This window comes from Shewanella sp. SM101 (genome assembly GCF_025654465.1).
GTDB classification, from domain to species: Bacteria; Pseudomonadota; Gammaproteobacteria; order Enterobacterales; family Shewanellaceae; genus Shewanella; species Shewanella oncorhynchi.
Window position 1 is genome coordinate 1 of record NZ_JAKKRH010000014.1, and the last position, 57,671, is coordinate 57,671.

Genomic DNA, 57,671 nt, shown 5'->3' on the forward strand with positions numbered 1-57,671 from the left:
TCTTTAGGTAAATCTCGCCAAGGGATACCTGTTCTAAGGCGGTAAAGAATACCTTCGAATGTTTGTCTATGTTCAGGTTTGTCATAAACACGGCCTGTGCTTTTCATTAAATGAAATAGCTTTTCCCAGCGTGCATCGGTTAGCATAAGTCTTGGCATGGCTTGAGGTTATGGTTACTTTTGGCGAAGCAAATTATAACGTCTTGCCATGCTGTCTAAAAATTACTCTCGAAAGATCAACAGACCCTAGCTACAGATAAAAATAAATTTATTAGCTCCATGTTATACACCTCTATGAATCACTGTGATGCTATACAAGTGTTAGTTCAGCAGCAAAATCTAGCGTCTTCTTCAGCCTTGCTAAGACCACTCTTTGAAAATACTTTTCGTGCGGTTTGGTTGCGTAACTGTGCTTCAGAAGAGCAAAGCCTAAAAGTAATGAATTCAAAAGATGGGTGGCCATCGCCTTGGAATGATATTCAGTTAATTGAGGCTCAATCTGATAACCCCAAATTACTATCTAAGCTTTGGGAAATTATGAGAGAAAATATGCATGATTTTACTCATGGAGGTCGTGAGCTAGCTCATCGGCAAATAGGTGGAAATATTATTACATCCAATATTAGCTATTCAGAAGTTTTTGAATTGATGAAAATAGTCGTCTTATTCTCCTCTTATGTACTTTCTCAGTTGATTGAGTTATCCGAAGATAAAGATGCAATTTTACTTTTAGAAGATCTACTTGATAACCAACCATTTTGAGATCGTTAGGCTGTAAATATTTCATCGCACCATAATGAAACTTAATTTTTAAAGTTAAAAAAGATGGGACTGGCAGATCTCTTTTGGGATTAATGGTTAACACTACAACTACAGGAGTTCACCTTCCCCTGCGAAGTTGCCGCGGGGCGTTATGGAGCATCCAAGGAGGATAGGGCGAGCAGTCTTCCTTGGTCGGGTGTGGGGTGAAGCCCCACGACGTTGATTTTGATTTAAAAATTCAAACGAAGTTTGGAAATGGGGTATGCGTGAGCCATCAATTATGATCAATGGCTCTTTTGAGAGGTTACTCTTCAGTATCAGTAAATGCGGCTTCGGCTTTCTCTAACTCTTGCTCGGTTTTAAGCTGAAACGCTTGTTGCTTTTTAAGCTTGGCTTCTTCTTCAAGTGCGGCTTCTCTTTGTTTAAATTCGTGTCTCTCTGGTTTAGTCAGAAACTTAAACGCGAGCTTGTTGCCCAGCACGTAGGCGACGACGTCTTCACCTTTTGTGCGGCGTTCATCGACGCGTTGTGAAAAACGGGCGTTATCGCGGGCTTTACGTTCTGCGGCATTTAACTTACTCATAATCTTTTCTCCTCATTTAGTTAATCACGGTAGTGTTCCACTACGTTCAGTTAAACAAATGAGTTGTGTTGCACATTCATAAAGCTGATTGGGCGTGATTCTACCATAAGCGCTCACGAAAGCTGTGGGATTAAAATCTACCATCCCATCACCTGCGTTAACTTTGCGCACATAAGAAAGATGCGGCTAGAGTCTCTTTTAAGATAAACCATGAACACCGAAGTGACAGGCATTCACCTATTCCTGCGAACTGGCCGTTAGACATGAACCTTGTCGGCAGGGTAGATCCAAGAGGAGATTGCAGTTGATTCTCTTTAGGTCGGCTATTGATTTGACCTTTGGTTTAGAAATTCAAACGAAGTTTAAAATTTAGACTTTCTTAGCAGCGTAACGCAAATGCCGTAACTGTATCGTTGCAAACCGTACCGTTGTAATGAGTAGCGTTGCAAACTGTGCCAAGGCTTGCGTAAAAGCCGAAACAACATTGGTATTCAAAGGCAACTCTCAGTAAACTTTCGCTCCCATGTTTTGATCCGGTGCTGTGATGTCCTTTTCTGAGCTTTCTTCTTCCCCTGAGTTGTTAACTTTTGCTGAGCTTGGCTTAAATTCGGCATTACTTAAGGCTTTACCTGCAACGTTGGCGCATCCGACTCGGGTGCAGCAATTGGCGATTCCGGCCATTCTTGCGGGACGGGATTTGTTAGCCTTAGCACAAACCGGTAGCGGGAAAACCTTAGCCTTTGGTTTGCCACTCTTACAACAAATTTTGTTGCAACAGCAAACACAGTTGCAGGGCACTAAGTCTGTACAGCCTCCAAATGCACTGGCGTTAGTGCTGGTGCCTACACGGGAATTAGCGCTGCAAGTGACTGAGGCGCTGCAAACAGTGGCGAGTCAGTTATCGGCTTCGTTGAACATTCAGCTTCTGTGTGGTGGGGTCGCGCTGGAAGACCAATTAGTCGAACTTGCAGCCAAGCCGCAGGTGTTAGTGGCAACCCCAGGACGTTTACTGGATTTATGCAAACAGGCCCACATCAGCCTCGATTCGACAAAGCATCTCGTGTTGGACGAAGCTGACCGCCTGCTGGAAATGGGGTTTTGGCCTGATGTGCAAAAGCTGATGGCGTTTATGCCTAAGCTTAAGCAAACCTCGTTGTTTTCTGCCACCTTGCCCGAGGCTTTGGATACATTGGCGGGCAAGCTGCTGGTGAATCAGCCGCTACGGGTTGAAGCCCACAAGGTGAATTCAGTGGCTGGTGAAATCGAAGAACAGCTCTATTTAGTCAACAAGGGCAGCAAAGCACAGGCATTGATTGCGCTGTTAAAACAGTATCAATGGCCGCAGGTGTTGGTGTTTATCAGCGCCCGTGATGATGCCGATGCCGTCGCTAAACGGCTCGCCAAAGCGGGGATGAAAGTCGCTGCGCTGCACGGTGAAAAAGAGCAAACCGTTCGCAGCCAAACCTTGGCCGACTTTAAAGCCAATCGGATCCAAGTATTAGTGGCGACAGATTTGATGGCGCGCGGCATTCATGTTGATACCTTGCCTGTTGTTATCAATCTCGATTTGCCCATGAGTGCGCCTGTGTACGTGCACCGCATTGGCCGTACCGCGCGCGCTGGCGAAAAAGGGCTGGCGATTTCCCTCGTGTGCCACGGTGAAATGGCAACTTTAACGGCGATCCGCAGTTTAACCGCGCGGGAGTTACCTCTGGCATTATTGGCTGACTTCCCGGTAACGGATAAGCCGAGTGAAAAAATCACTGATGGCGCCACTGAGATCAAAGTTGAGCGTAAGCGACCACCACGGGATAAACAGGCGAATCGCCGTAGCATCAATAAGCACAGCGCCAAAGAGTTTAAAGGTAAGCGCTGAGTTTGAAGCTATTCATAGCGTTCAAGCTTGGCGTGCCTCAATCACTAAACTGATAACAGAATAAAGCGCATTGGCCGCTGTTATCACTTTCGCTCTGGGTGTAACTTATTGACTTATTTACATTAAGGAGCTAAGTCATGGGATCGACATTGGCGTTAAGCAAAGCACTTCATAAAGTGGTGAATAACGGTTTAACGACCAAGCACTTTGTACTTAGGCCATTCCAGCGAGCGGATCTTGAGGCTTTTACCGCCTATCGAGCCGACCCTAAGGTCGCTAAATATCAAAGCTGGACGGATTACCGCTATAGCGATGCACTCGCGTTGTTCGAGAAGATGGATTATGCACAATTTGGTGCGGTTGATACTTGGTTTCAGCTTGCAATTGTCACTGTCGCATCGGGAGCAACACCGACCCAATTAGTTGGCGATCTGGCGCTGCACTTTATTGATGAGCTGCAGGTGGAAATTGGCTTTACGATTGCGCCTGAGCATCAAGGTAAACATGTTGCTTTTGAGGCCGTCAGCGCATTGCTGGATTACCTCTTTATTGAATTGCATAAGCATAGAGTTATTGCTATCACCGATGCACAAAATCTTGCCTGCTGTCGCTTACTCGAAAAACTCCGCTTTAGGCGCGAGGCCCATTATGTGAAAAACATCTTCTTTAAAGGCGCGTGGGGCGATGAGTTCGTCTATGCCTTGTTAAAGGAGGAGTATTAATTCACTTTAGGTGCAAAGTATCGCTAACGCGCGCCGCCAGTGTTTCTCTATTTGGCTTATCTTGTCTATCTCAGTAAAATCTGTCCATTAGTTGAGCCCGTGTTGGCTCAAAGATCTTCACGCCCGTCATGGGATTTAAGGAGTGCCACATGAAATCAATGCGTTTAGGCTTAGTGGGGATGGCGGTCGCGCTCGGATTATCGGCCTGTGCGACCACGCAATCGCCAACAGGGCGAGGGCAGACCTTGTTGTATTCAGCGGCGCAAATGCAGCAGATGGGCGATTCCTCCTTCGAGGAAATGAAAAAACAGCAAAAAGTGAGTAGTGATAAAAAGCTGACACAATACGTCAATTGTGTCGCTAATCGTATTACCGCAGTGCTGCCGGACCAAACCCAGCGCTGGGATGTGGTTTTGTTTGACTCTGAACAAGTTAACGCTTTTGCTCTGCCGGGTGGGCATATTGGGGTTTATACCGGATTGCTTAAGGTCGCTAAGGGGCCAGATCAGCTTGCTACTGTGCTCGGTCACGAAGTCGCGCATGTGTTGGCGCAGCACGGTAATGAGCAGGTTTCCCGTGGCCAGTTAACGGGCGTTGGAATGCAGATTGCCGATGCGGCGCTAGGGGCGAGTGGTGTGTCGAATCGCGACTTATATATGTCGGCGTTAGGACTCGGTGCTCAGGTGGGGGTTATTCTGCCTTTTGGTCGCGCCCAAGAGAGCGAAGCCGATATTATGGGCGTAGAGCTAATGGCTCGAGCGGGTTTCAATCCGGCTCAGAGTGTTGAGTTATGGCAGAATATGTCGAAGGTGGGCGGTAGCCAAGGGCCGGAGTTATTATCGACCCATCCATCGAACAGTAATCGCATTGCTCAGCTACAACAATTGCAAGCACAGATGCAGCCACTTTATGCCAGTGCTAAAGCGCAGGTGAAGAATCAATGTGTGGCGCCGAAATAAGCTGAAGTCTATTTAAGATCTAAGTGCCCGTTTGGTGAGTGTTCGCTGTCGTTTGCGCAGAGATATGTGTCCTTAACCTATTTATGCTTTTGGATAAATACGCAATAAGTGTGTAAAAAAGCCTCCTTAGTTAAATAAGCAGTCAGTTTATCAGCATAGCTCGCTGAACTATGGTAAACTGGCGCGCAAAATTCCACTGATAATTGAGAGTCGTTAATTATGTCTGATAAATTCAGTACTGTTGAACAGCAAGCAAGCTACGGTGTAGGCCGTCAAATGGGTGAGCAACTGGCCGCCAATTCTTTTGATGGTGTGGATATTCCAGCCGTTCAAGCGGGTTTAGCCGATGCGTTTGCCGGTTTAGAAAGTGCTGTGTCTATGCAAGATCTGCAAGTTGCTTTCACTGAAATTAGCGGTCGTATTCAAGCTGCTCAAGAGCAAGCTGCTGCTGCTGCGTCTGCTGAAGGCGATGCCTTCTTAGCTGAAAATGCTAAGCGTGATGGCGTGACTGTGACTGACTCTGGTCTGCAGTTCGAAGTATTAGTCCAAGGTGACGGTGCTACTCCAACTTACGAAGATACTGTTCGTACTCACTACCATGGTTCTTTCATCAATGGTGATGTGTTTGACAGCTCTGTAGTTCGTGGCCAACCTGCTGAGTTCCCAGTTTCTGGCGTTATCGCTGGCTGGACTGAAGCACTGCAACTGATGCCAGTAGGCACTAAGTTGAAATTATTTGTGCCACATCACTTAGCTTACGGTGAGCGCGGCGCGGGGGCATCGATTCCTCCTTATTCAACTTTGGTATTCGAAGTTGAATTATTAGATATCATCTAATATTGAAAAAACGCCTAAGCCTGTCTTAGGCGTTTTCTTATGGAATACAAAGAAAGGTTGAGGAGATTGAAATGAGTGGACAAGTGAGAGTGGCAATCGTCGGTGCCGGTGGTCGTATGGGACGCACTCTTATTGAAGCGGCCTACAATCACGACCATATTTTACTGGGTGCCGCCATTGAGCGTGCAGGCTCAAGTTTAGTGGGTGTGGATGCGGGGGAGTTAGCTGGTGTGGGTAAATTAAACGTCATGATCATGGATTCGCTCGATTATGCGACCGATGATTTTGATGTATTGATCGATTTCACCGCGCCAGACGCCAGTATTGTCCATTTAGATTGGTGTGTTCGCCATAAGAAAGCCATGGTGATTGGCACAACGGGTTTCAATCATGCTCAAAAAGAACAGATCAATGCCTTTGCCGAGCAAACGCCGGTCGTGATGGCGCCGAATATGTCTGTGGGTGTCAATTTGATGTGGAAATTACTCGAACTGGCTGCCGAAGTCATGGGTGATTACACGGATATCGAAATTATCGAAGGCCACCACAGACACAAAAAAGATGCGCCGTCGGGTACAGCCCTGAAAATGGGTGAAGTGATTGCTAAGACCTTAGGTCGCGATCTTGAGAAATGTGCCGTATATGGCCGCGAAGGGATCACGGGTGAACGTGACCGTGAAACTATCGGTTTTGCGACCATTCGTGCCGGTGATTTAGTTGGTGAACATACGGCCATGTTTGCCGATATCGGTGAGCGTTTAGAGATCACCCATAAAGCTTCGAGTCGTATGACCTTTGCTAATGGTGCTATGCGTGCCGCTCACTGGCTCGTGGAGCAAAAGCCGGGCTTGTATGATATGCAGCAGGTTTTAGGTTTGCATTAATATTAAAAACGCCGATATGGCGTTTTTTTTTGCACCCAGTTATCAGTGGGTGGACGGTTTCGCGTTTTTACTGTAAACTCGCTGGAATTTGTCAAAATTTCGTAAATTAGCGGAAATTGGTATCTTAACATAACATATAAACATTATATTTCAGTGGCTTGGCTCTTTATGGAGGTCGCGTTGACAAAGTCTGCCTTACTCGTACTCGAAGATGGAACTGTATTCTCTGGCACAGCAATTGGTGCCGATGGTCTCTCTGTTGGTGAAGTTGTTTTTAACACTTCCATGACAGGATACCAAGAAATTTTAACTGATCCATCCTACTCACGCCAGATTGTAACATTAACCTACCCACACATAGGCAACACTGGTACCAATGATGAAGATATTGAATCCGATGGGGTTCACGCTTGTGGTCTTATCATTCGTGATCTTCCGCTCATCGCAAGTAGTTTCCGTAATCAACAAAGCTTAAGTGATTATCTCAAAGCGAACAATGTCGTTGGCATAGCAGATATCGATACCCGCAAGTTAACTCGTATTCTCCGTGAAAAAGGTGCTCAAGCCGGTTGTATTATGGCAGGTGCAGACTTAGACGAAGCAAAAGCGCTCGCCGCTGCCAAAGCTTTCCCCGGTTTAAAAGGCATGGATCTCGCTAAAGAAGTCACGACCAAAACTGCCTATCCATGGCGTAAAGGTAGCTGGCGTTTAGTGGGCGGCTTACCAGAAGATACGCCAGCAAATGAGCTTAAATACAAAGTAGTAGCCTACGACTACGGTGTTAAGCAAAATATTCTGCGTATGTTAGTGGACCGCGGTTGTGACGTTACCGTAGTGCCAGCTAAAACTTCAGCTGCCGAAGTGTTAGCGATGAATCCCGATGGTGTATTCCTTTCGAACGGCCCTGGCGATCCAGAGCCATGCGATTACGCGATTGAAGCGATTCAACAAATTCTGAAAACCGACACGCCGATTTTCGGTATCTGTTTAGGTCATCAGCTACTCGCGCTGGCCTCAGGTGCAAAAACCTTGAAGATGAAGTTTGGTCACCACGGTGCAAACCACCCAGTGAGCAATATCGAGAAAGGTAACGTGATGATCACCAGCCAAAACCACGGTTTTGCTGCCGATGAAACGACCTTACCCGCCAACATTAAGGTGACGCATAAGTCGCTGTTTGATGGTTCACTCCAAGGTATCCATCTCACGGACAAGCCCGCATTCAGCTTCCAAGGTCACCCTGAAGCGAGCCCAGGCCCGAACGATGCCGCCCCGCTGTTCGATCACTTTATCGAGCTAATCGACATATACCGTCAGAACGCCAAGTAGTACGCTAGCTAGGAGAAGAGAGAAGCAATGCCAAAACGTACAGATATAAAGAGTATTCTTATCCTAGGCGCCGGCCCAATCGTGATTGGTCAGGCATGTGAATTTGACTATTCTGGCGCACAAGCGTGTAAAGCGCTGCGTGAAGAAGGCTACCGTGTCATTCTGGTGAACTCTAACCCTGCCACCATTATGACTGATCCAGAAATGGCCGATGCCACTTATATCGAGCCGATTCACTGGGAAGTGGTCCGTAACATTATTGCTAAAGAACGCCCAGATGCGATTCTGCCAACCATGGGCGGCCAAACCGCACTGAACTGCGCATTAGAACTTGAAGCCAAAGGCGTACTGAAAGAATTTAACGTCGAGATGATTGGCGCGACTGCCGATGCTATCGATAAAGCTGAAGACCGTAGCCGCTTTGATAAAGCGATGAAAAGTATTGGTCTTGATTGTCCACGCGCGGGCATTGCCCACAATATGGACGAAGCTTATGGCGTACTTGATCAAGTGGGTTTCCCTTGTATTATCCGCCCATCCTTTACTATGGGTGGCTCGGGTGGCGGTATCGCTTACAACAGGGAAGAGTTCGAAGAGATCTGTTCACAGGGCTTAGAGTTATCGCCAACGAGTGAACTGCTGATCGACGAATCACTGATCGGTTGGAAAGAATACGAGATGGAAGTGGTCCGCGATCGCAACGATAACTGCATTATCGTCTGCGCCATCGAAAACTTCGATCCTATGGGCGTGCACACGGGCGACTCTATTACAGTTGCACCCGCGCAAACCCTGACTGATAAAGAATACCAAATCATGCGTAACGCCTCTATGGCCGTACTGCGTGAGATTGGTGTTGAGACCGGCGGTTCGAACGTACAGTTTGGTATCAACCCGAAAGATGGCCGTATGGTTATCATCGAGATGAACCCACGGGTATCGCGCTCTTCAGCATTAGCATCAAAAGCAACGGGTTTTCCGATTGCGAAAATCGCCGCTAAGTTAGCAGTTGGTTTCACCCTTGATGAGCTGATGAACGACATCACTGGCGGTCGTACGCCAGCATCATTCGAGCCTGCTATCGATTACGTTGTGACTAAAGTGCCACGCTTTAACTTTGAAAAGTTTGCCGGCGCCAATGACCGCTTAACCACACAGATGAAGTCTGTGGGTGAAGTGATGGCGATTGGCCGTACTTTCCAAGAGTCACTGCAAAAAGCATTACGTGGTTTAGAGGTTAGTCGTAACGGTCTAGATCCTGTCACAGATATGTCTAAACCTGAGGCGATGTCACGTATTCGCCACGAGCTGAAAGAGCCTGGTTGCGACCGTATTTGGTACATAGCCGATGCGATGCGTGCGGGGCTGAGCTTAGATGAAATCTTTAAACTGACCAATATCGACCCTTGGTTCCTCGTGCAAATCGAAGAGCTGGTTCAGCTCGAAGGTGTTGTTGCTGAAGCGGGTCTGGCGGGTCTGGATATCGACTTACTGCGTAAGCTGAAACGTAAAGGTTTTGCCGATGCGCGTCTGGCCGATGTATTAGGCGTGAACGAAGCCGAAGTGCGTAAGCTGCGTGATAAGTTCGACCTGCACCCAGTCTATAAGCGTGTAGATACCTGTGCGGCTGAGTTTGCAACAGACACGGCTTACATGTACTCAACGTATGAAGAAGAATGTGAAGCTAACCCATCGACCCGTGACAAAATCATGGTGTTAGGTGGCGGGCCAAACCGTATCGGTCAAGGTATTGAGTTCGATTATTGCTGTGTGCACGCGGCGTTAGCGCTACGTGAAGACGGCTATGAAACCATCATGGTGAACTGTAACCCTGAAACCGTTTCAACCGACTACGACACTTCAGACCGTCTGTACTTCGAACCCGTCACATTGGAAGACGTATTAGAAATCGTCCGTATCGAGAAGCCAAAGGGCGTTATCGTGCAGTACGGTGGTCAAACGCCATTGAAATTGGCCCGTGCCTTAGAAGCTGCTGGCGTACCTGTAATTGGTACTAGCCCAGATGCCATCGACCGCGCCGAAGACCGTGAGCGTTTCCAGCAAGCTATTCAACGCTTAGAGATGAAGCAGCCTGAAAATGATACCGTGACTACGGTTGAAGGTGCTGTTATTGCCGCTGAGCGTATCGGTTATCCGCTAGTTGTGCGTCCATCCTATGTACTGGGCGGCCGCGCGATGGAAATCGTTTACGACAAGCAAGATTTGCTGCGTTACTTCAACGAAGCCGTGAGCGTATCTAACGCGTCGCCAGTACTGCTCGATCGCTTCTTAGATGATGCGATTGAAGTGGATATCGACGCAGTATGTGACGGTGAAATCGTGGTGATTGGCGCGATTATGGAGCATATCGAACAAGCGGGGGTTCACTCAGGTGACTCAGGTTGCTCTTTACCTCCCTACACGCTAAGCCAAGAAATCCAAGATCGCATGCGCGTTCAAGTCGGCAAGTTGGCGATGGAACTCGGCGTTGTTGGCCTGATGAACGTACAGTTCGCCGTGAAAGATAACGAAATCTACATGATTGAAGTTAACCCACGTGCTGCCCGTACAGTGCCATTCGTGTCCAAAGCAACGGGTGTGCCTTTAGCTAAGATCGCCGCGCGTGTGATGGCGGGTCAAAGCTTAACATCGCAAAACTTCACTAAAGAAGTGATCCCACCTTTCTACTCAGTGAAAGAAGTGGTGTTGCCATTTAATAAGTTCCCAGGTGTTGACCCACTGTTAGGCCCTGAAATGCGCTCTACCGGTGAAGTCATGGGCGTGGGCGATACGTTCGCCGAAGCCTATGCTAAGGCGCAGTTAGGTGCGACTTCTGAGGTGCCTAAGTCGGGTCGTGCATTATTGTCTGTGCGTAACAGCGATAAGAAACGCGTTGCCGATTTAGCGGCTAAGTTAATTGAGCTCGGTTATCAAATCGATGCGACTCATGGTACTGCGGTTATCCTAGGCGAAGCGGGTATCAACCCACGTTTAGTGAACAAGGTACACGAAGGGCGTCCACACATTCTCGATCGCATCAAGAATGGTGAATACACTTATATCGTGAACACTACCGAAGGTCGCCAAGCGATTGAAGATTCTCGTCAATTGCGCCGCGGTGCACTGCGTTACAAAGTTAACTACACGACGACCATGAATGCTGCATTCGCCACTTGTATGGCCCATGCCGCCGATGACCGTACTAACGTGACGTCAGTGCAAGAACTGCATCTGCGCGTATTGGCTAAATAAGCCACAGCGTTAATGCCGTTAATTAGAGGGCCGCATAACTTAGGTTATGCGGCCTTATTATTTAGGCCTGTGTCTATTCTATTGAATTATTGGGTCTATTTTATTTAGCCTGTTTTATTGAGTTGTGCCGTTTGATTTGAGTATGACTTAACTCATTTTATTGCCCATTTAGGTAGCCTGAAAACTATGTCTGCACCTGCCGATAGCCTTGCTAAAGCTGATACTTTTATTGCGCCGCCTTGCCTCGGGCAAATACGCGTACTCTATCAAGATAGCGACATTTTACTGATTGATAAGCCGAGCGGATTATTGAGTCTGTCGGGGAAGAATCCGCTGAATCTCGACTCAGTGCATTATCGTTTAGTGCAGGATTTTCCGACGGCCACTTTGCTGCACAGGCTCGATTTTGGCACTTCGGGCATCATGCTGGTGGCGCTGAATAAAAGCGTGAATGGCTTGCTGACAAAACAGTTTCAGGCGCGCACGGTTGAAAAGCGTTATACCGCCTTTCTGCACGGGCATTTAGCCGCTGACAGCGGGGTGATTAATCTGCCTATCGCTAAAGATAGTGACCATTTCCCACTGCAGAAGATTTGCCATAGCACAGGCAAAGTTGCGATCAGTGAATATCAGGTGCTGGAACGATTAACCGAACCTTTCGCCACGCGGGTCGAATTTATCCCTGTTTCTGGCCGAACCCATCAACTGCGGATCCACAGTCAGCAATTGGGTCACTCAATACTGGGGTGCGATCTCTACGGTGGCGTGGGTGAGTGCGTGACTGATAAGGCTGATGCAGATGAAGCTGATATCACTAATACGACGAGCAGCAGATTAATGCTGCATGCGACCCGCTTAGCGTTTAATCATCCTATCACGGGTGAGCGTATCGACTGGGTTTGTGAGTGTCCTTTTTAAGCGCTTTTAAAAGAGCAATAGAGTTTAGCTCTCAGCATTCAGCACTTAGAATTTAGATCAATGGGTTTAGTTGCTAAACCCGATACGTTCGGTTTGCATGGGCGGCGCATCGTTGGGGAGCCAAGTATGGTAAATCGTTGCGAAGGTGCCATCTGCTTTTATCGCTTCTAGGCTGTTTTTCCACTGTTCGATCACATCATTGGGTGTGCCTTGTGAGAAGGCAATGTAAAGATGATTAGCACTAATCGTGAAGAGCGACTCTACATCATCAATGCTCGCGCCCGCATCCGACAGAATACTCGGCGCGGTGAGATTGGCATTACACCAAAGATCGACACGTTGCTTCATCAATTGTTTTGCACTCAATAAGGGCTCGGATGAGGCGGCAATATTCGTAAATCCCAGTTCGAGCAATAGGCGTTCTTCCACCGAGGCACGATAGACACCAATTGCCTTAGCTGTCTTTGCATCCTCTATAGTGGTTATTTTTATACCGCTATTTTTTAAGGCATAAAAATTAGTCGTGCCGACAGCAACAGGCCCAATCATAGTAAACATTTGCTCCCTTTCTGCTGTGCGCGTCATAGTAAACAACACAGTATTAGGTTGCTCGGTCAGCATTTTCCAGCCGCGAGCCCAAGGTACGACCTTGATTGGATCTGGGTTCTTTATGCGCTTTTGAATTTCTTGTACTACCTGTACAGCTAAACCATCGGGTTTGCCATCGACAGAAAAGCTGATTGGTGACCATTCTTCGGTATAGATGTTGAGCGGCTGCGCGCGAAGAGAAACTGCACTGCTAAGGGTAAGTGATAGCAATAAACTTGTGACTAATTTCATTAATAACCCTAAAAATTAGAATGTTATAATTGAGTTTCACTGCTTGCTCTTGAAACGATTAAAGATGAAGGCTGTGCTCAAATCAAGTATAGCTAGGGGTTCATTTTCTAAGATTAAATTTACTATACCGTTTTGAACGATAAAAAAAGAGCGCGAGTATGGCGCTCTTAGGTAGGCTTATTTATGGGTGATAGCTTATCTTTCTGTGCCTATATATCACGCTCGATATACATCTCGCATAAGGTTATCAATGCAATGCACAACACGCATACTGGCGTCTTCCATTGAGTGCAGTTGTTTGACCATCTCAGGCAAATTACCTTTTTGTCTCGCATTGAGCGCTGCCTTTCCTGCCTCGTGTACCGCTTTATGTGGTGCATCTAATGCTTTGAAGTTACTTAAATGCTGATAATTCTCGGCACCAAACCCTTTGAAATACCATTGCCCTAGGCGGCACTCAGTGTGTGAGTTCACATTGTGGTTATGCTGTGGTTTTTCAATTAATTGATAAACGCTACTTTTCCAGACTGCGTGGTCGAGCTTAGTGGTATTCAAGAATGACGCTGTGGCTGCGTTATGGATAACGTGCTGCATTTGTTTTGAGCGTTGCAGGACATCTTCAACGACTTGGCCAATTTGGGTTGATGAGGTGGCTACATCAACGGCACTGCTTTGATTATTATGAACAATTTCTTTAATCTCAGCCGCTTGCGCGACGATTTGTTTCACGAGCTTTTCAATATGGCTACTGGCTTCATGGGCTTTGCTTGCAAGCTGGCGCACTTCATCGGCCACCACGGCAAACCCCCGTCCCGCTTCGCCTGCACGGGCGGCTTCAATGGCGGCGTTCAATGCCAGCAAGTTTGTTTGTTCTGAAATTCCTTGAATTGCCGCGACAAATTGATTGATTGAAGAGGTCGTAGCATCGAGTTCTGTGACAGCTTTCATGCTGTTCGATGCTTGATCATTAATATAAGTCGCTCTAGTGCCTAAATTGGCAATGGCCACACGAGTTTGGTCAAAAACGTGATTGAGTTCAGACAGTGATTCTTGTTCTGCTGAGAGCAATTCGGCACTGTTGGCTAAGCCTTCGCGCACGGCATTAAGCATATCTCCGCCTAGGTTTTGGCAGGCGATCACTTCAGTGTAGTGGTCTGCATTTTGGCGTGACTGTTGCTGCATAGTCTCATTTTCACGGATCATGCCACGCAGTTCATCGATTTCATTTTGGTGTTGGCGTTCTAGTTGGATGAGTCGCTCTTTAAGCGCCTGATTTTCAGCTTTGAGCTGGGAATTAAACCACATATAAAACCTCTCAAGTCGCTAGGACTATCACTATTGCTTATCGACTTACTGTGACTGGGCTCAGCGGTAAATACTGCAATGTTAATAAAAAGTAAAACGATTCAGGTATGGAAATATTAACTGATCTTTAAGCTTTATTCTTAATTTTTTTAAGGTTATTGAAGCTTTTATGCTTTGTCATAAATGGGTTAGTACTATCGAATGATAAGTGAACCACGCTAAGGTTAACTTAGCTTGGTTCACTTTGAGGTCTTAGGTTTATGGCATAGGTAAGTCGAGCACCACAGTGGCTATGCTGAAATACACGAGTACACCTATGATATCGGCGATGGAGGTGATGAGTGGCGCACTAGCAGCTGCAGGGTCCATCTTTAACTTGCTCAGTAAGAAAGGCAGAGACATACCAATCAAGCTGCCAATAATCACCACAATTTGCATTGTGAGTGCCACAACCAGCGCGATTTCAGGTCCGCCGCGCCAAAATCCTAGCAAGGACACTGCAGCTGCCATGCTGGCTCCTAATAATCCGGCGACAAATAACTCGCGCCCTAGCATAGATAACCAATCTTTGAGAACCACTTCCCCTGTAGCTAAGCCGCGTACCATTAAGGTCGACGATTGTGAGCCCGCATTGCCGCCGCTATCGATCAGTAGCGGCAGGAAGAAGACTAAAGAGACATAACTGGCAATGGTGTCTTCGAAGAAGGCGATCCCCGCTCCCGAGAAAATATTACCAAAAACCAAGATTACCAGCCAAACCACGCGCTTGCGGTAAAGTAAGCCTATGCTGGCTGTCTTGAGGTTATGGTCAATATTGCCGATGGCCGCGGTTTTCGTGAACTCAAGATCCGCCTGTGAGCTGGCGATATCCATAGCATCATCATAGGTGACAATACCGACAAGCTGGCCTTTGCCATTGACTACAGGCAGCGCCATCAAGTCGTAATGGGCGATCATCTGCACCGCTTCTTCGCGAAAGGCATTGGCATCGAGCGCGACGGGATCGGGCTTCATAAAATCGACCACTCGCTCGTGCGGTTGCGCCAGCAATAGCTGTCTTAAAGACACAGTACCAATCAAGCGACCTAACATGTCCACCACATAGGTTTGATAAATGGTTTCCTTATCAGCGGCCTCAGTGCGTAGGGTATCAATGGCTTCTGCCGCAGTATGGCGGCTATTGAGCAAGGTGTAATCCGAAGTCATGACCGCGCCGACTTTAGCTTTATCATAGGCGGCGAGGGTGCGCATATCTTCCCGTTTGGCCAATGCTAGCGCAGGTAAAATCGCCGCTTGCTGGGTTTCATCGAGCAGATTATAGAGATCGGCACGTTCATCTGCTGCCATGTGAACCAGCAGCGCAGATAGCGTAGTTTTATCTAATTGCTGTACTAAGCTGGCTTGCAATTCATCGGTCAGATAGCGAAACAAATTGGCGCAAACCTTAGGTGAGGCCAGTTGCAATAATAGGACTTGTTGAGCTTGATTAAAGACGTTAAATACGGCTGCAATATCGGCAGGGTGGCGTTTTTCGGCTAATTCAGCCATGGCGCTGGCACTGCGTTGCTCGATAATCATTTGCAGGTTATGGATGATTTTTTTAGTGTTGTTTGTGCTGTTATTCATGTTCATAGTTCATTCTCTCAACGATCTAGTGACCAAAGTAAAAGGTGATGTCTGCGCCAAGTTGCAGCGCGTTGCCACGAAGGGCATTGCCTAAGCTCAATTCCAGCTGTAGCTGTTGTTGCGGCGAGTGTTGATAAGCGAACTGATAGGTAGTCTCGCTCAATTCTTTTTGATAAATCTCGGCTATCACGCGATGGTGACTACTGAGTTCATACGCTGCCGCGATACCCACAAGTAATTGGGTTGATTGATTAAACTCATGGGTAAAACCTAAATTGGCATAGAGACTGACATCGGAATCGCCTAAGGTTTTGCCAACAATGCCGAAGACTTCGGTGGCTAATTCGTTACTGGCATCGAGGTTTTTCTGCAAGTTGATTACCAGTGCGCTGTGCCAATCATCCTGTTGCTGCTCTGGATCTGAGTGGGAGTTTACGTTGAGCGGTAGCTTAATGCCGACTTCTGCTTGCTCCTCACGAATATCGTCATTGGCATTGGACGCTAATCCTAAATGCCATTCCCATTGATTGCGGCTGCAAGTCGTGGCCGCGTTAAATTGTGGGCGCGCATGATCCGACCTAGGTTGTTGCCAGCCCATTTCTAATTCACAGCGCTCCGCGAGGGCGGGATCATCTACTTCGAGATGGGATGCCGCCGCACTCATGCTGTAGTACAAGCTGATACTTGCACAGGATAAAGATCGCAAAATTGATGTGTTGTTTATGTAAGCCATATTTAGGCTCCTCAGATGTAAACCCATAGGTGTAAATCCATAGGTGTAAATCCATAGGGAAAACGAAGTCCACTGAGGCAAAAAACTTGCTTTGAGATGCAATAAATACACATAACTGAATCCCAGCAAAATGCTGGAATTGCTAAAGCGCAGCCATAGGCTCAGGCTTATTGTCTGTGATTGATATTTTGGGGGGAGGCTGAGTGAAGAATGTTTCACACTACTACCCTGCTTAGCAGGTAGCAGCAAATATTGCGGGCTAGTGCTAGGCGTTAAATCCTGTCTTTTGGACAGGGCATCTACTGTCGCTTATGTGTGTGCCCACAGTGGGTCTCCGCAATGATTAAAGTCGCCACATTCTAAGGGACTGAAATGTAAAGTCAACCGCACATGTTATTACATATGTTTTTGTTTGAATTTACACTTTAAGTAAAAGTTAATTTTATGATCATTCTTGGGCGTGCGTGATTTTGTTGGGAGTGCTGATGGTTTTGTGTACTAATTATTGTTGTGTGATTGTTTGTTTTTTGCGGGTAGGGGTTGATTTTTGTTGTCGGATTTAACTGTGATATTGAATTGTGGTTTTTAACGGTATGACTTATCTCAGTAAGCTGTATTTGAGTCGCCAGAGATGAGTTAACACTTTATCCATAATGGGGAATTTGGCATTAGCGCACTTCGGGTATACCCTTGTCGTGCCTGCGGTGAGTCATTGTGCTCACTCAGATTAAGTCAGATTAAGTCAGATTAAGTCAGATTAAGAGAGTTTGCTGTATTCAGATTTTGGGGGATTAAGCTGTGGCACACAATATTGATGAGTTGGAATCAATGGCTGCACTTATCGATCATAAGTGCACCGCGAATATCAAGATCGCCAGTATCAATCTGTTTAACTTTATTGAGCCGCCTTTGGCTTACTATGATTTTGAAAATATCTATAGCCATGGGCAATGGCAGAAAAAGTGTCAGTGGTTGAGTAAGTTTCTCGCACATCGCCAGCTCGATATTGTGGGATTTCAAGAAGTGTTTAGCACTGAACCGCTTAAGCGAATCGCTCGCGAGCAAGGTCTAGGGTATTTTGCGGTCGTTGATGAGCCAACTCTTATCAGTGATTACATTTATCGCAGCCCTGTGGTCGCGCTTGCCTCCCGGTATCCCATAGTGGAAATCAGCAGTGTCGAACCTGATGCGCGTTTAGTGGCAGCCATGGGATTATCGAGTGAATTTGCCTTTAGCCGTAAGGTGCTGCACGCAACCGTTGAAGTGCCACACATCGGCAAGTGTGACTATTATGTGGTGCACTTTAAGTCAAAACGCGCCGGATTAGCGCTCGAGCCTAAGCTATTTGAACATCAGCCTCTTGAACATCAACCTCTTGAACATCAACCTCTCGGACATCAGCCACTTGGTTTAGATAATTTAGCGCCCGCAGCGAGCATGAAACTGCATTCAGAAACCCAATTACTCACAGAGCAAGCCTTAGGTCGCTGGGCATCCACCATGCAGCGCGGGGCAGAAGCAGCATTATTATTCAATGGCATATTGGTACGTAGGCAAGAATCTAAACATCCCGTTATCGTGATGGGGGACTTTAATGACAGTCTGTCGATGGGGGCCTTAGATGCGTTAACGATACAGGGCGAGAGTATCCACAGTAATGACATTAAAGCCGCTGGCCTTGGGCATTTATCGGATGCGGCGTTAGCGGCGGTGTTTGCTCAGTATCAACTTAAAGATGCCTATGAGTTATTTATTGAAGCGAACTTGAGGGACAGTTTGACTGGCAATACCGCTTACCATAGGGAACACAGAGCGGCGACCCATTACTATGGTCCTAAAGGTTCAGTGCTGGATTATATTTTGCTTTCGAGTGAGTTTGATGCGAGCCATGGCCGCAGTTTAGCGCAAGTCGTAGATTATCAGACTTGCGATAGACACTTAGTCAGACCTGAATATGAACGCGACGCCTACAGTACTGACCATGCACCCGTCATTGTTGAGTTAGCGCTACGTAGCTAAGCTCTCGTGTTTACTGATTAATTCGTCTTATTTCAAATCATGTCTGTTGTCTTTACGGTTTTGTTAGCGTTGTGTCATTAACCATTCCAACATCATTTCGCATGAATATCATTCAGAATTAACTGTTAAAATAAGGTATGATCGGCCACCCGTGGATGATGGTAAATAAGCGCTTCGGCGTGTTCGGTACTCGCACTTAGGTGGCATTGGGTATATCATCCGTTTCCCATTTTTAGACAGCAGCCCTTTTTTAGTGGCGGCCCTATTTTTAAAGGCAACTATGGCTATCAGAATCAAACTTAAACCCGGCCGCGAGAAGTCACTCGAGCGTCGCCATCCTTGGGTATTTTCCAATGCTATTCATAACATTAAGGGAAAACCTGAAGCGGGTGAGACAGTCGATGTGGTCGCGCATGATGGTCATTGGTTAGGTCGTGGTGCTTGGTCGCCTGAGTCGCAAATTCAAGTGCGGATTTGGACTTTCGATCGCGAAGAAGAAATTGATCGCGCGTTTTTTGCCAGACGTTTACAGCGGGCGCAAATCGGCCGTAACGATTTAATCCGCGAGCAAGGCTTAACAGGTTACCGTTTAGTGGCTGCTGAGTCCGATGGTTTACCTGGGATTACCATCGACAGATATGCCAATGTGCTGGTGTGCCAGTTACTGAGCACAGGTGCTGATTTATGGCGCGATACCTTAGTCGAGCTATTGGCTGAGCAATATCCTGATTGCGCTATTTATGAGCGTTCCGATGTGGATTCCCGTAAGAAAGAAGGCCTGCTGCCTGTTACCGGTTTACTGCACGGCACTCTGCCTGAAATGCCGGTGATTATCGAAGAAAACGGCATCAAGATCGCCGTCGATGTGATTAAAGGCCATAAGACAGGTTTCTATCTCGATCAGCGTGATAACCGCGCCATTGCCGCCCGTTTTGTCAAAGATAAATCGGTATTGAACTGTTTTTGCTACACGGGGACTTTTGGTCTGTACGCTGCGAAAGCAGGCGCTGCCAGTATTGAAAACGTCGATGTGTCTTCTCTCGCCTTGGCGACAGCGCGTCTCAATATGCAAGTGAACGGTTTGAGTGATGACAATGTGCATTACAATGAAGCCGATGTGTTCAAGTTGCTGCGCCAGTACCGTGATGAAGGCAAAACCTTTGATGTGATTGTGCTCGACCCGCCTAAGTTTGCGGATAATAAGGCACAGTTAAACGGGGCTTGCCGTGGTTATAAAGACATCAACATGATTGCATTGCAGTTATTGAATCCGGGCGGCGTGTTATTGACCTTCTCTTGCTCAGGATTAATGCCTGCGGATCTGTTCCAAAAAATCGTGGCCGATGCTGCGCTCGATGCGAAACGTGAAATCCAGTTTATTGAACGCTTAAGCCAAGCGAGCGATCACCCTATCGGTAGCGCCTTCCCAGAAGGATTCTACTTAAAAGGTCTAGTTGCCAGAGCTTGGTAAGCAAAGCGTTTGATATAAGCTGTCTGCGATGGGCAGCTGAGTCAGATAACATTGAACCCTAAAAAGAACCATAAAAAATGCCAGCCCTTTGAATAAAGTGGCTGGCATTTTTACAGCGTATTTTTTACTGTGCATTTTTACAATCAGCAGCCTTGTGACTGCGATGGATTCTTTAAACGCAGAACTTATTTGGCGGTAAAGGTTTTTACGCCATCAGGGGTGCCGACTAACAACACATCTGCGCCGCGTTTAGCGAACAGACCGTTAGTGACAACACCGACGATCTCATTGATCTGACTTTCCAATTCTTTTGGATTAAGGATCTTAAGATTGTACACATCGAGGATCACGTTGCCGTTATCGGTAACAACGCCTTCACGGTACACAGGATCGCCGCCAAGTTTAACGAGTTGACGCGCCACATAAGAGCGTGCCATCGGAATGACTTCTACGGGTAGTGGAAATTCGCCTAGTATGTCGACTTGCTTAGTGTTATCCACGATACAGATAAACTTCTCAGCCACAGCCGCGACAATTTTCTCGCGAGTTAATGCCGCGCCGCCACCTTTAATCATATCCATGCGGTCGTTGATTTCATCGGCACCGTCCACATAGACAGATAAACGATCGACGCTGTTTAAGTCATAAACGGGAATACCCAGCGCTTTCATTTTCTGAGTTGATGCCTCAGAGCTAGAGACTGCGCCTTCGATATCGGCTTTCATGGTCGCCAGTGCATCGATAAAGTGATTCACAGTCGAACCCGTACCAACACCAACAATGCTGTCTTTTTCAACGTACTTAAGTGCGGCCCAACCGGCAGCTTTTTTCATTTCATCTTGAGTCATGTTGACATCCTGTAACGGCAAATGAGTAAAAAATTCTGTGCTTAGTATACTCTTTTCCGATAAATAATGTGGCGCAATTCCACCGCGGGTGTGATCTAGATTGCTGGCATTTTCACATTAGCAAGCAGTCCCAATAACGTAAGTAACTTAAGCAGTTAAGTTGGAAAGCATTTCGCTATACGCAACTAATCTAACTAAGCTACTATGGCAAAAGCAGAATGGTTTATAGATGATTTGTAGAGGGATTTAGCATGGCAGGCGCGAGTTTATTAACCTTACTTGACGATATCGCATCGATTTTGGATGACGTAGCGGTAATGAGTAAAGTGGCGGCAAAGAAAACCGCGGGTGTACTGGGGGATGATTTAGCCCTCAATGCCCAGCAAGTGACGGGCGTAAGCGCCGATCGTGAATTACCCGTAGTGTGGGCGGTGGCTAAGGGATCATTTCGTAATAAGTTGATTTTAGTGCCAGCAGCAATGCTTATCAGCGCTTTTATTCCCTGGGCTGTCACCCCTTTATTAATGTTTGGTGGACTGTTTTTATGCTACGAAGGGTTTGAAAAACTGCATCACAGCTATAGCCATAGAAAAGGCCTGCAACAACACGAAACCCAAGTAGAGAATGAGTTACCTGAGATTAAAGATTTCGCCGCCTACGAGGCCGAAAAAGTCAAAGGGGCGATTCGTACCGACTTTGTGTTATCAGCGGAAATTATTGCAATAACCCTTGGTATCGTGGCGGACAAATCTCTATCGACACAGTTTTTTACGTTAGCTGTCATTGGGATAGTCATGACAATAGGCGTGTATGGCTTAGTGGCGGCAATTGTGAAAATGGATGATGCGGGTTTGTACTTGAGTCAACGTGAAGGTGCCTCTGTATTAACTCAAATGAACCGTAAATTAGGTTTTGGTTTATTGAGTGCAGCTCCCGTATTAATGAAAAGTTTAACGATTATTGGCACGGCAGCCATGTTTATGGTGGGCGGTGGGATTTTAACTCATGGCCTACACCTAGTCGGCGAGCAAATCCACCATGCTGAACAAGCGGTTGCTGCCATTGGTGTTGTTGGACCTGTGTTTGCTGTGCTGACGCCAAGTATTCTTAATGGCTTATTTGGTGTCGTTGCTGGCGCTGTTGCACTTATTGCGATGACAGGAATACAGAAATTGCGTAGTTAACTAGCTGCGCGCATCAACCATCAAGGATGAGCACAATGAAGTTAATGAAGTACTGTGTCTCCCCGAGTAAGCTGGCTTGGTTACGTAAAGAGTTTGGCAAAGATGCCGATGGATTAATAGCGGCAATGGATGCTGCTGGCACGGCTTATCTTGATAACCTCAATGCCTTGACCGAGCTGCAGAAAAGTGAGCAGGTATCGGCCAAGGCTGAATATGCGATTAAAGCTAAAACTCAACTTCAAGCGCAGCGTCAGTGGGCATATTTGTGGCTGCAGCAACGTATCGCTTTGACTACACGTATTGATGATATTGAACTTGCAGCATTAGCAGCTTTTGAATTTCAACATGTCCGCATCGAGGTGGTTGAGCCGTCGGAGTTCGATGCGGTTGTCGCGCGATTACAGGTTGAGCAAGTCTTAGGTTTTGATACTGAAACCCGTGCAAGCTTTGAGCGCGGCGTGCAACATCCCTTGAGTCTTATTCAAATCGCGACAGTGGATACCTGTTATTTATTTCAGCATGCCATTTTGGGTGAGCAATTCACCCAGTTAAAAGCCTTATTAGAAGATGAAACCATACTCAAAGTCGGGGTTGGTTTACGCAGTGATGCACACGCTCTCAGGCGACAATGGGGCATTAATGTCGCATCAACATTAGATTTAAATTGGGCACTGGCTCAACTTGGAGCGGAGAAGGAAATGGGGACGCGCCAGTTAGTTGCGGCGCTTTTGGGTGTTCGTATCGACAAACCTAAAAAAGTCACCTTATCGAATTGGCAGCTCGTGCCTTTATCCAGTGCGCAAATTCATTATGCCGCCGCCGATGCCTTGGCCGCACTCAAATGCTTCAACGCGTTAATCACTCAACTGACACCCTTTTATCATGCATCGAGTGCCGCAAAAGCCGCATTATTAATTCCTTCAAGTTTGATAATGCCATTGGCGAAATATTTTAAGGATGCAGAATGAAACACAAAACCCAAGATGCCGCAAAAGTTAAAATCATGTCATTACATTCGGATGCGAGCTCACAAGGCACCAGTACTTTAGGTTTGATTTACCGCGTACTTGGCATCTTACTTCTGTTAAGTGTTATCACTTTTGGGATTAATGCTTGGGCATAGATAGCGGTATTGCCAGCAGTCGAAAATAAAGGAGAACACTATGTTAGATGCTATTTGTGAACTCGAAACAGAGGATCATTTAATTGCGAGAACGACTTATAGTGTTTTTAAGTTTCAACAATTACCCGATGAGGATATCGAGCGTTTGCGGCAATGGTTAATTTGCCCCGCCTGCGGTGGTAAAGCATATTTCCGTAAAGCCTCAAAAGACGGTAAAGCCGCTTGTTTTGGCTCGCGATATCACCAAGCTGATTGCATTGAATTTAAACCTTCAGCACAAAAGTCCCGTGAGGAGCAAGATGCCATTGAAGTGCAGCAACAGCTGGTGGACGCCGATGCCTTAATGATCGACTTTAGCCGTAAACCTCGTCGCCATTCACCTGCAAACAAAGTTTCGACTGCACAGGTATTAACCAGCAAGACTGAGCCAACGCCTAAATTGTCCTCTATGCCTGAGCCATCGAAAGTGTCTATTGCATCGTCAGTGGATGATCGAATACAAGAGTCGAAAACAGGCTACCAAGTTAACACCGCTGAACATACCACTGAAAAACGAGTGCCCAGCCAAGGGCTCGAAAAGTTACTCCACAGTTTATTGCGCGGCACAGATTTGGCGAAATCGGATCTCTGGGTATACACAGACGCTGAGCGAAAATACCGTTGGCGGGCGAAGAACCTGTTTGTCAATTTTGCCGATGCGGACCCAAGCGACAATAAACCCCACATGTATTGGGGCACGATATCCCACACTGACCCGACGATGAGCTGGCTTAACCCCGCCGACAGTAAAGATATCGGCATTCCTATCGATGGGATAAAGCAACCATTATTAGCGCAATTTGAAATAGAAGATAAACGCTGCTTTGAAGGCGCTGGTTTAATTTTATTTGGTAAATGTTTTTGGAATAAAGAAAAGACCCGCAAAATTATTCAGCTATGGAATAACGATTTGCAGCGGATTTTTATCTCAAAGTTGGAAGATTAATTGGCTTTGGGGAGAGAAACTAAAAAGAGGGGGGAGAAAAGGGGCGATTCCCGACGCACAAAAGCGTTACAGCAAAAGTCCCTATCTATATCACGCTGATGAAAGCGCTTACTTGCCGCAGCACTTCTTGAATTTTTGACCGCTACCACAAGCGCAAGGCTCGTTACGATTCGGTTTTTTCTCGAAAGTCGTGGTCTTAGGCTTATTTAATAAACCGTCTAATTCAACAATATCTTCAGCGACGTCGGCATTGACTTCGATATTGGCGAACAGCTGGTGTTCGGCAACAATCGCGGCAACTTCGAGTTTACGCGCTTCGTCGGCAACAATTAATTGTAATGGTAATGCTTCTGTACCCGGTTTAGCGGCACGCTTAGTGTTGTAGCCATAGCTTTCGTGCTTCGGCTTGGGGGTTTTACGACCCTTGAAGAAAAATTTGTCAGACATGAGTGGTTCCGTCGAGCTGTGTATGAAATTGACGATGCTTATACTATAAAACGCCGATTTTATAAATCGAACTCAGATCTTTTTTCGATAAATGCGCGTCTTTAACCCTTAAGCACCTCAAAATGGCCGAAACGGCACACTTATTCGACGTCATCAAACTGATTTGTTGTGGGATCATTTAGTCTAGTTACCTTTAATCTATGGGCTTTAAACTAAGTATCTACTACGCCATTAAGCTAATATGCGATGGCTTTTTAATCTCAGTGGCAGTTAAATCAACAGCAATAGCCTAACTTGTTTGAAAAACCTTCAGTTAATGAGTTTTGCCATAAAAAGTACTTTACCTTTGGAAGTGCTTTTAGCATAATGCCCCACGTCAACAGGGGTGTAGTTCCAATTGGTAGAACAGCGGTCTCCAAAACCGATGGTTGCGGGTTCGAGTCCTGCCACCCCTGCCAAATAAAACAACGGCTTGCATAGAAATATGCGAGCCGTTTTATTTTGTGTCGAATAAAACGGAAAAAATGATTTTGCTTGGATTGAATAACTCGCCATTTTTTAACGCTACCCATTGCCGGTACTATTTCCATTTTTCTGTCGTAACTCTCCACATAACTGCGGCTTGTAGGCTCATTTACTGTCAATGCTTGTTCATCAAATAGGTTGTTGTCGAAGCCACTAATCCGCCAGTTTCTAGCCTGATAATCGATGCTAAAGCGAGTTACCATATAATCATCTGAACTGTTATCGCCGTTATAAATCGAGCTGCCTGCGCTATCAAAGTCTTGGCTGTGTTCGAAATAAGATAGGCCGATAAAACCACGGTTATTTAAATCAAAACGGTATTTATCCCATCTAAAATTTACCAATGTGTGACTGTTTGTGCCGTTACCTGTGTAAAAGTTTGCATCGAACCTTTGTCCGTCATGAACCCGCAGTACATTGATCAAGCCTATTAGCTGTCAGAAATGAGTATTCCACGACACTTTATTTTTTGTTCATCTTTGGGATCTTAGTTCCAAAATCTAAGATTTAGTTTGAATTGAAGGTCATAACAGTACAATATAAGGGCTATATTGAATGCATCTTAAGTGTGTTCATCATCGTTCTGCTACTCGGCTAACAACTATGCTAAATATTGATGATCCTACACAAACCGAACGTACTCACGCGTTATGGCGCTTAGGCTTTAGACCTTTTTTCCTTGGGGGAGCAATATTAGCTGCGCTATATATCCCTTTATGGCTATTAACTTGGTTTACTCCCCAATATAGTTTTTTCCCTTCATCCTTTTGGAGCAAGATATTGCCGCTATGGTGGCATCCACATGAAATGCTGTTCGGTTTCGCTATGGCAATTGTGTGTGGATTTTTGCTGACTGCCGTTCAAAATTGGACCAACCAACCCACATTAAAGGGATGGCCACTCGCATTGACCTTTAGCTGCTGGTTACTGGCACGATTATTACTCTTACTCCCAATGCAAGTTCCGCTCATTTTGCCCGCCTTGTTTGATTCCTTGTTCCTTGGTATGGCAAGCCTTACTCTATGGCGCTGTATTTATAAGGTGAAGCAATGGCGCAATATTGGTTTTCCGATCATGTTGTTTGCTGCACTCGTGATTAACAATGTCAGCTATTACGCCCTTTTTGAGCGCGACTTTATTCTTGCCAACCAGATCTGGCAGGCGATGTTATGGTGGTTAGCCTTACTTATCACCATAGTCGGTGGGCGTGTCATTCCATTCTTTACCGCGATGCGCATTAAGGCCACCAAAGCAGAACCCTTAACTTGGATTGAATACCCGCTGATCCTGACAATGATCTTGCTCGTCATTCAATCACTCATCCACCTTATACCTCTGGAAGTCGAGCGAGGCTTACTGCTCATTGCAGGGCTCTTGCAGCTGGTCCGATTTGCACGCTGGTTACCCCATAAAACACTGAAAGAACCTATGCTGTGGTCCTTGCATCTTGCCTATTTAATGTTGCCACTCAGCCTGTTAGCCATGAGTTGGTATCTCGATAATGAATATGCCTATCGCAGTCTGCTTCACCTATTTGCTATTGGTTGTATGGCTACCCTGTGTCTTTCGATGATTTCCAGAGTGTCACTCGGGCACACAAGTCGAAATATTTATGAGGGCCCGAAAATGATCTTGGCATTTATCTGCCTACCATTAGCGGCACTGCTCAGGGCATTAATGCCCATCTGGTTTCCGGCCCACACCCAAGTCTGGTTATGGTTGGCTGGCAGTTGCTGGTTTATCGCATTTGCACTGTTTGTATGGCATTACTTGCCGATACTTTCTCGCCCCCGTATCGATGGGCGCCCAGGTTAATATTGATGTTAGGACAAAAGGATACAAAGTGAAAATTTATTTAAAAACAGTTATATTGCTAAAAATGATTTGCTTGCTCGTCATAACTACATGTGCATCTGTAGCGGCTTCCGATACTAGCAATCAACAAAAATATCCTAACCAATATCAATCTTGGCAAGCCACCTCTGAACAAGTTGAACGCGAGGATATGCTCGCCAATTATCCCGCCAGCATCATACTCTGGGCAGGATCTTCCTATGCCAAAGAGTACCATAGCCCACGTGGGCACCATTTTGCCGTTGCTGATGTGACGCATACTTTACGTACAGGTGTCCCCCCTAAAGCAGGAGAGAAAGGATTATCCGCCAGTTGTTGGACCTGCAAGACACCGGATGCCCCTAGATTGATTGAACAACTGGGATTTGAAGGATACTCCGCTAAAAACTTTACCGATCTGGGCAAAGAGATCCAAAGCGTAGTGTATTGCAGTGATTGCCATGAATCTGGCACTAATAAGTTAACTTTACCTCGTCCCCATGCCCAAGAGGCTATGGCTAAAATTCACCTGCCATTCGATAAACAAGATACCGATATGCAAGGTGCGCAGGTATGTGGTCAATGTCATGTCACTTACTATTTTCGTCCGGAAAAAAGTAATGTTGTTAATATTCCCTGGATTTTTGGCAGCACCGCAGATGATATTGAAAAATATTATGACACTCGCCGCTTCTTCGAATGGATCCATCCTCTTTCGAAAACGCCCATACTCAAAGCACGTCATCCTGAGTTTGAACACTGGAGTCGCAGTAAACATGCCGAAGTCGGTGTCACTTGCATTACCTGCCATATGCCTACCCAGCAGGATGCAAAAGGTGTTGAATTTACTAGCCATAAAGTTGATAAAGCCTTACCGCATTTTGATAACAGTTGCAGTGGCTGCCATAGCAGTAAAACCAAAATTGAAACCAAGCTCGCGACTAATAAATTAACGATTGAGACCAAAGCCCGCGAAGTTGAAGCTCTGCTCGTCAAAGCCCACTATGAAGCTAAAGCTGCATGGGATGCTGGTGCTAAATGGGAGAATATGAATGAGCCCATTATGGCGATACGACACAGTCAGTGGCGCTGGGACTTTGCCATGTCTTCACATGGTTTGTATGCACATAATCCACAAGAAGGTAAGCAGCTTTTAGATAAAGCCATCGAACAAGCGAACGAAGCACGTCATCTGCTCGCTGGAATATTGAAGCAACTTAACGTGACTCAAGTTACTTATCCAGATAGCAGTACTAAGGAAAAGGCCCATCAAGCGATAGGGTTAGTTGAATCGGATTTAATCAAAGAAAAACAAAAGTTTATTGAAGAGGATGTTAATAAAAACTGGCACCCTGTCGCAAAATATGGTTACTAGTTTATTAACGGGTGGCAGATAGTTTGAGGGATTTTAAAGCTCAAAAGCGAGAGGAAGTTCGAGTATTTATGCTTTGATTCAGTGAGCGTTATGCCAACAAGGCTTGGTCGGTTCTACAGCGATGCTCATCTTCCTTTGCACGAGCAATAACTGCAGTCGAAATGATTCATGTCATTTCGGCTGCAGTACATAACTCATTGATATGTTGGTCAGTAACGACAAATTAATCACTATAATCTGTGTAAGACATCTGTAATTCAGTTTTTTAATGCGTAGAAAGCCGATCCTACTTTGAGGCAACTGATTGATGAAATTCTATTATCTTGGTTGGCTGCCAAAGTGATTGGTTTCGGTGCGAAACTAAAACCAGTGTACAACTCTGTTCACAAATAGCCTTGGCTACGCGCTTTTCTGTCTCCTCATCCAATGCCGAGGTGGCCTCATCCATTATCAGAATCGGCGCATTTTTGATAAGCGCACGTGCTAAGGCAAGCCTTTGGCGTTCTCCTCCCGATAACCCTGCGCCTTGCAAGCCGACTTCTTGGTAAATGCCCAGTTCTGATCTGTCTAATACTTCATCCAGTGCCATTTGACGTGCCGCTTTATCTACGGCTTGATCGTCGGCATCAGGGTTACCAATACGAATGTTACTGGCAATGGTGCCGGTAAAGATGAGTGGATCCTGCGGCACATAGGCGAAAAAGCGGGCAAGTTCAGCAGCGGGGACTGACGTGAGTGGCACCTTGCCCAAAGTGATCAAGCCTAGGGTGGGATCATCAAAGCGCATCAATAACTTAAGTAAGCTGGTTTTACCTGAACCGCTCGGGCCACAAATCAGCACGCGTTCACCTGGCTCGATAGTGGCATTGATATTTTGCACCGCAGGGGGAAATGTTACGTTATTCAGTTCGATTGTATGATTGTGCGGTGTCTTTTGTTGCGCTTGGCTTGGCTCTTTGAGCGTTGGCGCATTAGTCGCTTGTCGATAGTGTTTAATAGCCGCTAACTGATCATTAATGCTTATTGCCGCCACGGCGAGAGTCTCAAGTGGCGCTGATGCGCGCATGGTCAACATCAAGACTGCGAGCAGCATTGTCGTATTGTTTACGCCTGATAACACGAGATAGACAGCCATGCCGGCAATAGGTAAAAAGCTGGCGATAGCTGACAGTAATGTCGCTATAGCGGCGGCGCGATTAGTTCGACCCAGTGCGATTTCTTGCGCCTGCCAGTTTTGCTCTAAACGCTCGGTCGCACGATTGTATCCCGCTGCTGTACGGAGTAATTCTACGTGATCTATAAGTTCAAGAGTGGATTGATTCGTTGCCAGTTCAGCGTTGTTTCGGTCCATATCTGCGCGGGCAAGGGCCCGTTGCGCCATACTCTGAATCACAAATGATATGAGCAACAAGCTAGCCAACATCATTACCAGTGGTATGCCACCGATCAATCCGATGCCAAAAGTAATACAGAGCGGAATAAGCGGTGCATGAATAAAGACCTGAAATTGATGTGCCGGAATACTCATAAAGCCAGGAATACTCCGAGAGACAGTTTCTATGAGTAGTGTCCTGATACTGGGTGTAAACCAAGAGAGCTTAGCTTGTTGCATGGTCGCGCCTAGGGCACTGTAGAGCGCATTAGCTAGCCTTGCGCCAGCCCAAAAACCAGAACGCGAAGCCTGTATTGTGGTGAGTATGGTTATCGCGGCAATGAATAGCACTATTTGTGGTGATTGCTGCTCAATAATGGCTAAAGCCAGTTGAATGTAGCATGCCGCTTCCAATATGGCCGCCACAGCCCAACCGCAGGCAACAGGTATTAAGTGTTTTATGGCGGCGTAATCTTGGGGACGATTTATCATTGGCCTTCTCCTTCCATGTGATAATGCTTGAGTGTGAGCTTGTCATCCGCCAGCTCAGAAAGCGTTAAGTCATGGGTGATCATCACAATCGTTTTGTGGTTTGTTTTTGCGTGATGGCTTAGTGCTGTGAACACGTTAAATGCCGTTTCGCTGTCTAGGGCCGATGTAGGTTCATCAAGCAATATCACGCGAGCGGGTGAAAGAAACACACGGGCAAGATTAACCCGTTGTATTTCACCACCAGACAAGGTGCTTGCATGAGTATTTAAGGGTTTATCCAATTGTGCACAGTGTAATGCCACTAAGTAATCCTCATCCGTGGCATCAGGTGCGGTGAGTGCGAGATTGTCGGCGATGGAGGTTGCCAGTAGTCCCGCACCTTGCGGCAATAGCATGATCGCGCGATTAATCGAGGTTTCATCCATCTCTTTGAGTACCATACCAGCGAGTCGAATATCTCCGGCATGTAGCGGCTCCATGCCAGCTAATAAGCGCAGTAATGTGGATTTACCAACACCACTGATCCCTGTAACTGCTGTCACTCTGCCAGACCTAAATTGATAGTTAATGGGCACAGATTGATTGCTTGTAGACAGTGAAGGCACAACATTCGTGAGGGTGAGCGGCATATTTGCATTAAGCTCAATATTGCCGTTACCAACAGGGACTATCGACTGCTCAAGAAAATCCGTTAGCCGCTGAGCGGCAGCGCGGCCCGTGGCAAGATAATCAAGCCCATGCCCGAGCTTTAGGGCTGGCGTGACTATGGCCAGACTGAAGAATAAGGCCGCAGCAAGGTTTTCTGGCGGCCATTCATATCCGATGGCATAGACAATGGCAAAAGTACAGACAGCCTGCAGTAGTGATGTGGCCACGGCGACTGAAGTGGATACCTTGCTTACCCGCTCAAGAATATCCCCAATAAAATGTGTCGTTGCCTTTTGGTAATCGGCCATAGCACCCGTTTGTGCGCCATAAATGCGAAATACAGGCGCACCACGGGCGTAGTCATCTACTGCTGCAGTGATATTTCCCATCACATTAACTCGTGCTTCACCCTGTTTTGCAGCAAGCCTTGGGATCACCACCAAATAGAAAAGCGCTGCGACTAGGCCTGGGATAAGGGCAAGTAATGCCACTAAGCCCGCACTTAAGATCAGCAAACCAATAGTGATGGCAGGGACAATGATAAAGGTCGCTAACTCTGAGGGTAAATGCGCGATCATATGATGCAATGACGCTATGTCATCGACCATTAATCGCTTTAACTTTTCGCCCTTATATTTTGCCAAAGTACTTGGTGGCAGCCTGACAAGATGCGCTGCAACATGACGTCTTAATCTTCCAGAAAATTGCGCCTCAGCATTGTGGTTAACCCAAGATGCGCCAGCTGATAGCAACGCTGATGCGACCCCAAATATGAGCGCCCCCGCTAACCATAGCGAGTGATGGCCAGCAATAAGCTGTATTACGCACCAGAGTGCACTTAGTGCCATCACGCCAGCACCTGCCGCTAGCAGCATTCCGAAAGTGAGTGCGGGAATCGCCGGACGTAGGGCGAAGGCTAATGTTGAAGTGGGACTGAAAAGTCGCTGCATTTTAATGTTCACCTAAAAAATCGAAGTGGAACAGGCTGGGCTTCGGTCTGGAAAGTGTGATTAACACAAGGCCAATGAAGCGATGAAGTCTTGATATTGCAGAGTAAAAAATAGTCTGAGTGCCAGAGTTTATGGGCAAATGAACATCCACGAGCCAAATTCCTTGTTTCATAAAAATTGAACCACCATGAGATGGCGACCATATTAAGCGGTCATTTTTATTTATCAACACAGTGTTGATAAATGTTTTGAACGGCGATAATATAATTGATAACTATTCTCATTGGCAACAAATCTTTCGTATAAGGAGTTATTACACATGCCCCGATTTGGTAAGTTTTACCCACAATCAAAGTGGGTTATCGGTTCTCTTGCGCTGGGGCTTAGCGCTATTTCAGGCTCAACTATTGCTGACAGTGGAACTGCTCCGGATAAGCAATCCAAGCAAAAAGATGCAGCGGGAAATATTGAAGTTATCACAGTTTACGGTCAGAAAATCGAGCGGACGCTGAAGGAAACGGCGAGCTCAGTGACAGTAATCACCGAAGAACAGTTGAGGAAAAATGTCGACCAATCAACGATTTCTGAAATTCTCGGCGGTACACCAAATTTAATTTATGCCGGAAATACCGATGCGCCCATTATCCGCGGTACGGATACCAAAGGGCCTGTAGCAGCGGGTAATGCCTACTTATCTAAGCCTGTACCCGGGGCTACTATCAGTGTTGATGGTAAATATCTGAGCCCCGCAGAACTGGATTTAGGCGCCGCAGGTGTGTGGGATGTGTCGTCTATTGAAGTCTACCGTGGTCCGCAAACGACCAGTCAAGGAGCCAACAGTATTGCTGGCGCTGTAGTTATCCATACCCATAACCCCACTTATACGCCAGAATTTGCAGCGCAAGCACTTTATGGCAGTCGGAATAAGCAGCGTTTTTCGGTTATGGCATCTGGTGCGCTCAGTAATGACTTTGCCGCAAGAATTAGCGCAGATTACAGTGCTAGAGATACCTTTGTTGATTACGTTAACCCAGAGTTTACTGCCCATGATTTGGATTTTGAGTTTAAAAACCAAAATCTACGGGCGAAGTTGCTATGGGAACCCGAAAAATACAGCAACTTTTCCGCCATGCTGACTTATTCCTCCACGGAGGCTAAACGTCCCAGAAATGAGGTGGTATCAGAACCCTATGATGACTTAGAAAATCGTTCAATTTTTCAGGATAATCAAGAAGTCAGCAATCATGTTGGAATTTTTGATCTTGAATATGTGTTCGACAATGGGATGAAGCTGCATAACCAACTGCAGTATTCAGAAGGGCAGTTTGATTATCGCTTCGCAGCACCTTATCAAGGGATTGCAAAACGAGATAATGAAAACTTTTCGAATGATATAAGGCTGAATTTTGGTGACAAGAGTTCAGAGTTTAGTGGGGTTGCCGGTGTCTTCTACTGGGATGATAAAACCAACAATAAGCTGAACAACGTATTTGGTAATGCCGACGCCGACCTGAGACATACCAGTTTTGCCCCCTACGGTGAAGTCATATGGCGCTTCTCACCCAAGTGGGCATTCACCAGCGCTCTTCGTTATCAGTCTGATGAAATTAGCCACGATGGTATTGCCAGCTACATCCCAAACGTGCGCCATCAATATGAAGAGACGTTTACGGCTTTATTACCTAAAGTTGCCCTGTCCTATGATCTGACAGATAACGTCTTAATCGGCGCTATGATCAGTGAAGGTAACATTCCAGGGGGCACAGGTATTAACTTCCGCGGCGGCGAATATTATACATTCGATGCCGAATCGGCATGGAACTATGAACTTTTTACCCGTATCGATCTGCTTGAACAGCGCTTAATCATAAATAGCAATCTCTTTTACACCCGCTTTAAGGATTCACAACGTTCAGTTACTGACTACCTAGATGGACGACCCTTTGGTTCCGTCATTATTAATGCTGATGAAGCGCAAAGCTATGGGATTGAATTAGATTGGAACTTTAAAGTAGCCGATAGTTTTAGCCTATATGGTGGGCTGGGTTTACTTGAAACTGAGATAAGTGAATTTAATGACTACCGTGGCGAGGAGTTTGTCGGCAACGAGTTTAGTAAAGCGCCGGGATATATGCTCAATATAGGGTTTGACTATTCAATCACAGACACTATCAAAGTGAGCGGTGATGTGCGCCATACGGATGGATACTTTTCAACGGATACCAATGAGCCAGAGTTAAGAGTGGGATCTTACACTACGGTAAACCTGAATTCTTCCTATCAAATCAACCAATATTTTGAAGCCTTTGTTTATGCACGCAATTTGCTGGATGAACGTGCACCTGTGGCAAAAATGGCTGACAGAAGTACCGGAGGCGTGGATGCATATTTACTTGAACCTCGAGAAATAGGTGTAGGTGTTAGGGCGAAGTTTTAGCGGCTAGCTTCTACCCGCTGTATTGGGTATTGCCATGCAGCGGGTAGCAAGAGCGGTTAGAATGGCTTTTTTGCCTTGGAAACCTTATCGATATGACACAAGTACCGGAGCAACCTACTCAAAAACGCCAGCGTGGCAGACCTAGCCGTATTTCCCGTGAGGCTATCGCCAGAGCTGCGTTGGAGATTGGGGTTGATCAAGCGACCATCCCTGCTATAGCCGCGCATTTAAAGGTCGATCATTCTTCCCTCTACCATCACGTAGCAGGTCGAAATGATGTTATCTCCATTGCTGCTGAGCTTGCAATTAATGAGCTGGACTGGCGAGCGCCAGCAGCCACCGATTGGCGGAGCGAATTGATCATATTGACCGATGCCATTTGGGCACTCTATGAGCGTCATCCTGGCCTCGCTGAGTCTATCCATCAGGCCAGTGTTACGCCGTCATCGGGTATACGTTCTTTTGCTGAGTCGGTCGAAAAGCTGCAACAAAAAGGCTTCTCCCTCGATGAAGCAGTGCTTGCCGTTGATATCTTAGTTGACATGGTGGGGGAGTGCTTTTTGGGATGGTGGTCAACCACTAAACCAGAAGCCGATGGTCGGACACGTAAAGAGCGAATTATCGCAATTTGGGAAGATGAAGCCACCAAGCTCCCTGATAAAGCTGAGCAGATAAATGCGATGGTAGACATCATGAAGGTGGGCGCCCGCAAATGGTGGGAGCGAAAACGTGACTTAGTGTTAGCGGGGATTGCCGTTACCCATGCCCAAAAGGCAGGGGGATCCGATAAGGCTCAAACATAGCGCATCGATATGAAAACCTCATAACGGCTGCAGATTAGTACAAGATTTATTGCGTATAGGAAGTATCAGCTTGTGAAGGTGGTTTATGCACTGACGTGCTTTTTTGTGCTTTGTTTTGCCTCATTGCTGCTAGGCGCAAAGTATGCCTCTGTGACGCAGATGCTGACGTTATCGGATGATGTCTGGTTGGTGTTATCTGCGAGTCGTCTGCCGCGGCTCTTTGCCTTGATTTGCTCAGGTGTAGGGCTCGCTGTCTGTGGCGTGATATTGCAGCAGATTGTGCAAAACAAGTTTGTTGAACCTGCTACTTGTGGCGGGCTTGATGCCGCCAAACTAGGCATATTAATTTCAATCATTCATGCTCCTAGTATGGGGGTCACCGCCAGAATGTTAGGGGCTTTGGTTTTTTGCCTGCTTGCGAGCTTAGCCTTTATTCTGATTATTCGTGGTATTCGGTATAAGAGTCCGGTGCTCATTCCAATTATTGGGATTATGTTTGGCAGTGTACTCAGTGCGATAGCGGAACTTTATGCTTATCAAAACAATATGATGCAGAGTATGCAGGGATGGATGCTGGGTGATTTTTCAAAAATCGTGCAGGGTAACTACGAAATCATCTATCTGATCCTTCCCATAGTCATGCTGACCTACCTTTATGCACAGCGCTTTACCATTGTAGGAATGGGCGAAGGCTTGGCTACCACACTAGGACTGAGTTATTTCAGCCTAGTTATCTTAGGGTTAGTACTGGTTTCCCTAACCATAGCCACCACAGTTATCACAGTCGGGAGTATTCCATTTATTGGTTTGATTATTCCTAATCTTGTCGCTATGCGTTACGGCGATAATTTAAAACGTACCTTGCCTATTATCGCCTTTGCTGGCGCAACACTACTGATTATCTGTGACTTGCTTGGTCGGCTTGTTTTGTATCCCTTTGAAATTCCTATAGGTCTAACGGCAAGCTGTTTAGGTGGACTCATATTTCTAGTTATCGTTTGGAAAATCAAATGAAAGACAGTGCATGGCGTTTTTTGAGCTGGGGGCTGCCTATTATGTTGGCAGTCACATTTTTATTGATGGGCTCAGGCTTTGATTTTGACTATGTCATACCGAATCGATTGGTGCGTTTAGCTACGATTTGCCTTGGTGGTGTCTGTATTGCGTTTTCTTCGATACTGTTTCAGACCTTAGCCGGAAATCGCATTTTAACGCCATCTATCATGGGGTATGAAGGGATTTACTTGATTTTTCAGGTTCTGTTGATCCTTATCTTAGGGACGGGCAGCAGTATTCTGATCACCGCTAACAGCAATTTCTTTGTCTCAGTCGTGGTTATGTTGCTTTACTCAATGGCGATTCACCGCTGGCTATTTAGTGGAGATCGACATGATGTGTTCTTCCTACTGCTTGTGGGCTTAGTGCTCACTGTGGTGTTAGGCAGTTTTACTCAGTTAATCCAATATTCTATCAGTCCCGGTGAGTTTTCTATTTTCCAGAGCTACAGCTTAGCGTCGTTCAACCGCGCTCAACCAGAGCAATTGCTTATCTCTCTAGTACTTGTCAGTGCTGTGTGTATTGCCGCTTGGAGAGTGCGTGCTGTACTTGATGTATTACTGATGGGGCGGGAGCAAGCTATCTCTCTTGGTATTGATTATCAAAAAGTGGTGCGCCTGCTATTGGGTCTTATCGCGGTATTGGTCGCAATATCAACCAGTTTAGTGGGGCCGACTGCCTTTATGGGGATATTTGTCGCGAACATGGCCTATGCACTGGCAAGGCATCCGTCGCACTCATTTACTTTGATAACAGGATGCGCCGTTGCTATCTCGGTTTTTCTGATCGCGCAAATGCTCGTTGAGCATCTGTTTAATTATCAAACCAGTGTTGGGCTGTTAATTAATCTATTTTGTGGCGCCTATTTCTTTGTCTTAATTCTTAAACCTCGGAGCGCAGTGTGATAACCGTCAATAACTTATATCAGTCTTATGGCGCGAAACCTGTGCTAAAAAATGTCACTGCACAATTTCCCGAACATCAGATGACTTCTCTTATCGGCCCCAACGGTGCCGGCAAAAGTACCTTACTGATGTCGATTGGTCGGTTACTGAATATCCAGCAGGGCGAGGTATTACTCAAAGGTACTGCTATCCACAATATTCCTTTGAAGGATTATGCCAAGCAAGTGGCAACCATGCGTCAGTTTAACAGCCTCAATTTACGCCTGACGGTCAGGGAGTTAGTGGCATTTGGTCGTTTTCCCTATAGCCAAGGGGCACTCACAAAGGAAGATCATCGTGCCATTGATGAAGCGCTGTCGTTTTTAGCTTTACAGTCATTAGCCAATGTATTTATTGATGAACTTAGCGGTGGACAACGCCAAATGGCTTTTCTGGCAATGGCGATTGCGCAGCAAACGGATTATTTATTGTTAGATGAACCGCTCAACAATCTGGATATGAAACATGCCGTTAGCATAATGCGGGCACTTCGCCATCTGTGTGATGATTACAAACGAACGGTAGTGTTAGTGGTTCACGATATCAATTTTGCGGCTAACTATTCCGACTATATTGTCGGTATGAAGCAAGGCGTTGTGCACTGCGCTGGACCCGTTGAAGAGGTCGTCACAGCACAAAGGTTAAAAGCACTGTACGAACTGGATCTTGAGGTGCTGAAAACGAGTCAAGGAACTGTATGTAATTATTTCAACTTCAACTTACAAGGAGAATACAAGTGACGTCGAAATGTAGAAGTGGGACTAAAGTGGTAGCGATTCTGTTATTTAGCTCGGCTTTTTTGCTGGCCTGCGACAATAAAACCGAGTCATTACAGCCTGCATCATCGGATACGAGTGCTTCAACGGTTGAGTTGGAGTTTGCCCCGATAGAGGTAGAGCATAAGTTGGGCACTACTGTTATTACAAAACGGCCAGTACGCGTTGCGGCCCTAGATATGAATGAAGTCGACTATCTCGAACAGTTGGGTGTTCCCATTGTCGGTATGCCAAAGGATTTTGTTCCTTACTACCTGAAAGACTACAGCAACAATAGTGATATCGTTGATTTAGGCGCTATCGTTCAACCCAATATGGAACGTATTTATGCACTTAAACCCGATTTGGTGCTGATGTCATCCGTTCAAGCTAGTCATTATCAAGCGCTTTCCAATTTGGCACCAACCATTCATTTGGATATTGATTACCAAGACAGCAACAGCGATTACTTTGATATAGTCACAAAACACTTATTGATGCTGGGTAAATTATTCGATAAGCAAACCTTGGCAAAACATAAAGTGGATGAACTGGAAAGTAAGATCCAAGCCGCCAGAATGGTGATTAAGGACAGGCCTGAAAAAGCCTTGGTGGTGCTACATAATAACGGCGCTTTTCGATTTTTAGGTATTCGTTCTCGCTATGGGTTTATTTACAGCGCACTAGGGGTGAAACCCGCTAGCCTTTCAGAGCAGATGGGATTGCACGGTCAACCTGTATCAAGCGAGTTTATTCTTGAAAACAATCCCGACATCATTTACGTGGTTGACAGAACCGCAGTGATGGAGCGAAGCCCCGTATTGGATAAACAATCTATTGATAATCCTCTTTTGCGTGAAACTAACGCTTGGAAGACGGGGAACATTATTTTTGTGGATCCCGAGGCTTGGTATATAACTGGGGCGGGCATAACATCCCTTAATATTATGATTGATGATGTGTTAAAGGGTTATGTAAAGTAGCTGGCTGCAAATAGTCTATGGACGGCATAGCTAATGACTCATGAGATAAGTTACCTCTTGTAACATTTAAGCCCTACGGCTTAGGTAAATCGGTTTGCAACTTTAGTAGTGCTTAACATACAATCGCCTGCCAAATTATCTGAGGAAGTAGGGTTTGAATAGTGTGATACAAACAAGACGCACCCTAGCAATATGGCTTGCTGCCATATTGGTGCTATTGTCTGTTGCTATTGCTGTTCACAGTGTTTCCCATGCTAGTGAAGACTCTAAGGCCAATTGTTCGCTGTGCTTACATCAGCACCAGTTGCAGCATGCGCTAACCAGCACACCCTTTCATTTTCAACTCGCTCAGCAGGGTTATATCTCGGTTGAGTTTCAGGCCGTTTCCTTTAAGCGACCTTTTAGTCGTTTCTTCAATAGTCGTGCTCCGCCCATAACAGCATAAGTTACTGTTTATTCAATTTATCTTAATTAACTTTGAGCGCCTTGGCTTAGCTAAGGCGCCGATGCTGTTTATTTTCGGAGTGAAAATGACTTTTTTTTATGTCCCTAAGCGCACTGCGCTGTTGCTGGGCGCCTTATTTGTGCTCAATCCTATTTCAATGTTGTTGGCCGCAGAAAGCAGCCAATTGAGTTCACAAGCTATTGATACTGTTAGTGACGCAGTGCTTGACACTGATATTGAACGTTTAAGTATCCACTATCGCCAAGCCTATCGTGGCAATGTGTCCTCAACTGAACTTCCCCAAGCGATCAGTGTGTTAGACGAGCAATTGATCAAAGATGCGGGGCTGACGCGGTTTCAAGATGTGCTGGATTATTCCGCCAGTGTGGCGCGGCAAAACAATGGCGGCGGTTTGTGGGATAGCTTTTCTCTGCGCGGCTTTCCGGGCAACGAAAACATGCCATCGGGGTATTTAATCAATGGCTTTAATGGTGGCCGAGGTTTTAGTGGTCATAGAGATTTATCAAACGTTGCCTATGTTGAGATTTTAAAAGGTCCAGGTTCGGCACTTTATGGCCGCTCGGAGCCCGGTGGCACAGTCAATATCGTCACTAAGAAACCCCAATATGAAACCAGTGGTTATATAAAAGCATCTGCGGGGAGTTTCGACCAATATAGGTTAGAAGGTGATGTGACCTCAGGTTTAACCGATAACTTGGCATTTCGGATTAATGGCGCTTGGCAGGAGCACGATAGTTTTCGTGATTATGTGTTTAGCGATAAAAAAATCGTTACGCCGTCGGTGCGTTGGCAGATTTCCGAAAAAGCTTCCTTGCTGTATGAAATGGAATACATCAAGCAGGAACAGCTATTCGATCGCGGCATTATTGTGCTCAATAACGATATTAATACCGTACCACGCACGCGTTATTTAGGTGAGCCTAATGATGACGCAACTAAGGTGAATGCCACAGGGCATCAACTGACCTATGACTATGAATTAAATGATGATTGGTCATTAACTGCTGGCTATAACTACCGAGACTCTAGTTTGAAGGGTTATTCGTCTGATGCTGAGTTAGCAAAGGGGCGGCAATCGCTATTTGATGATGGTCGCACGCTGACTAGGCAGCACAGATATCGTGACTACGCCTCTGAGGATAATTCGCTGCGTCTAGAGTTAAGTGGTCATGTGGATACGGGTTTTATTCGTCATAATTTGCTGCTTGGTGCCGATGCCTATCACTACAATTTGAAGACGGGACTGTATCGTTATCGGGGCAAAAAAGGTGAATACGCCATCGATATCTATACCCCTCAATACGGTGGGCCTCAGCCAGAGGTGAGTTTGTTGTATGAGAATAACGAGACTCAAAAAGCGTGGGGGACCTATCTGCAAGATCAAATGGATTTAACAGAAAAGTGGAAGTTGCACCTTGGGCTAAGGTTCGATAGTTATCAGCAAGATATCAGTGAAGTCGCGAAAGATACTCTGTCAGAACAAACCGATAGTCGAGTCAGCCCCAAGGTGGGTCTGGTGTATTTATGGTCCGATGCCTTAAGTTTCTATAGCTCTTATTCTGAAGGCTTTTTACCGCTTTCTGGAACTGACTTTGCGGGTAAGCCCTTCGAAGCGGAAGAGAGTCAGTCGGTTGAACTGGGGATGAAGTTTAATGGTACTTGGTTAAACGATCTTCCTATAAACGGTAGTTTAGCCGTGTTCGATGCCCAAAAGAGCAATATCTTGACCTCAGATCCTATCAATGTTGGTTTTTCTGCCACCTTAGGTAAAGCTAAAAGTAGCGGGGTTGAACTCGATTTAGCCGCTGAACTGACGGAGGATTTACAAGCAAAATTATCCTATGCCTATCTTAATACCCGTACCGCCAATGACAGTTTGAATCCTGATTGGGGCGTGCTCATTCCTGCAGGCAGTCCACTGGTGAATGTGCCAAAGCATACCGCGAGTGTGATTCTGAAACAGGATTTGAATAGGCTTTCTATTGATGGTCATCTAGGGCTTAGCTGGCGTTATGTGGATTCGCGTCTCGGTGATTCTGCCGATCCGAGTTTTCAATTGCCTTCTTATCAGTTACTTGGGTTGTTTATGAGCACCCACTTAAGCGACAACTTAAGCCTTGGAGTGAATCTGGATAACTTACTGGATGAACATTACATCGCAAGTAGCTATTCCGCTCTTTGGGCCGTGCCGGGTGAGCCACGTAGCATTAAAGTGAGTGTCAGCTATGAATTCTAATATCAGTGCTAATCCAGCGTTATCTTCAGGTTTTGCCGAGCAAGAATTGGGTCGTTCTATTGGCCGCACCCGGATCAATAGTATCGATATGATGCGCGGCGCCGTGATGCTTATTATGTTACTCGACCATGTGCGGGAGCGGTTTTTCTTTCACATGCAGGTGAGCGATCCTATGGATTTGAGTTCGACCTCTTGGGGGCTTTTTGTGAGTCGCTTTGCCGCCCATTTTTGTGCACCGGTCTTTGTGTTCTTAACCGGGGTTTCTGCATGGCTTTATGCCAATCGTAGCCATGGCGAGCCACGTTCAGCACGTATGTTTTTGATTAAACGCGGGCTGTTTTTAATCGCGCTGGAAATTTTAGTGATTAACTTCTCTAACCTCTCTTGGATGGTCAGCTATTACACCCTTTGGTTGCAGGTGATTTGGGTGATTGGTCTGAGTATGTTAGCGCTCGCTGCGCTGATAAACCTGCCTAGACCTTGGATGGCCCTTTTAGGATTTGCGATTGTTTTTGGCCATAATCTGTTGACACCAATTGGTTTTCAGCCCAGTGAGTGGGCTTACGGTCTGTGGACCATATTGCACGACCGCGGTTATCTCGTCAGCGAAGGTGCGCTTAGGGTTAAGGTGAGTTATCCCGTGCTGCCTTGGATTGGGGTGATTTTACTGGGTTATGTTGCAGGGCCACTTTTTAGTAATAAACCGAACGGAAGCCATCTTGATGCATCGGCTCGCCAGCAAAAGCTGCTGTTTTTAGGGATCAGCTGTTGGGTACTTTTTGCGGTACTACGTGGGTTTAACCTTTATGGCGAAACCTTGCCTTGGCAGTCGGGGGCACATTTGGGTGAAACTTTGATGTCGGTATTTAATTTAACGAAATACCCGCCATCATTAAGCTTTTTACTGGTGACCTTAGGCGGCATGTTCTTTTGCTTAGTGGCCTTTGAGCGGTATTTTGCATCAAGTGGGAAAGTGGGAGGGGGATTAGCGCGAGTGGGCCATGGGTTGTCTGTGTTTGGCTCAGTCCCTATGTTCTTCTATATCTTACATTTGTACGTGCTGTTACTGCTTTATACTTTAGCGAAATTCATCTTTGGCGTAAACCATGGTGAGTACTTTGGCGTGAGCAATATAGGATGGGTTTGGTTTATCGCGGGCGTGTTAGCCATCGCATTGTATTATCCCGTTAAGCGATTTAGCGAATATAAAAAGCACAGCACTCAGGCTTGGATTAAGTACCTCTAATCTATTCTGTTTGATCAAGCTTTAAAGGCAAAAGTCGCCAAGTGCTTACTTGGCGACTTTTTTGTTTTGGTTAGAGCAATCATCTATTTAGCGATTATTCTGCGAGTAAGCTGCGTAGCATCCAGGCATTTTTCTCATGCAGTTGGATGCGCTGGGTGAGCAAGTCCGCAGTTGCCTCATCATTCGCTTGATTCACCAGCGGATACAAGGCTCTGGCATTGCGGATCACCAGTTCCTGATCGCTTAATAGTTCGCGGATCATGGTTTCGGCTTGAGTGACACCTTGATCTTCTTTTATCTCGGTCAGCGCGGCATAGGCTGAATATGAGCCGAGTGCTCTGGCACCTAATGCACGTACACGCTCTGCGATAAGGTCGACCGCAAGGGCAAGTTCGGTATACTGCTGTTCAAATAGCAAGTGTAAGCTAGTGAACATTGGGCCAGTAACGTTCCAGTGAAAGCTATGGGTCTTAAGGTAAAGACTGTAGCTGTCGGCCAATAGTTGGTTTAGCCCTGCGGCGATTTCTTCTCTGTGAGCTTGATTGATACCTATGTTAATCATGGCGTTTTCCTTCTATTGTCTTACTGAGTGTGTTTAGTCTAATCTTCTGATATTAAATGTAAAATGAGTAAATTAGATTCTGTAAATCTATAAATTCGATTGAACTTTCGAGTGTTAAATCTCGTAATCGATAAAGCCTGATATCATCTCCCTTCGCCGTGCTGCAGTAACAATGCCATGGCAGAACTGCTATCCTAGCGGCATATTGTGAGTCGATACTTTAATTGAATAAAACTGACCCTAATGAATAAATCAGCCTATTTAACCGCCATGAATGTGACAACTTGGCGAGTGCGCGACACTAAGGTGAAACCTTATTTAGTGATTTGGGATGAAAATGGTGAGTTACCAGAAGCAGAGCCGCTTATTGACGCTGTGCTAACGCTTATCGACATAAAGCGGGACGAATGTGATTTTGACTGTGAGCCCCATACGGGGAAACAGATCGTTTGGGATCTGCGACGTCACAAAGTTAGGCCACGTACCGCATGGTTAGTGTCTGAGCCGTTGGCCGATTTATTGGTGGGTTGGCAGGCTAAAAGCGCGCTCTGGCAGCAGATTTACCAATGGCGCGACCAAGCGCCAAGCAAGTCTTAAGCTTTACTCGTAAATACATTAATAACCAATACTTTGGAATACCGGCGTTGAACATCCCACCAGTAGATAGTCTATTCACAACACAATTTGTAGCACAATTGACCGCAGGTTTGCCTGTTGAGCTTGTGGCTCTCACGCTTGAAGATGTTCCCCAAATGGCGCAGCTTGAATCCTTGGCCCATAGCCATCCCATGAGCGAGGGGAATCTTGCCGATTGTTTTGGTCACTTGTACCGTGTCCTAGGTTTAAAGCTGAGTGCTCACTTAGAGGTAGATGCAAATACTGAGGCAAATATTGACGCTGCTTCAGATTCAGATACTTATTCCGTCGAAGGACTCTTAGGGTTTGCGATAGTGCAGCAAATTATCGATGAAGTGACTTTATTGGATATTTGCCTATTACCGAGTCAGCAGGGCAAAGGTTACGGCAAGTTATTACTCAAGGCTGTGATGGCATCGGCCAAGGTATCGGGCGCTGTGGTGCTTATGTTAGAAGTGCGAGAGTCCAATTTTGCCGCCCGTGCTTTATATCAACAGGCTGGCTTTATTGAGTCGGGACGTCGTAAAGGTTACTACCCGATAGAGGGCGGTAAAGAAGATGCTATCTTGATGGATTTAGCGATAACCCAAGAATAAGAGCATTAGCGTTCATGTCGTATAACGACAGCTATACGAACCACTCTTCATAAACAACAGTCATAAAAACAGTCATAAAAACAGCCAATAAAAAACAGCGCCTAAGCGCTGTTTTTCTATTTTAATAACCTTGAAATCTACATCACCTAAGCTCTGCATCTAAGCAAGAGGGTTATTTCACTTCTTTACCTTGGGCTTGCAGGTCCGCATGGTAGCTTGAGCGCACTAATGGACCACAGGCTGCATGGGTAAAACCTAATTCATCGGCTAAGGCTTTAAGCTCATCAAACTCGGCTGGTGGCACATAACGTTCAACCGGCAAATGGAACTTAGACGGCTGTAGGTATTGGCCTAAGGTCAGCATTTCAACCTTATGTTCTCGCAGATCACGCAGTACTTGAGCGATCTCTTCGTTGGTTTCACCCAATCCCATCATCAGGCCTGATTTAGTGGGCACATTTGGATGACGTTCTTTAAAACGTTTTAGCAGATCGAGCGACCATTGGTAATTCGCACCTGGGCGCGCTTTACGATAATGCATGGGCGCCGTTTCTAAGTTGTGGTTAAACACATCAGGCGGCTCAGTCGATAAAATATCTAAGGCTGCATCGATACGACCACGGAAATCAGGCACTAAGGTTTCGATCTTGATGTCCGGATTTAGTTTGCGAATTTCGCGAATACAATCGGCAAAATGCTGGGCGCCACCATCTCGTAAATCGTCACGATCTACAGAGGTAATCACCACATATTTCAGCTTCATATCGCGGATAGTTTGCGCCAATTTAACTGGCTCTTCAGCATCAGGTTTAAGCGGACGACCATGGGCCACGTCGCAGAACGGGCAACGACGAGTACAAATCGCACCCAAAATCATAAAGGTTGCTGTACCGTGGTTGAAGCATTCAGCGAGGTTAGGGCAAGAGGCTTCTTCACAGACAGAGTGCAGGCCATTTTTACGCAGCGCTTGCTTGATGTCTAAAATGCGTTGATTCGATGCCGGCAGTTTAACCCGTAACCAATCGGGTTTACGCAACATAGTGTCGCGCTCTGATGGGACGATTTTGACCGGAATACGAGACACTTTATCGGCATCTCTTAGTTTTACTCCGGGTTGTAAACGTTCAGGCCTATTCATGACGCTGCTAATCCTTGATGATGAACTAGGTGTTGATAGCCCAGTAATTGGCTAAAAGTAATAGTAAGTTGCTCGCCCGCTTCAATCACGGTTTGTGGTCCGCCAAGTGCTTTGCATTGCACCATTTCAAGACCGGCATAACCACAAGGGTTGATGCGGCGAAATGGTGCTAAATCCATATCGACATTAAGGGCTAATCCATGGAATGAACAGCCTTTACGAATGCGTAATCCGAGGGAGGCAATTTTACGTTCATCCACATATACACCCGGCGCATCGGCCTTGGCATAAGCGTTAATGTCGTACTTGGCGAGCATATCGACAATGCTTTGCTCTATATGAGTAACGAGTTGACGCACGCCGACTTTACTACGTTTTATGTCGAGAAGAGGATATACCACTAGTTGTCCAGGGCCGTGGTAAGTGACTTGGCCACCACGGTCCACTTGGATCACAGGAATATCGCCAGCATTCAAAATATGCTCGCTTTTACCAGCTTGGCCTTGGGTAAACACGGGTGGGTGTTCTACTATCCACAGCTCATCTGGGCTCTCACTATTACGCGTGTCAGTGTAGTGCTGCATAGCATGCCACACTGATTCGTAATCTTGTTTTCCAAGATGCCGAATGTGCAAAGTCGTGTCTTGCAAGGGCAACCTCTCCCCTTAGAATTGAGTGGCGCTATTATACGCCTCTTGGCTATAAATGTAAGACAGATCACATTTCATGGCCTTGAGGAATATTTATAGTACGCGGCGTACGCCTTCGATAGCGGCAAGTTCAGTGTACAAAATTTCGATATGGTCTTTGCTTGTCACTGTCACGCGGATAGTAATGGAGTGATAGCTACCTTTGCTCGACGTTTTTGTCGAAGGTGAATAATCACCCGGTGCATGTTTTTGTACCACAGCCACGACTTTGTCAGTTAGCGTTTCGTGGGCTTCACCGACGACCTTAAAAGGAAATGCGCAAGGGAAATCCATCAGTTCATCAAATTTAGTGTCTAACATACTCAGTACTCTTAGCGGCTATATTGGGATATATATGGTGGCGATTATACCCGATTCAAGGGCGATGCACTCCCCAAAAAAATAAAGCCACCCTAAGGTGGCTTTATTTATGGGACTTAGGTTAGCTAAACCATCCAGAAAACATCTGCTTAAAGTAATCGACTAATTTACTAAACCAGCTACCTTCGTTGACTTCTTGCAACGTTACCAGTGGGAACTGGGCAATGTCTTTACCATCAAGTTGGAAGAATAGACGGCCTACAGTTTCACCTTTTTTCAACGGTGCATCTAATGGCTTAGTCAACTCGAAGTTTGCTTTCAAGTCTTTACCACGGCCACGGCTGATTGTAATAGGTGTATCAGTTGCGACGCCTAAATCAACAGTGCTCTTGTCACCGTACCATATTTGTTGGGTTGTGAAGCTATCACCCGCTTTGTAAGGCGTGACAGTTTCAAAGAAACGGAAGCCATAGGTCAGTAACTTTTTACTTTCAGCTTTACGGGCTGATTCACTTTGAGTACCCAGAACCACAGAAATCAAACGCATGCCGTCTTTGGTTGCAGATGCGACTAAGTTGTAACCTGCACCAGAGGTGTGGCCTGTCTTGATACCGTCCACGCTCATGCTGTTATCCCACAACAAACCATTACGGTTATATTGTTTGATACCGTTGAAGGTATAAAATTTTTCGCTATAGATGCGGTATTCTTCTGGAACGTCGCGGATTAAGGCTACACCTAACAATGCCATATCATAGGCAGTTGTTTTGTGGTTTTCTGAGTCTAAGCCATGGGAGTTTTCGAAGTAGCTATCACGCATACCCAGCTGTTTTGTCCATGAGTTCATCATGTCAACGAAGGCGCCTTCGGTGCCAGCGATATGCTCTGCCATAGCCACACACGCATCGTTACCCGATTGGATGATGATACCGCGGTTTAAATCCCCGACTTTAACGGTAGTTCCGACTTCAATGAACATCTTAGAGGAGTCAGAGAAGTTTTTAGACCAGGCATTTTTACTGATAGTCACATCATCATCGACCGAGACATTGCCCGCTTTGATTTCTTGACCTATGACATAGCTGGTCATCATTTTAGTTAGGCTGGCTGGGTTAAGGCTTTCATAAGCGTTACTCTCAGCGATAATCTGGCCCGAATTATAATCCATCAAGACGAAAGCCTTGGCGGCCACTGCTGGTGCATCAGGTGTAATAATAGGCTGCGCAGCATAAACGGGGAGAGACACACTGGAAATTAGCAGCAATGTTTTAATGGGACTTTTTACAAAATTCATCATTAACTTGGCACGTCTTTTGGTTGTATTAAATGGAAAGGATTCGAGAAGATCTCCAACAGTGTACCACTTTCTGACTGTGGGTTTTAGTGAAGGTTCCTTCATCTCTATTTTTAAATCAATTCTGGTCCGAGCAAACAGTCATTACTCATGGACTATATAGCCCTCAGGAAACCCATTTTGCTGGACGTTATTGAGCAGTTTTTCTGCTAACTCAGGTTGGCCTATGGGGCCGAGCTGTAGTCTAAACATATTGTTTGCGGCTTGTACACGGGTCTTTACCTGATATTTTCGCTCCAGATTTTTCGCCATGGTATTGAGTTTGGCTTTATCTTTCGATGCGACTAACTGAATGTAATGATTACCTGTATCTTGCGCGCTGGCAATAGCCGAATTAGTGGCCGCGACACTGCCGACATACACCACATCGAGTTTGATCCGCGCGGTTCCTTTGCCGAGCATGCCGAGTTTATAGGCGGCGGCGTAGGAGACGTCGAGAATACGGTCTGAGTGGAATGGCCCGCGATCGTTGATGCGAATGATCACTTGCTTATTGTTATCTAAGTTAGTGATCCGAGCATAACTTGGCAGTGGCAGCGTTTTATGGGCACCTGACATGGAATACATGTCATAGGGTTCGCCATTGGATGTCTCATAGCCATGAAATTTTTCACCGTACCATGAGGCACGGCCCGTTTCACTAAAACCTTGGCCTGTGTTCATCACAGTGTAAGACTCGCCGTAAACCGTATAGGGCTTGTTACCGCGGCGACTATAGGGTTCGTATTTAGGCGTGGCATTTGGCACATGGTCCACATTGGGTGGATTGAGTGGCAACTTGTCATTCTTTAGCGAATAGCGCCCCTTGTTGGGGTCCATATTTTTTTTGTTTGTGCTGGAGCTAGCTTGGTTTGGACTCGAAGAACACGCAACAAGTGTGAAGCACGCAACCAAAGCGACAAGCTGTAAAAGATTATTTTTTAGCGGCATGCTGTTCCTTTAATTGTTGGCTAAATTGATAAACGGCCATTGAATACAAAGGACTGCGATTATAGCGAGTGATTACATAAAAATTGCTTAAGCCAAGCCAATAATCATCGTGATCGGCTTGTTCCAGTTTAATGAGTAAGGCTTTTTGCGAGACATCCAAGTCCCTCGCATCAGCCAAGGACAAGGTTGGCGTTAGAATATTGGCGACTTTATAATTGAGCTTTTCGCCTGCCCATACTTTCGCTTTTGGCGCTGTTTGGCTGCTATTGACTAGCGGCAAAGCAACGGGTGCATTGGCTTGCCAACCGTGTTCATGGAAATAATTGGCGACACTGCCAATCGCATCCTCTGGGCTTTGCAATAAATCGCGGTTACCACTGTTATCGAAATCGACGGCGTAATGGCGGTAACTTGAGGGAATAAACTGTCCATAACCCATGGCACCCGCATAGGAGCCTTTGAGGGTATTGATATCTAAGTGTTCTTCTTTGACTAATTTCATCAACTCACCAAATTCCTTGCGGAAAAAGGTGGCGCGAGGCGGATAGTGAAAACCTAAGGTATAGAGGGAATCAATTACAGGGTAATTACCTGTGAACTGGCCGTAGAAGGTTTCAATCCCAATAATGGCGACGATAATCTGTGGGTCGACTTGGTACTTAGCCGCGGCTTTAGCAATGGTTTTCTCGTGTTTTTTCCAAAAAGCGAGCCCAGCATCAAGACGTTTTTCTGTTAAAAAAATCGGGTAATACACATGCCAAGGTTTTGCTTCCCATGGGCGGGTCATCGCATCGATAACCCCTTGGTTGTATTTTGCTTTGTCGAGAAAAGCGAGCACTTCTGTCCGAGTAAAACCTTGTTTTACTTGAGCTTGGATAAACTCTTCTTTGAGTTCAGCGGGAGTGGCGGGTGCGACTTCAGCGGCCGGAGCCACTGGGGTGCTTGAAGCGGGTGCCTGCGTGGGTGTCGGTTCATTTGCCGTGGTGCATGCGACTAAGCATGAACTTAAACACAGTAAACCGAGTGGAGCCAAATAAGCTCGGAGAGTAGGCATAAAAAGTCCCTAAAATTATCTATCTACGAAACGTCTATGGGTATGAATGCTCATAAGAATGCCAAACCCTGTCATCAATGTCAGCATGGAGGTTCCACCATAACTGACAAGGGGCAGTGGTACACCTACCACGGGCAGGATACCTGAAACCATGCCAATATTCACAAAAACATAAACGAAAAACGTCAGCGTGATACTGCCAGCCAGTAGACGAGCGAAACTGGTTTGTGCGCGGGAGGCGATGACTAACCCACGGCCTATGATGTAAAGGTACATAATTAACAGTAAGATACTGCCAATTAAACCAAATTCTTCACCGATCACCGCAAAGATAAAATCGGTATGGCGCTCGGGAATAAACTCAAGCTGTGATTGAGTGCCTTCGAGCCAGCCTTTGCCCCAAAGTCCACCTGAGCCGATGGCGATTTTCGACTGGATAATGTGATAACCCGCGCCGAGGGGATCTTGCTCTGGATCGAGCAAGGTTAATACCCGCGTTCTTTGGTAATCGTGCATCAAGAAATACCAAAGGATAGGCAGGAAGGCGAGTACTGCCGCGATAAAGCTGCCAACAATGATCCAGCTCATACCCGATAAAAACAGCACAAAAATCCCCGATGCAGCCACCAAAATTGAGGTGCCTAAGTCGGGTTGTTTAGCGATCAATAGGGTTGGTACGAGTAAAATCACTCCTGCGCCAGCGAGGTAACGTTTCTTGGGGGGAAGAGGGAACTTACTGATATACCAAGCCATTGTGATGGGGAAGGCGAGTTTAATAAGCTCAGATGGTTGGAACTCCATAAAGCCTAAGTTCAACCAGCGCTGCGCGCCTTTATTGATTTCACCGAAAAAGTGTACCCCAAGCAGCAAGACAACCCCCGCAAGATAAATGGGTAATGCCCAACGTTTAAGCGCTTCAGGATTGATTTGTGCCATGGTAAACATGATGCCTAGCGACAACACCATACGGAATAGTTGTCGTTCCATCATCTCTAAATCTGCACCGCTGGCAGAATAGATGACAAACAGGCCAAAGCCCATCACAGCTAATAGTCCGAGCAATAAAGGCAAGTCTATGTGCAAGCGTTGCCAGATGTTTTGATATTGGCTATGGGTACTCATGGTATGGGTTTCCAAGTATCTCTAAGCATATATTCATCGAGCATAGCTCGAGCGACTGGGCCAGCATTTGCGCCGCCCCAACCTGCGTTTTCCATCACGACGGCGAGGACAATTTTAGGATCCTCGAAGGGTGCATAGGCCACAACTAAGGCATTATCGCGGAAATGTTCGGCAATTTTACTGGCATCGTATTTAGTATTTTCCGCCACGCCGATGACCTGTGCAGTACCGGTTTTCATTGCGGCAGTGTAAGTGGCATCGGTAAAGCGTGACTTATTTGCGGTTTGTCGCATAGCTTCGTTGATGATATTCCAGTTACGGGGATTTTTAAGTTCAATTGGTGGTAACTCATTAATCGGTGAGTCAATTTTGGCAGTATTGTCTTTAATTGATCTCAGCAGATGTGGCGGGAGACGGCGGCCTTTGTTGGCCATAATCCCAACGGCATTAGCGAGTTGTAATGGGGTTGCCGTCCAATAACCTTGTCCAATACCGACGGAAATGGTGTCGCCTATATACCAAGCTTGATTGTACTTTAAGCGTTTCCATTCCTTGGATGGCATGTTGCCAGCCGATTCTTCAAAGATATCAATCCCTGTATTTTGGCCAAAGCCAAATTGTTCCATAAAGCGGGCGATATGATCGACACCGACCTTATAGGCTAATTCATAGAAAAAGGTATCGCAGGATTCTACAATCGCGCTATAAACGTTGACCCAGCCATGTCCCCAGCGTTTCCAGTCGCGGTATTTACGTTCAACACCAGGAATTTGCCAAAAACCGGGATCCCACACTCGGGTACTCTCGCTAATGGCTTTCTCATCAAGGCCTAACAGTGCGAGGTGAGGCTTGATGGTAGACGCAGGTGCATATTGACCTTGAGTCGCACGGTTGATCAAAGGGCGGGATTTATCATTGAGTAACGCACTGTAATCTTTGCTATTAATGCCTTGTACAAACTGGTTTGGATCATAGCTTGGGCTCGATACCATAGCTAATACTCCACCGTCACGGGGATCGATGGCAACAATAGAACCGCGCAGACCTGTGAGTAGTTCCACCGCTTTTTGTTGCAGCTTGAGATCTAAGGTGAGGTAAATATCTTGCCCCGGCTCTGGCGGAACAATTTTTAAGGTGCGAATGGCGCGGCCGCGGTTGTTCACTTCTTCTTCTAAGTGTCCGGGTTTACCATGCAGCAAAGATTCATAAAATTTTTCAATGCCTTGCTTACCAATGTCTTTGGTTGCCGCATAGTTTTTCCACAGATCGCTGCGTTCAAGTTGGGCGCGATCTCGGGTGTTAATTTTACCTACATAGCCCAGCACATGGGTGATTTGCGCGCCGTAGGGATAGTTACGTTTAAGACCCGCTTCGACCGAAATCCCCGGAAATCTGTGTTGGTTAACACTGAAAATGGCCACTTGTTCTTCGGTGAGCTGGTTTTTGAGTGTTAGCGGTTTGAAACGGCGATGAAATTTCAGGGCGTCAGTAAAGGTTTCGCGCTCGTCATCGCTGATCTCAATTAACTTGCCGAGTTCATCTAAGGTCTCTGACATGTTACTGATTTTTTCGGGCACGAGATCGAGGGAATAAAAGGGTAAATTTTCAGCTAAAAGTATACCGTTGCGATCGTAAATGAGACCACGACTAGGGGCAATTGGAACAACACGGATGCGATTATCATTTGAGCGAGTTGCATAATCTTTATAGGATTCAACCTGTAAATGATAAAGGTTGGTGACTAATACGCAAAATAGAGCGAAAACGCAAAAAAAAGTGAAAAGCGCCCTGCGCTTAAAAAGAGACGCCTCGGCGGCGTGATCATGCATTGTTATCCGCTTTTTTGGCGACACTTATGCTATCTCCGGCTGATCCCATGACGGGTGGTTGACACTCGTTAACATCAAGATCCCGCTATTCTCTATGGTAGGGGTGATTCGTGTTCACGCTCCACGCGCGGTACAAACTTTCGGCAACCACCACCCGTACGAGTGGGTGAGGTAAGGTTAATGCCGAAAGACACCAACTTTGGTTTGCCGCTTCTTTGCAAGCTGGCGCTAATCCTTCAGGCCCACCAATCAGTAAACTGACGTCGCGACCATCGAGTTGCCATTTAGTCAGCGCGGTTGCTAGCTCGGGGGTCGTCCAGTTTTTGCCGGGGAGATCTAAGCTAACAATATGATTGCCTTTGGGAATGGCCGCCAACATTTGTTCGCCTTCTTTTTGAAGTATCCGGACAATGTCGGCATTTTTCCCCCGCTTTCCAGCGGGTATTTCGATAAGCTCCAGCGCCATATCACGGGGAAAACGGCGCTGGTATTCTTCGAAACCACGGGTAACCCAATCGGGCATCCGTGTTCCTACTGCGATGAGCTGTAACTTCATCAGTCTTGCTTTTCTGACCAGAGCTTTTCAAGCTGGTAGAAATCACGGGTTTGATCTTGCATAACGTGCAGGATCACATCGCCCATGTCCACAAGAACCCATTCGCTGCTTTCGCGGCCTTCAACACCTAAAGGTGGAATACCGGCTTTTTTCGCTTCAACCACAAGGTTTTCGGCGATAGCTTTAACGTGAGTCTTTGATGTACCTGAACATATGACCATGTAGTCAGTGATGTTAGATTGCTTGCTGACATCCAGAACAACAACGTCTCTGGCTTTCAAGTCGTCGATCTTGTCGACAACAAACTGTTTTAATTCCGCGCTCTGCACGCTGGCGTACCTCATTAATTTTAAATAGCGCGGTAGTATACCAGTGTTGCTGCTGGGAATACATTGTCATTGGCAGTTGAGTTGGCGATATCTGCTTACGGTTCGAGCTAAGGTAAGTAAAGTCGTTGATTTTTGATGTAATCTAGCGTGACTGGCATGAGTAAATCGGCGGGAATTTCGCCTTTTGCCAGTTGTTCACGAATGAGCGTCGAGGAAATATCCTGTGGTGTAATCGCTACAGGGAAAATCTGCCCACAGTTTTTATGGACACAGCTAGTACGACCTTCGTCTGTCCCTTGGGGCGCTTGACTGCGGGCCGTCAATATCTGCTGCATAGGATGTTCTGCATCGAGCTGCCAACCCGGGCGCTGGCAGACAACGAGATGGGCAAAGTCGAATAGGCGTTGCCACTCATGCCAGCTTTTTAATTGGATGAAAGAGTCCATCCCCATGATAAAAAACAGCTCATCTTCAGGATGTAAGCTTTTCAGTTGCTCAAGCGTGATAACTGTGTAGGAAGGCGTGTCGCGTTTAGCTTCGATGTCGCACAGTGCAAATCCGTCGAGTTGCTGACAGACATCGGCTACCATTTTGAGGCGCTGTGTTGTGGTTAAGTTCGGCTGCTGTTTATGGGGCGGAATATGGTTCGGCATCAGTAGGATTTTATCCAAGGCTAATGCTTGCTTCACTTCAATTGCGGGACGGATATGACCATAGTGTATCGGGTCAAAGGTGCCGCCTAAAATACCAATACGCATATCAACTCTTTGGTTAATCAATGATTAGTCTATGGCTATATGTGCCAGGTGCCGATGGGCTCTAGGATCAAATAACAGACACAGGTGGCTCAGACCGGTCCAATCCTCTTTACCCTGCTGCTTTAAGTTGAGCTCAAGTTTCGATGCGAGGGCGAGCATATGTTCGAGTTGTTCAAGGCTGAGTCGTTGCAGTGCCGCTTGATACAGTGGTTTACGTTTATCCCAAATTCGATGTTTACCCCAGAGTGCACTCAGCGCAACGCCTTGGGCTTGCTCGCATTTCAAATTGAATAACAAACCGAGTTCTTTAAACAAGGCCCAAAGCAGGATAGGTAAGGCAGTGCCTTCGCCATTGAGTTGGGCCAGCATGTGCTGCGCGCTATCCTGTTTATTATTTAATAATGCATCCGTGAGTTGGAATACGGTGAAGCGCGACTGATCTTCAAAATAGTGGCCCAGTTCGTCGGCACTGACGGGTTTTGTTGGGCTCAGGAGTTGCAGCAACTGCATGGCTTGATCGGCAGCCAGTAAATTCCCTTCATACAGAGAATGCAGCATAGCACGGGCATCAGGCTGCAGATTGAGCTTAAAGTGCTTGATGCGGCCATCGAGCCAGCGCATAAACTGCTCGCCCTCTGGCGTGGCGCAGGGCAGATACATGCCATGGGCATCTAAGGTCTTAAACCATTTACTGTTGGTTTGCTCTGTGGCGAGCTTTGGCCCTTCGATAATCAACAGCATATCGGGATTGGGCGTCTGCAATAGCGCTTGCAATGTGCTTGAGCCTTCGGCACCGGGCTTAGCTTGGGGAAGGGTTAGCTCAATCAAGCGTTTACTGGAAAACAGACTCATGGCCTGCCATTCCTGAGTCAGATCGTTCCAATTAAAGCCCGTCTCTTGAATGAGTTGGACTTTTTCATCGAATCCCTGACGCTTGGCGAATTGGCGGATCTGATCTTTGGTGGTTTCAATCAACCAAGGATCATCCCCAAAAATCAGATAACAAGGAAATAACTGGTTAAGGTGGCGGGAGAGTTGGTCTGGATAGACTCTCATTTAATGATAGCCCCGCATTAATTCACCTCAGTACTGGCCATTGCTTGCAGAATACGATCGGCAGCTTGGATACGCATTTCCTTCGTCAGCAATTCCATTTCACGGCTCTTTGCCAATGCGGTACGTGGATCGTCTAAGTAGTCGCGGCGAATTTCAACCTTGAAAGGCTGCGCTTCTTTACCTGGCAGTGCCACAGCAAATTCGACTAAATAAATCAGCTCATACTCGGCGACGTTACCTGTGGGATACAAAGATAAGGTCGAGCGTTCAAGGGAGTCGGTGATTAATCTTAATACTGGAACATTATCTGCGGCGTCGACAACTTGGATATTGTTCAAGCGCAGGCGTTCACGCACCAAACGAGTGAGTTCACTGTATTCATCCACACTGCTCAAACTCAAATGATTGAGGGCATCAGGGATCTGATAACTGCGTTGAAGCTTAAAACCGCAACCAGCGCTGGTCATAATGACTAGTGCCATGATTGCGAAGCATATGCGTTTGATTAGCATAGATTTCGCGGTTTCCTATTCGTGGTATACCCTGCTGACTTGAAGTTGCAGCTATGCTGCAACTTCATTGGCTTTGAGTATAGCGAGTTATTAGCAGCCGTTAATTGGCCACTATGCTAAGCAGTTTGCCCGGCACATAGATCACTTTACGCACAGTCAGGCCGTCTAGGTATTTGATCACGTGCTCATCACTCATGCCTAAGGCTTCTACTGATTCTTTATCAGCATCGGCAGCCACTGTGATTTTTGCGCGAACTTTACCGTTAACTTGCACAACGATGAGCTTGCTGTCTTCAACTAGCGCAGCTTCATCAACGACTGGCCATTGGCTGTCTTCGATGTTGCTTGCATTGCCTAACTCGTTCCACAGGTTAAAGCTCACATGCGGAATGATAGGGTACAGCAAGCGCACTATGGCTGATAAGGCTTCGCCGATAATGGCGTTGTCTTGACCTGTGGTTTGTGGCGCTTTTTGCAGATGGTTCATCAGTTCCATCACGGCGGCAACCGCAGTGTTGAACATCTGACGGCGGCCGATATCGTCGGTCACTTTCGCGATCGTCTTGTGGACTTCACGGCGCAGCGCTTTTTGATCGGCAGTTAACTTGCTGACATCTAAGGCTTCGCTGTTATCTTGGTTCACATGCTCGTTTGCAAGCTTCCACAGACGTTTAATGAAGCGGTGTGCGCCTTCAACGCCAGACTCTTGCCATTCCAGAGTTAATTCTGGGGGAGAGGCGAACATCATAAATAGGCGAACCGTATCGGCGCCGTATTTTTCGACCATGACTTGAGGATCGATACCATTGTTTTTCGACTTAGACATCTTGCACATGCCGGTATAAACCAGCTCGTTGCCGTCCTTGTCGATAGCCTTAGTACTACGGCCCTTGTCGTCTTTTTCTGTAGTCGCTACATCTAAAGGCGAAACCCATACACGGGCGCCTTTTTCGTTGATGTAGTAGAAAGCATCGGCCAACACCATGCCTTGGGTCAGCAGTTGTTTGGCTGGCTCGTTAGAGTTAACCAAACCCGCATCACGCAGCAACTTGTGGAAGAAGCGGAAATATAACAAATGCATACAAGCGTGTTCGATACCGCCAATGTATTGATCCACAGGTAGCCAGTAGTTGGCTTTCGCGGGATCTAACATTTCGTCTGCATGCGGGCTGCAGTAACGGGCGTAATACCAAGAGGATTCCATAAAGGTATCGAAGGTATCGGTTTCGCGCAGCGCATCTTGGCCATTAACTTGGGTTTTTGCCCATTCTTTATCGGCCTTGATTGGGCTTTGAATACCGTCCATCACGACATCTTCTGGTAGCAATACTGGCAGTTGATCTGCAGGTGTTGGGATCACAGTGCCGTCGGCTAAGGTCACCATAGGAATTGGCGCGCCCCAGTAA

At 46.3% G+C, this 57,671-nt stretch carries 53 protein-coding genes and 1 tRNA gene (1 of these 54 running past the window's edge); 29 read left to right on the top strand and 25 right to left on the bottom strand.

Annotation, left to right across the window (positions count from 1 at the left end; genetic code table 11):
• Positions 1–158 (bottom strand): transposase (locus tag L5M38_RS09415; RefSeq protein WP_259573881.1); only part of this gene is annotated, 158 nt, incomplete at its 3' end.
• 120 nt (positions 159–278) lie between these two features.
• On the opposite strand from L5M38_RS09415, the gene L5M38_RS09420 reads away from it, so the two are divergent.
• Positions 279–761 (top strand): DUF6988 family protein, encoded by a 483-nt coding sequence (locus L5M38_RS09420; protein ID WP_263178936.1) that lies wholly within the window; start codon positions 279–281, stop codon positions 759–761.
• Between the two features lie 304 nt (positions 762–1,065).
• Here the strand turns inward: L5M38_RS09420 and L5M38_RS09425 are convergent, their stop codons facing one another.
• The gene (locus tag L5M38_RS09425; RefSeq protein WP_220590959.1) at positions 1,066–1,344 is read right to left on the bottom strand and encodes a DNA polymerase III subunit epsilon; all 279 of its coding nucleotides are present in this window, start codon (positions 1,342–1,344) and stop codon (positions 1,066–1,068) included.
• 544 nt (positions 1,345–1,888) lie between these two features.
• Here L5M38_RS09425 and L5M38_RS09430 point away from each other — a divergent pair.
• The 8 genes from L5M38_RS09430 to L5M38_RS09465 all read left to right on the top strand — a co-directional run bounded on the left by L5M38_RS09430 (position 1,889) and on the right by L5M38_RS09465 (position 12,121).
• Positions 1,889–3,220, top strand: a complete 1,332-nt coding sequence (locus tag L5M38_RS09430; RefSeq protein ID WP_263178937.1) for a DEAD/DEAH box helicase — start codon at positions 1,889–1,891, stop codon at positions 3,218–3,220.
• A gap of 137 nt (positions 3,221–3,357) precedes the next feature.
• Positions 3,358–3,942, top strand: a complete 585-nt coding sequence (locus tag L5M38_RS09435; RefSeq protein WP_263178938.1) for a GNAT family N-acetyltransferase — start codon at positions 3,358–3,360, stop codon at positions 3,940–3,942.
• A 149-nt stretch (positions 3,943–4,091) separates the two neighbouring features.
• Positions 4,092–4,901, top strand: a complete 810-nt coding sequence (locus L5M38_RS09440) for a M48 family metallopeptidase (RefSeq protein WP_028759303.1) — start codon at positions 4,092–4,094, stop codon at positions 4,899–4,901.
• A 219-nt stretch (positions 4,902–5,120) separates the two neighbouring features.
• On the top strand, positions 5,121–5,738 hold the full coding sequence (locus tag L5M38_RS09445) for an FKBP-type peptidyl-prolyl cis-trans isomerase (RefSeq protein ID WP_006083907.1): 618 nt from the start codon (positions 5,121–5,123) through the stop codon (positions 5,736–5,738).
• A 71-nt stretch (positions 5,739–5,809) separates the two neighbouring features.
• Positions 5,810–6,622 (top strand): 4-hydroxy-tetrahydrodipicolinate reductase, encoded by an 813-nt coding sequence (gene dapB, locus L5M38_RS09450; protein WP_105251661.1) that lies wholly within the window; start codon positions 5,810–5,812, stop codon positions 6,620–6,622.
• A 168-nt stretch (positions 6,623–6,790) separates the two neighbouring features.
• Positions 6,791–7,951 (top strand): glutamine-hydrolyzing carbamoyl-phosphate synthase small subunit, encoded by a 1,161-nt coding sequence (gene carA / locus L5M38_RS09455; protein ID WP_113941188.1) that lies wholly within the window; start codon positions 6,791–6,793, stop codon positions 7,949–7,951.
• A gap of 27 nt (positions 7,952–7,978) precedes the next feature.
• Positions 7,979–11,203: a carbamoyl-phosphate synthase large subunit gene (carB, locus tag L5M38_RS09460; protein ID WP_105251663.1), complete on the top strand. Its 3,225-nt coding sequence runs from the start codon at positions 7,979–7,981 to the stop codon at positions 11,201–11,203.
• Between the two features lie 186 nt (positions 11,204–11,389).
• Positions 11,390–12,121 carry an RluA family pseudouridine synthase gene (locus tag L5M38_RS09465; protein WP_263178939.1) on the top strand — a complete coding sequence of 244 codons (732 nt, stop codon included), beginning with the start codon at positions 11,390–11,392 and terminating at the stop codon, positions 12,119–12,121.
• 66 nt (positions 12,122–12,187) lie between these two features.
• Here the strand turns inward: L5M38_RS09465 and L5M38_RS09470 are convergent, their stop codons facing one another.
• The 4 genes from L5M38_RS09470 to L5M38_RS09485 form a co-directional block, all read right to left on the bottom strand.
• Entirely contained in the window at positions 12,188–12,961 is a 774-nt protein-coding gene (locus L5M38_RS09470; protein ID WP_263178940.1) for a substrate-binding periplasmic protein, read from the bottom strand.
• Positions 12,962–13,177: 216 nt separating this feature from the next.
• On the bottom strand, positions 13,178–14,266 hold the full coding sequence (locus tag L5M38_RS09475) for a methyl-accepting chemotaxis protein (protein WP_263169309.1): 1,089 nt from the start codon (positions 14,264–14,266) through the stop codon (positions 13,178–13,180).
• Between the two features lie 258 nt (positions 14,267–14,524).
• Positions 14,525–15,898, bottom strand: coding sequence for a magnesium transporter (mgtE, locus tag L5M38_RS09480; RefSeq protein ID WP_173243187.1), 1,374 nt, complete (start codon positions 15,896–15,898; stop codon positions 14,525–14,527).
• A gap of 19 nt (positions 15,899–15,917) precedes the next feature.
• Positions 15,918–16,625, bottom strand: a complete 708-nt coding sequence (locus tag L5M38_RS09485) for a hypothetical protein (protein ID WP_263178941.1) — start codon at positions 16,623–16,625, stop codon at positions 15,918–15,920.
• A 798-nt stretch (positions 16,626–17,423) separates the two neighbouring features.
• On the opposite strand from L5M38_RS09485, the gene L5M38_RS09490 reads away from it, so the two are divergent.
• On the top strand, positions 17,424–18,644 hold the full coding sequence (locus tag L5M38_RS09490; protein ID WP_263178942.1) for an endonuclease/exonuclease/phosphatase family protein: 1,221 nt from the start codon (positions 17,424–17,426) through the stop codon (positions 18,642–18,644).
• A gap of 280 nt (positions 18,645–18,924) precedes the next feature.
• Positions 18,925–20,115 carry a class I SAM-dependent rRNA methyltransferase gene (locus L5M38_RS09495; RefSeq protein ID WP_011788387.1) on the top strand — a complete coding sequence of 397 codons (1,191 nt, stop codon included), beginning with the start codon at positions 18,925–18,927 and terminating at the stop codon, positions 20,113–20,115.
• 185 nt (positions 20,116–20,300) lie between these two features.
• Here the strand turns inward: L5M38_RS09495 and rpiA are convergent, their stop codons facing one another.
• Positions 20,301–20,963 (bottom strand): ribose-5-phosphate isomerase RpiA, encoded by a 663-nt coding sequence (rpiA, locus tag L5M38_RS09500; RefSeq protein WP_028761507.1) that lies wholly within the window; start codon positions 20,961–20,963, stop codon positions 20,301–20,303.
• Positions 20,964–21,214: 251 nt separating this feature from the next.
• On the opposite strand from rpiA, the gene L5M38_RS09505 reads away from it, so the two are divergent.
• From L5M38_RS09505 to L5M38_RS09520, 4 genes are read left to right on the top strand one after another with little or no spacing between them, the layout of a single operon-like run.
• A complete protein-coding gene (locus L5M38_RS09505; RefSeq protein WP_263178943.1) occupies positions 21,215–22,147 on the top strand; it encodes a DUF808 domain-containing protein in 933 nt (310 codons plus the stop codon).
• A 35-nt stretch (positions 22,148–22,182) separates the two neighbouring features.
• Positions 22,183–23,115, top strand: coding sequence for a 3'-5' exonuclease (locus L5M38_RS09510; protein ID WP_263178944.1), 933 nt, complete (start codon positions 22,183–22,185; stop codon positions 23,113–23,115).
• Positions 23,112–23,270 (top strand): hypothetical protein, encoded by a 159-nt coding sequence (locus tag L5M38_RS09515; RefSeq protein ID WP_168822757.1) that lies wholly within the window; start codon positions 23,112–23,114, stop codon positions 23,268–23,270. Before L5M38_RS09510 ends, L5M38_RS09515 begins: the two co-directional genes overlap by 4 nt.
• A 40-nt stretch (positions 23,271–23,310) precedes the next feature.
• Complete coding sequence (locus tag L5M38_RS09520; protein ID WP_263178945.1) at positions 23,311–24,255, top strand: hypothetical protein; 945 nt, start codon at positions 23,311–23,313, stop codon at positions 24,253–24,255.
• A gap of 108 nt (positions 24,256–24,363) precedes the next feature.
• On the opposite strand, the gene L5M38_RS09525 is transcribed toward L5M38_RS09520, so the two are convergent.
• Positions 24,364–24,702, bottom strand: coding sequence for a PBPRA1643 family SWIM/SEC-C metal-binding motif protein (locus L5M38_RS09525; protein ID WP_263178946.1), 339 nt, complete (start codon positions 24,700–24,702; stop codon positions 24,364–24,366).
• 381 nt (positions 24,703–25,083) lie between these two features.
• Between L5M38_RS09525 and L5M38_RS09530 the strand changes: the two genes are divergently transcribed.
• From L5M38_RS09530 to L5M38_RS09540, 3 genes are all read left to right on the top strand, one after another.
• Positions 25,084–25,160: transfer RNA gene (locus L5M38_RS09530), tRNA-Trp, on the top strand.
• A 670-nt stretch (positions 25,161–25,830) separates the two neighbouring features.
• Positions 25,831–27,042: an NnrS family protein gene (locus tag L5M38_RS09535; protein WP_263178947.1), complete on the top strand. Its 1,212-nt coding sequence runs from the start codon at positions 25,831–25,833 to the stop codon at positions 27,040–27,042.
• On the top strand, positions 27,026–28,435 hold the full coding sequence (locus tag L5M38_RS09540; RefSeq protein WP_263178948.1) for an ammonia-forming cytochrome c nitrite reductase subunit c552: 1,410 nt from the start codon (positions 27,026–27,028) through the stop codon (positions 28,433–28,435). The genes L5M38_RS09535 and L5M38_RS09540 overlap by 17 nt, the downstream gene beginning before the upstream one ends.
• Positions 28,436–28,721: 286 nt before the next feature.
• On the opposite strand, the gene L5M38_RS09545 is transcribed toward L5M38_RS09540, so the two are convergent.
• Together L5M38_RS09545 and L5M38_RS09550 are read right to left on the bottom strand one after the other, a co-directional pair.
• Positions 28,722–30,299: an ABC transporter ATP-binding protein gene (locus L5M38_RS09545; RefSeq protein ID WP_263178949.1), complete on the bottom strand. Its 1,578-nt coding sequence runs from the start codon at positions 30,297–30,299 to the stop codon at positions 28,722–28,724.
• The gene (locus L5M38_RS09550) at positions 30,296–31,897 is read right to left on the bottom strand and encodes an ATP-binding cassette domain-containing protein (RefSeq protein WP_263178950.1); all 1,602 of its coding nucleotides are present in this window, start codon (positions 31,895–31,897) and stop codon (positions 30,296–30,298) included. The genes L5M38_RS09545 and L5M38_RS09550 overlap by 4 nt, the downstream gene beginning before the upstream one ends.
• Positions 31,898–32,216: 319 nt before the next feature.
• Between L5M38_RS09550 and L5M38_RS09555 the strand changes: the two genes are divergently transcribed.
• The 9 genes from L5M38_RS09555 to L5M38_RS09595 all read left to right on the top strand — a co-directional run bounded on the left by L5M38_RS09555 (position 32,217) and on the right by L5M38_RS09595 (position 42,823).
• Positions 32,217–34,334, top strand: a complete 2,118-nt coding sequence (locus L5M38_RS09555; RefSeq protein ID WP_263178951.1) for a TonB-dependent receptor — start codon at positions 32,217–32,219, stop codon at positions 34,332–34,334.
• 92 nt (positions 34,335–34,426) lie between these two features.
• Positions 34,427–35,137 carry a TetR/AcrR family transcriptional regulator gene (locus L5M38_RS09560; protein WP_263177253.1) on the top strand — a complete coding sequence of 237 codons (711 nt, stop codon included), beginning with the start codon at positions 34,427–34,429 and terminating at the stop codon, positions 35,135–35,137.
• 72 nt (positions 35,138–35,209) lie between these two features.
• On the top strand, positions 35,210–36,151 hold the full coding sequence (locus L5M38_RS09565) for an ABC transporter permease (RefSeq protein WP_317629811.1): 942 nt from the start codon (positions 35,210–35,212) through the stop codon (positions 36,149–36,151).
• The gene (locus L5M38_RS09570) at positions 36,148–37,098 is read left to right on the top strand and encodes an iron chelate uptake ABC transporter family permease subunit (RefSeq protein WP_263178952.1); all 951 of its coding nucleotides are present in this window, start codon (positions 36,148–36,150) and stop codon (positions 37,096–37,098) included. Before L5M38_RS09565 ends, L5M38_RS09570 begins: the two co-directional genes overlap by 4 nt.
• The gene (locus L5M38_RS09575; RefSeq protein WP_113939275.1) at positions 37,095–37,877 is read left to right on the top strand and encodes an ABC transporter ATP-binding protein; all 783 of its coding nucleotides are present in this window, start codon (positions 37,095–37,097) and stop codon (positions 37,875–37,877) included. The genes L5M38_RS09570 and L5M38_RS09575 overlap by 4 nt, the downstream gene beginning before the upstream one ends.
• Complete coding sequence (locus L5M38_RS09580) at positions 37,874–38,875, top strand: siderophore ABC transporter substrate-binding protein (protein ID WP_263166970.1); 1,002 nt, start codon at positions 37,874–37,876, stop codon at positions 38,873–38,875. The genes L5M38_RS09575 and L5M38_RS09580 overlap by 4 nt, the downstream gene beginning before the upstream one ends.
• A gap of 154 nt (positions 38,876–39,029) precedes the next feature.
• Positions 39,030–39,320 carry a DUF2607 family protein gene (locus tag L5M38_RS09585; protein ID WP_028761491.1) on the top strand — a complete coding sequence of 97 codons (291 nt, stop codon included), beginning with the start codon at positions 39,030–39,032 and terminating at the stop codon, positions 39,318–39,320.
• An 85-nt stretch (positions 39,321–39,405) separates the two neighbouring features.
• Positions 39,406–41,577, top strand: coding sequence for a TonB-dependent siderophore receptor (locus L5M38_RS09590; protein WP_263178953.1), 2,172 nt, complete (start codon positions 39,406–39,408; stop codon positions 41,575–41,577).
• Entirely contained in the window at positions 41,567–42,823 is a 1,257-nt protein-coding gene (locus tag L5M38_RS09595) for a DUF1624 domain-containing protein (RefSeq protein ID WP_263166974.1), read from the top strand. Before L5M38_RS09590 ends, L5M38_RS09595 begins: the two co-directional genes overlap by 11 nt.
• A 94-nt stretch (positions 42,824–42,917) precedes the next feature.
• Here the strand turns inward: L5M38_RS09595 and dpsA are convergent, their stop codons facing one another.
• Entirely contained in the window at positions 42,918–43,385 is a 468-nt protein-coding gene (gene dpsA / locus L5M38_RS09600; RefSeq protein ID WP_028761488.1) for a DNA starvation/stationary phase protection protein DpsA, read from the bottom strand.
• A 243-nt stretch (positions 43,386–43,628) separates the two neighbouring features.
• Here dpsA and L5M38_RS09605 point away from each other — a divergent pair, with 243 nt between their 5' ends.
• Together L5M38_RS09605 and rimI are read left to right on the top strand one after the other, a co-directional pair.
• Entirely contained in the window at positions 43,629–43,982 is a 354-nt protein-coding gene (locus L5M38_RS09605) for a hypothetical protein (protein WP_113939278.1), read from the top strand.
• Positions 43,983–44,029: 47 nt separating this feature from the next.
• Positions 44,030–44,617: a ribosomal protein S18-alanine N-acetyltransferase gene (rimI, locus tag L5M38_RS09610; protein WP_411569037.1), complete on the top strand. Its 588-nt coding sequence runs from the start codon at positions 44,030–44,032 to the stop codon at positions 44,615–44,617.
• A gap of 172 nt (positions 44,618–44,789) precedes the next feature.
• Here the strand turns inward: rimI and lipA are convergent, their stop codons facing one another.
• The 14 genes from lipA to leuS all read right to left on the bottom strand — a co-directional run.
• On the bottom strand, positions 44,790–45,755 hold the full coding sequence (gene lipA, locus L5M38_RS09615) for a lipoyl synthase (protein WP_028761485.1): 966 nt from the start codon (positions 45,753–45,755) through the stop codon (positions 44,790–44,792).
• Positions 45,752–46,405, bottom strand: coding sequence for a lipoyl(octanoyl) transferase LipB (lipB, locus tag L5M38_RS09620; protein WP_028761484.1), 654 nt, complete (start codon positions 46,403–46,405; stop codon positions 45,752–45,754). The genes lipA and lipB overlap by 4 nt, the downstream gene beginning before the upstream one ends.
• A gap of 93 nt (positions 46,406–46,498) precedes the next feature.
• Positions 46,499–46,765: a DUF493 family protein YbeD gene (ybeD, locus tag L5M38_RS09625; RefSeq protein WP_006082758.1), complete on the bottom strand. Its 267-nt coding sequence runs from the start codon at positions 46,763–46,765 to the stop codon at positions 46,499–46,501.
• A gap of 121 nt (positions 46,766–46,886) precedes the next feature.
• Positions 46,887–48,062, bottom strand: coding sequence for a serine hydrolase (locus L5M38_RS09630; protein WP_263178954.1), 1,176 nt, complete (start codon positions 48,060–48,062; stop codon positions 46,887–46,889).
• Between the two features lie 141 nt (positions 48,063–48,203).
• Positions 48,204–49,049: a septal ring lytic transglycosylase RlpA family protein gene (locus L5M38_RS09635; protein ID WP_028761482.1), complete on the bottom strand. Its 846-nt coding sequence runs from the start codon at positions 49,047–49,049 to the stop codon at positions 48,204–48,206.
• Positions 49,033–50,103: a lytic murein transglycosylase B gene (gene mltB / locus L5M38_RS09640; protein WP_263178955.1), complete on the bottom strand. Its 1,071-nt coding sequence runs from the start codon at positions 50,101–50,103 to the stop codon at positions 49,033–49,035. The genes L5M38_RS09635 and mltB overlap by 17 nt, the downstream gene beginning before the upstream one ends.
• A gap of 15 nt (positions 50,104–50,118) precedes the next feature.
• Positions 50,119–51,225, bottom strand: coding sequence for a rod shape-determining protein RodA (gene rodA, locus L5M38_RS09645; protein WP_028761480.1), 1,107 nt, complete (start codon positions 51,223–51,225; stop codon positions 50,119–50,121).
• The gene (mrdA, locus tag L5M38_RS09650; RefSeq protein ID WP_131523225.1) at positions 51,222–53,078 is read right to left on the bottom strand and encodes a penicillin-binding protein 2; all 1,857 of its coding nucleotides are present in this window, start codon (positions 53,076–53,078) and stop codon (positions 51,222–51,224) included. Before mrdA ends, rodA begins: the two co-directional genes overlap by 4 nt.
• A 61-nt stretch (positions 53,079–53,139) precedes the next feature.
• On the bottom strand, positions 53,140–53,610 hold the full coding sequence (gene rlmH, locus L5M38_RS09655; RefSeq protein WP_006082752.1) for a 23S rRNA (pseudouridine(1915)-N(3))-methyltransferase RlmH: 471 nt from the start codon (positions 53,608–53,610) through the stop codon (positions 53,140–53,142).
• Positions 53,610–53,939, bottom strand: a complete 330-nt coding sequence (rsfS, locus tag L5M38_RS09660) for a ribosome silencing factor (protein ID WP_006082751.1) — start codon at positions 53,937–53,939, stop codon at positions 53,610–53,612. The genes rlmH and rsfS overlap by 1 nt, the downstream gene beginning before the upstream one ends.
• Before the next feature lie 107 nt (positions 53,940–54,046).
• Positions 54,047–54,697 (bottom strand): nicotinate-nucleotide adenylyltransferase, encoded by a 651-nt coding sequence (gene nadD / locus L5M38_RS09665; RefSeq protein WP_263166982.1) that lies wholly within the window; start codon positions 54,695–54,697, stop codon positions 54,047–54,049.
• Positions 54,698–54,721: 24 nt separating this feature from the next.
• Complete coding sequence (gene holA, locus L5M38_RS09670) at positions 54,722–55,753, bottom strand: DNA polymerase III subunit delta (protein ID WP_263166984.1); 1,032 nt, start codon at positions 55,751–55,753, stop codon at positions 54,722–54,724.
• A 17-nt stretch (positions 55,754–55,770) separates the two neighbouring features.
• On the bottom strand, positions 55,771–56,265 hold the full coding sequence (gene lptE, locus L5M38_RS09675) for an LPS assembly lipoprotein LptE (protein ID WP_012089938.1): 495 nt from the start codon (positions 56,263–56,265) through the stop codon (positions 55,771–55,773).
• Positions 56,266–56,365: 100 nt separating this feature from the next.
• Positions 56,366–57,671, bottom strand: partial view of a leucine--tRNA ligase gene (gene leuS / locus L5M38_RS09680; RefSeq protein WP_263178999.1) — the 3' portion only. The gene runs 1,274 nt beyond the window's last position; 1,306 of the gene's 2,580 nt are visible here — the last part of the coding sequence; the start codon falls outside the window, past its right edge; it ends in the stop codon at positions 56,366–56,368.

Bases quoted from the DNA above. Each gene is read 5' to 3' on its own strand.
- L5M38_RS09420 (WP_263178936.1), top strand. From the start codon at position 279: ATGTTATACACCTCTATGAATCACTGTGATGCTATACAAGTGTTAGTT.
- L5M38_RS09425 (WP_220590959.1), bottom strand. From the start codon at position 1,344: ATGAGTAAGTTAAATGCCGCAGAACGTAAAGCCCGCGATAACGCCCGT.
- L5M38_RS09430 (WP_263178937.1), top strand. From the start codon at position 1,889: ATGTCCTTTTCTGAGCTTTCTTCTTCCCCTGAGTTGTTAACTTTTGCT.
- L5M38_RS09435 (WP_263178938.1), top strand. From the start codon at position 3,358: ATGGGATCGACATTGGCGTTAAGCAAAGCACTTCATAAAGTGGTGAAT.
- L5M38_RS09440 (WP_028759303.1), top strand. From the start codon at position 4,092: ATGAAATCAATGCGTTTAGGCTTAGTGGGGATGGCGGTCGCGCTCGGA.
- L5M38_RS09445 (WP_006083907.1), top strand. From the start codon at position 5,121: ATGTCTGATAAATTCAGTACTGTTGAACAGCAAGCAAGCTACGGTGTA.
- dapB (WP_105251661.1), top strand. From the start codon at position 5,810: ATGAGTGGACAAGTGAGAGTGGCAATCGTCGGTGCCGGTGGTCGTATG.
- carA (WP_113941188.1), top strand. From the start codon at position 6,791: ATGGAGGTCGCGTTGACAAAGTCTGCCTTACTCGTACTCGAAGATGGA.
- carB (WP_105251663.1), top strand. From the start codon at position 7,979: ATGCCAAAACGTACAGATATAAAGAGTATTCTTATCCTAGGCGCCGGC.
- L5M38_RS09465 (WP_263178939.1), top strand. From the start codon at position 11,390: ATGTCTGCACCTGCCGATAGCCTTGCTAAAGCTGATACTTTTATTGCG.
- L5M38_RS09470 (WP_263178940.1), bottom strand. From the start codon at position 12,961: ATGAAATTAGTCACAAGTTTATTGCTATCACTTACCCTTAGCAGTGCA.
- L5M38_RS09475 (WP_263169309.1), bottom strand. From the start codon at position 14,266: ATGTGGTTTAATTCCCAGCTCAAAGCTGAAAATCAGGCGCTTAAAGAG.
- mgtE (WP_173243187.1), bottom strand. From the start codon at position 15,898: ATGAACATGAATAACAGCACAAACAACACTAAAAAAATCATCCATAAC.
- L5M38_RS09485 (WP_263178941.1), bottom strand. From the start codon at position 16,625: ATGGCTTACATAAACAACACATCAATTTTGCGATCTTTATCCTGTGCA.
- L5M38_RS09495 (WP_011788387.1), top strand. From the start codon at position 18,925: ATGGCTATCAGAATCAAACTTAAACCCGGCCGCGAGAAGTCACTCGAG.
- rpiA (WP_028761507.1), bottom strand. From the start codon at position 20,963: ATGACTCAAGATGAAATGAAAAAAGCTGCCGGTTGGGCCGCACTTAAG.
- L5M38_RS09505 (WP_263178943.1), top strand. From the start codon at position 21,215: ATGGCAGGCGCGAGTTTATTAACCTTACTTGACGATATCGCATCGATT.
- L5M38_RS09510 (WP_263178944.1), top strand. From the start codon at position 22,183: ATGAAGTTAATGAAGTACTGTGTCTCCCCGAGTAAGCTGGCTTGGTTA.
- L5M38_RS09515 (WP_168822757.1), top strand. From the start codon at position 23,112: ATGAAACACAAAACCCAAGATGCCGCAAAAGTTAAAATCATGTCATTA.
- L5M38_RS09520 (WP_263178945.1), top strand. From the start codon at position 23,311: ATGTTAGATGCTATTTGTGAACTCGAAACAGAGGATCATTTAATTGCG.
- L5M38_RS09525 (WP_263178946.1), bottom strand. From the start codon at position 24,702: ATGTCTGACAAATTTTTCTTCAAGGGTCGTAAAACCCCCAAGCCGAAG.
- L5M38_RS09535 (WP_263178947.1), top strand. From the start codon at position 25,831: ATGCTAAATATTGATGATCCTACACAAACCGAACGTACTCACGCGTTA.
- L5M38_RS09540 (WP_263178948.1), top strand. From the start codon at position 27,026: ATGGGCGCCCAGGTTAATATTGATGTTAGGACAAAAGGATACAAAGTG.
- L5M38_RS09545 (WP_263178949.1), bottom strand. From the start codon at position 30,299: ATGATAAATCGTCCCCAAGATTACGCCGCCATAAAACACTTAATACCT.
- L5M38_RS09550 (WP_263178950.1), bottom strand. From the start codon at position 31,897: ATGCAGCGACTTTTCAGTCCCACTTCAACATTAGCCTTCGCCCTACGT.
- L5M38_RS09555 (WP_263178951.1), top strand. From the start codon at position 32,217: ATGCCCCGATTTGGTAAGTTTTACCCACAATCAAAGTGGGTTATCGGT.
- L5M38_RS09560 (WP_263177253.1), top strand. From the start codon at position 34,427: ATGACACAAGTACCGGAGCAACCTACTCAAAAACGCCAGCGTGGCAGA.
- L5M38_RS09570 (WP_263178952.1), top strand. From the start codon at position 36,148: ATGAAAGACAGTGCATGGCGTTTTTTGAGCTGGGGGCTGCCTATTATG.
- L5M38_RS09590 (WP_263178953.1), top strand. From the start codon at position 39,406: ATGACTTTTTTTTATGTCCCTAAGCGCACTGCGCTGTTGCTGGGCGCC.
- L5M38_RS09595 (WP_263166974.1), top strand. From the start codon at position 41,567: ATGAATTCTAATATCAGTGCTAATCCAGCGTTATCTTCAGGTTTTGCC.
- dpsA (WP_028761488.1), bottom strand. From the start codon at position 43,385: ATGATTAACATAGGTATCAATCAAGCTCACAGAGAAGAAATCGCCGCA.
- L5M38_RS09605 (WP_113939278.1), top strand. From the start codon at position 43,629: ATGAATAAATCAGCCTATTTAACCGCCATGAATGTGACAACTTGGCGA.
- lipA (WP_028761485.1), bottom strand. From the start codon at position 45,755: ATGAATAGGCCTGAACGTTTACAACCCGGAGTAAAACTAAGAGATGCC.
- ybeD (WP_006082758.1), bottom strand. From the start codon at position 46,765: ATGTTAGACACTAAATTTGATGAACTGATGGATTTCCCTTGCGCATTT.
- L5M38_RS09630 (WP_263178954.1), bottom strand. From the start codon at position 48,062: ATGATGAATTTTGTAAAAAGTCCCATTAAAACATTGCTGCTAATTTCC.
- L5M38_RS09635 (WP_028761482.1), bottom strand. From the start codon at position 49,049: ATGCCGCTAAAAAATAATCTTTTACAGCTTGTCGCTTTGGTTGCGTGC.
- mltB (WP_263178955.1), bottom strand. From the start codon at position 50,103: ATGCCTACTCTCCGAGCTTATTTGGCTCCACTCGGTTTACTGTGTTTA.
- rodA (WP_028761480.1), bottom strand. From the start codon at position 51,225: ATGAGTACCCATAGCCAATATCAAAACATCTGGCAACGCTTGCACATA.
- rlmH (WP_006082752.1), bottom strand. From the start codon at position 53,610: ATGAAGTTACAGCTCATCGCAGTAGGAACACGGATGCCCGATTGGGTT.
- nadD (WP_263166982.1), bottom strand. From the start codon at position 54,697: ATGCGTATTGGTATTTTAGGCGGCACCTTTGACCCGATACACTATGGT.
- holA (WP_263166984.1), bottom strand. From the start codon at position 55,753: ATGAGAGTCTATCCAGACCAACTCTCCCGCCACCTTAACCAGTTATTT.
- lptE (WP_012089938.1), bottom strand. From the start codon at position 56,265: ATGCTAATCAAACGCATATGCTTCGCAATCATGGCACTAGTCATTATG.